At 65.4% G+C, this 56,084-nt stretch carries 52 protein-coding genes and 1 tRNA gene (1 of these 53 running past the window's edge); 22 read left to right on the top strand and 31 right to left on the bottom strand.

The features are described from left to right. The 8 genes from K6T56_08215 to leuS all read right to left on the bottom strand — a co-directional run. Positions 1–222 carry the start of a DUF2238 domain-containing protein gene (locus K6T56_08215; protein MCL6556327.1) on the bottom strand. 378 nt of this gene lie to the left of the window's left edge, so the window shows 222 of its 600 coding nt (coding positions 1–222); its start codon is at positions 220–222; the stop codon falls past the left edge of the window. Positions 223–225: 3 nt separating this feature from the next. Then, positions 226–696, bottom strand: coding sequence for a 23S rRNA (pseudouridine(1915)-N(3))-methyltransferase RlmH (rlmH, locus tag K6T56_08210; protein MCL6556326.1), 471 nt, complete (start codon positions 694–696; stop codon positions 226–228). A gap of 6 nt (positions 697–702) precedes the next feature. Next, complete coding sequence (gene rsfS, locus K6T56_08205) at positions 703–1,062, bottom strand: ribosome silencing factor (GenBank protein MCL6556325.1); 360 nt, start codon at positions 1,060–1,062, stop codon at positions 703–705. Continuing rightward, entirely contained in the window at positions 1,055–1,711 is a 657-nt protein-coding gene (gene nadD / locus K6T56_08200; protein MCL6556324.1) for a nicotinate-nucleotide adenylyltransferase, read from the bottom strand. Before nadD ends, rsfS begins: the two co-directional genes overlap by 8 nt. After that, positions 1,711–2,967: a glutamate-5-semialdehyde dehydrogenase gene (locus K6T56_08195; protein ID MCL6556323.1), complete on the bottom strand. Its 1,257-nt coding sequence runs from the start codon at positions 2,965–2,967 to the stop codon at positions 1,711–1,713. Before K6T56_08195 ends, nadD begins: the two co-directional genes overlap by 1 nt. A gap of 155 nt (positions 2,968–3,122) precedes the next feature. Then, positions 3,123–4,169, bottom strand: coding sequence for a DNA polymerase III subunit delta (gene holA, locus K6T56_08190; protein ID MCL6556322.1), 1,047 nt, complete (start codon positions 4,167–4,169; stop codon positions 3,123–3,125). Positions 4,170–4,171: 2 nt separating this feature from the next. After that, entirely contained in the window at positions 4,172–4,648 is a 477-nt protein-coding gene (locus tag K6T56_08185) for a hypothetical protein (GenBank protein MCL6556321.1), read from the bottom strand. 2 nt (positions 4,649–4,650) lie between these two features. Further along, entirely contained in the window at positions 4,651–7,248 is a 2,598-nt protein-coding gene (gene leuS, locus K6T56_08180) for a leucine--tRNA ligase (GenBank protein MCL6556320.1), read from the bottom strand. A gap of 36 nt (positions 7,249–7,284) precedes the next feature. Here leuS and K6T56_08175 point away from each other — a divergent pair, with 36 nt between their 5' ends. Next, positions 7,285–7,614 carry a tetratricopeptide repeat protein gene (locus tag K6T56_08175; GenBank protein MCL6556319.1) on the top strand — a complete coding sequence of 110 codons (330 nt, stop codon included), beginning with the start codon at positions 7,285–7,287 and terminating at the stop codon, positions 7,612–7,614. Between the two features lie 137 nt (positions 7,615–7,751). Here the strand turns inward: K6T56_08175 and K6T56_08170 are convergent, their stop codons facing one another. Further along, entirely contained in the window at positions 7,752–8,069 is a 318-nt protein-coding gene (locus K6T56_08170) for an HU family DNA-binding protein (GenBank protein ID MCL6556318.1), read from the bottom strand. Between the two features lie 355 nt (positions 8,070–8,424). Next, positions 8,425–8,500, bottom strand: a tRNA-Ala gene (locus K6T56_08165). A 134-nt stretch (positions 8,501–8,634) separates the two neighbouring features. Between K6T56_08165 and K6T56_08160 the strand changes: the two genes are divergently transcribed. Next, the gene (locus tag K6T56_08160; GenBank protein ID MCL6556317.1) at positions 8,635–9,042 is read left to right on the top strand and encodes a DsrE family protein; all 408 of its coding nucleotides are present in this window, start codon (positions 8,635–8,637) and stop codon (positions 9,040–9,042) included. A gap of 42 nt (positions 9,043–9,084) precedes the next feature. On the opposite strand, the gene lgt is transcribed toward K6T56_08160, so the two are convergent. Then, positions 9,085–9,858 (bottom strand): prolipoprotein diacylglyceryl transferase, encoded by a 774-nt coding sequence (gene lgt / locus K6T56_08155; GenBank protein MCL6556316.1) that lies wholly within the window; start codon positions 9,856–9,858, stop codon positions 9,085–9,087. Between the two features lie 101 nt (positions 9,859–9,959). On the opposite strand from lgt, the gene ilvD reads away from it, so the two are divergent. From ilvD to K6T56_08120, 7 genes are all read left to right on the top strand, one after another. Next, positions 9,960–11,813 carry a dihydroxy-acid dehydratase gene (ilvD, locus tag K6T56_08150; GenBank protein MCL6556315.1) on the top strand — a complete coding sequence of 618 codons (1,854 nt, stop codon included), beginning with the start codon at positions 9,960–9,962 and terminating at the stop codon, positions 11,811–11,813. Then, entirely contained in the window at positions 11,810–12,421 is a 612-nt protein-coding gene (locus K6T56_08145; GenBank protein ID MCL6556314.1) for a hypothetical protein, read from the top strand. The genes ilvD and K6T56_08145 overlap by 4 nt, the downstream gene beginning before the upstream one ends. Next, complete coding sequence (locus K6T56_08140; protein ID MCL6556313.1) at positions 12,357–12,998, top strand: redoxin family protein; 642 nt, start codon at positions 12,357–12,359, stop codon at positions 12,996–12,998. The genes K6T56_08145 and K6T56_08140 overlap by 65 nt, the downstream gene beginning before the upstream one ends. After that, entirely contained in the window at positions 12,995–14,521 is a 1,527-nt protein-coding gene (locus K6T56_08135) for a class I SAM-dependent methyltransferase (protein MCL6556312.1), read from the top strand. The genes K6T56_08140 and K6T56_08135 overlap by 4 nt, the downstream gene beginning before the upstream one ends. 148 nt (positions 14,522–14,669) lie before the next feature. Then, positions 14,670–14,984 (top strand): c-type cytochrome, encoded by a 315-nt coding sequence (locus K6T56_08130; GenBank protein ID MCL6556311.1) that lies wholly within the window; start codon positions 14,670–14,672, stop codon positions 14,982–14,984. Between the two features lie 192 nt (positions 14,985–15,176). Then, positions 15,177–16,133, top strand: coding sequence for an ABC transporter substrate-binding protein (locus K6T56_08125; GenBank protein MCL6556310.1), 957 nt, complete (start codon positions 15,177–15,179; stop codon positions 16,131–16,133). Then, entirely contained in the window at positions 16,133–18,961 is a 2,829-nt protein-coding gene (locus K6T56_08120) for an EAL domain-containing protein (protein MCL6556309.1), read from the top strand. Before K6T56_08125 ends, K6T56_08120 begins: the two co-directional genes overlap by 1 nt. On the opposite strand, the gene K6T56_08115 is transcribed toward K6T56_08120, so the two are convergent. The 7 genes from K6T56_08115 to polA form a co-directional block, all read right to left on the bottom strand. Then, complete coding sequence (locus tag K6T56_08115; protein ID MCL6556308.1) at positions 18,941–19,504, bottom strand: CDP-alcohol phosphatidyltransferase family protein; 564 nt, start codon at positions 19,502–19,504, stop codon at positions 18,941–18,943. The two genes, K6T56_08120 and K6T56_08115, sit on opposite strands and share 21 nt — an antisense overlap. Before the next feature lie 37 nt (positions 19,505–19,541). Continuing rightward, positions 19,542–20,438, bottom strand: coding sequence for an oxygen-dependent coproporphyrinogen oxidase (gene hemF / locus K6T56_08110; GenBank protein MCL6556307.1), 897 nt, complete (start codon positions 20,436–20,438; stop codon positions 19,542–19,544). A 142-nt stretch (positions 20,439–20,580) separates the two neighbouring features. Continuing rightward, positions 20,581–21,849, bottom strand: a complete 1,269-nt coding sequence (gene purD, locus K6T56_08105; GenBank protein ID MCL6556306.1) for a phosphoribosylamine--glycine ligase — start codon at positions 21,847–21,849, stop codon at positions 20,581–20,583. A 132-nt stretch (positions 21,850–21,981) separates the two neighbouring features. Continuing rightward, positions 21,982–23,550 (bottom strand): bifunctional phosphoribosylaminoimidazolecarboxamide formyltransferase/IMP cyclohydrolase, encoded by a 1,569-nt coding sequence (gene purH, locus K6T56_08100; GenBank protein ID MCL6556305.1) that lies wholly within the window; start codon positions 23,548–23,550, stop codon positions 21,982–21,984. A 9-nt stretch (positions 23,551–23,559) separates the two neighbouring features. Next, positions 23,560–23,799 carry a Fis family transcriptional regulator gene (locus K6T56_08095; GenBank protein ID MCL6556304.1) on the bottom strand — a complete coding sequence of 80 codons (240 nt, stop codon included), beginning with the start codon at positions 23,797–23,799 and terminating at the stop codon, positions 23,560–23,562. 26 nt (positions 23,800–23,825) lie between these two features. Next, positions 23,826–24,851: a tRNA dihydrouridine synthase DusB gene (gene dusB / locus K6T56_08090; GenBank protein ID MCL6556303.1), complete on the bottom strand. Its 1,026-nt coding sequence runs from the start codon at positions 24,849–24,851 to the stop codon at positions 23,826–23,828. Between the two features lie 66 nt (positions 24,852–24,917). After that, entirely contained in the window at positions 24,918–27,608 is a 2,691-nt protein-coding gene (polA, locus tag K6T56_08085) for a DNA polymerase I (GenBank protein MCL6556302.1), read from the bottom strand. 17 nt (positions 27,609–27,625) lie between these two features. On the opposite strand from polA, the gene K6T56_08080 reads away from it, so the two are divergent. Genes K6T56_08080 through K6T56_08065 form a run of 4 tightly spaced genes read left to right on the top strand, consistent with a single transcriptional unit; the run spans position 27,626 to position 30,513 of the window. Beyond that, positions 27,626–28,348 carry a TIGR00730 family Rossman fold protein gene (locus K6T56_08080; protein ID MCL6556301.1) on the top strand — a complete coding sequence of 241 codons (723 nt, stop codon included), beginning with the start codon at positions 27,626–27,628 and terminating at the stop codon, positions 28,346–28,348. 45 nt (positions 28,349–28,393) lie between these two features. Further along, a complete protein-coding gene (locus K6T56_08075; GenBank protein ID MCL6556300.1) occupies positions 28,394–28,732 on the top strand; it encodes a DUF2782 domain-containing protein in 339 nt (112 codons plus the stop codon). 15 nt (positions 28,733–28,747) lie between these two features. Further along, positions 28,748–29,701: a homoserine kinase gene (locus K6T56_08070; protein ID MCL6556299.1), complete on the top strand. Its 954-nt coding sequence runs from the start codon at positions 28,748–28,750 to the stop codon at positions 29,699–29,701. Then, complete coding sequence (locus K6T56_08065) at positions 29,698–30,513, top strand: hypothetical protein (protein ID MCL6556298.1); 816 nt, start codon at positions 29,698–29,700, stop codon at positions 30,511–30,513. The genes K6T56_08070 and K6T56_08065 overlap by 4 nt, the downstream gene beginning before the upstream one ends. Positions 30,514–30,587: 74 nt before the next feature. On the opposite strand, the gene K6T56_08060 is transcribed toward K6T56_08065, so the two are convergent. The 10 genes from K6T56_08060 to def form a co-directional block, all read right to left on the bottom strand. Then, complete coding sequence (locus tag K6T56_08060) at positions 30,588–32,702, bottom strand: UvrD-helicase domain-containing protein (protein MCL6556297.1); 2,115 nt, start codon at positions 32,700–32,702, stop codon at positions 30,588–30,590. Positions 32,703–32,710: 8 nt separating this feature from the next. Beyond that, positions 32,711–33,082: a DUF2784 domain-containing protein gene (locus K6T56_08055; protein MCL6556296.1), complete on the bottom strand. Its 372-nt coding sequence runs from the start codon at positions 33,080–33,082 to the stop codon at positions 32,711–32,713. A gap of 92 nt (positions 33,083–33,174) precedes the next feature. After that, the gene (locus K6T56_08050) at positions 33,175–34,077 is read right to left on the bottom strand and encodes a phosphoribulokinase (GenBank protein MCL6556295.1); all 903 of its coding nucleotides are present in this window, start codon (positions 34,075–34,077) and stop codon (positions 33,175–33,177) included. Between the two features lie 67 nt (positions 34,078–34,144). Then, positions 34,145–34,771 (bottom strand): Rieske 2Fe-2S domain-containing protein, encoded by a 627-nt coding sequence (locus K6T56_08045; protein ID MCL6556294.1) that lies wholly within the window; start codon positions 34,769–34,771, stop codon positions 34,145–34,147. A gap of 27 nt (positions 34,772–34,798) precedes the next feature. After that, on the bottom strand, positions 34,799–36,046 hold the full coding sequence (locus K6T56_08040; GenBank protein ID MCL6556293.1) for a sigma-54 dependent transcriptional regulator: 1,248 nt from the start codon (positions 36,044–36,046) through the stop codon (positions 34,799–34,801). 8 nt (positions 36,047–36,054) lie between these two features. Next, positions 36,055–38,193, bottom strand: a complete 2,139-nt coding sequence (locus K6T56_08035) for a HAMP domain-containing protein (GenBank protein MCL6556292.1) — start codon at positions 38,191–38,193, stop codon at positions 36,055–36,057. A 3-nt stretch (positions 38,194–38,196) separates the two neighbouring features. Beyond that, complete coding sequence (locus K6T56_08030) at positions 38,197–38,760, bottom strand: DUF4390 domain-containing protein (protein ID MCL6556291.1); 564 nt, start codon at positions 38,758–38,760, stop codon at positions 38,197–38,199. Continuing rightward, positions 38,732–40,006, bottom strand: coding sequence for a 16S rRNA (cytosine(967)-C(5))-methyltransferase RsmB (gene rsmB / locus K6T56_08025; GenBank protein MCL6556290.1), 1,275 nt, complete (start codon positions 40,004–40,006; stop codon positions 38,732–38,734). Before rsmB ends, K6T56_08030 begins: the two co-directional genes overlap by 29 nt. A 128-nt stretch (positions 40,007–40,134) precedes the next feature. Beyond that, positions 40,135–41,067: a methionyl-tRNA formyltransferase gene (gene fmt, locus K6T56_08020; protein MCL6556289.1), complete on the bottom strand. Its 933-nt coding sequence runs from the start codon at positions 41,065–41,067 to the stop codon at positions 40,135–40,137. A 6-nt stretch (positions 41,068–41,073) separates the two neighbouring features. Further along, entirely contained in the window at positions 41,074–41,577 is a 504-nt protein-coding gene (def, locus tag K6T56_08015) for a peptide deformylase (protein ID MCL6556288.1), read from the bottom strand. Between the two features lie 125 nt (positions 41,578–41,702). Here def and K6T56_08010 point away from each other — a divergent pair, with 125 nt between their 5' ends. The 4 genes from K6T56_08010 to topA all read left to right on the top strand — a co-directional run bounded on the left by K6T56_08010 (position 41,703) and on the right by topA (position 46,998). Further along, entirely contained in the window at positions 41,703–42,890 is a 1,188-nt protein-coding gene (locus K6T56_08010; protein MCL6556287.1) for a LysM peptidoglycan-binding domain-containing protein, read from the top strand. Positions 42,891–43,063: 173 nt separating this feature from the next. Then, positions 43,064–44,158, top strand: a complete 1,095-nt coding sequence (gene dprA / locus K6T56_08005) for a DNA-processing protein DprA (GenBank protein ID MCL6556286.1) — start codon at positions 43,064–43,066, stop codon at positions 44,156–44,158. Positions 44,159–44,186: 28 nt separating this feature from the next. After that, positions 44,187–44,627, top strand: coding sequence for a DUF494 domain-containing protein (locus tag K6T56_08000; GenBank protein ID MCL6556285.1), 441 nt, complete (start codon positions 44,187–44,189; stop codon positions 44,625–44,627). 82 nt (positions 44,628–44,709) lie between these two features. After that, complete coding sequence (gene topA / locus K6T56_07995) at positions 44,710–46,998, top strand: type I DNA topoisomerase (GenBank protein MCL6556284.1); 2,289 nt, start codon at positions 44,710–44,712, stop codon at positions 46,996–46,998. Positions 46,999–47,005: 7 nt separating this feature from the next. On the opposite strand, the gene gyrB is transcribed toward topA, so the two are convergent. The 3 genes from gyrB to dnaA form a co-directional block, all read right to left on the bottom strand. Beyond that, positions 47,006–49,507, bottom strand: a complete 2,502-nt coding sequence (gyrB, locus tag K6T56_07990) for a DNA topoisomerase (ATP-hydrolyzing) subunit B (GenBank protein MCL6556283.1) — start codon at positions 49,505–49,507, stop codon at positions 47,006–47,008. Between the two features lie 34 nt (positions 49,508–49,541). After that, positions 49,542–50,651 carry a DNA polymerase III subunit beta gene (dnaN, locus tag K6T56_07985; GenBank protein ID MCL6556282.1) on the bottom strand — a complete coding sequence of 370 codons (1,110 nt, stop codon included), beginning with the start codon at positions 50,649–50,651 and terminating at the stop codon, positions 49,542–49,544. A 208-nt stretch (positions 50,652–50,859) separates the two neighbouring features. Beyond that, positions 50,860–52,185 carry a chromosomal replication initiator protein DnaA gene (dnaA, locus tag K6T56_07980; GenBank protein MCL6556281.1) on the bottom strand — a complete coding sequence of 442 codons (1,326 nt, stop codon included), beginning with the start codon at positions 52,183–52,185 and terminating at the stop codon, positions 50,860–50,862. A 197-nt stretch (positions 52,186–52,382) separates the two neighbouring features. Between dnaA and rpmH the strand changes: the two genes are divergently transcribed. The 5 genes from rpmH to mnmE form a co-directional block, all read left to right on the top strand. Continuing rightward, complete coding sequence (rpmH, locus tag K6T56_07975) at positions 52,383–52,517, top strand: 50S ribosomal protein L34 (GenBank protein ID MCL6556280.1); 135 nt, start codon at positions 52,383–52,385, stop codon at positions 52,515–52,517. A 55-nt stretch (positions 52,518–52,572) separates the two neighbouring features. Continuing rightward, on the top strand, positions 52,573–52,941 hold the full coding sequence (gene rnpA, locus K6T56_07970; protein MCL6556279.1) for a ribonuclease P protein component: 369 nt from the start codon (positions 52,573–52,575) through the stop codon (positions 52,939–52,941). Next, positions 52,917–53,144: a membrane protein insertion efficiency factor YidD gene (gene yidD, locus K6T56_07965; GenBank protein MCL6556278.1), complete on the top strand. Its 228-nt coding sequence runs from the start codon at positions 52,917–52,919 to the stop codon at positions 53,142–53,144. Before rnpA ends, yidD begins: the two co-directional genes overlap by 25 nt. 9 nt (positions 53,145–53,153) lie before the next feature. Next, positions 53,154–54,773 carry a membrane protein insertase YidC gene (yidC, locus tag K6T56_07960; GenBank protein MCL6556277.1) on the top strand — a complete coding sequence of 540 codons (1,620 nt, stop codon included), beginning with the start codon at positions 53,154–53,156 and terminating at the stop codon, positions 54,771–54,773. Next, positions 54,757–56,084 (top strand): tRNA uridine-5-carboxymethylaminomethyl(34) synthesis GTPase MnmE (mnmE, locus tag K6T56_07955; GenBank protein ID MCL6556276.1); only part of this gene is annotated, 1,328 nt, incomplete at its 3' end. The genes yidC and mnmE, both read left to right, overlap by 17 nt.

Genomic DNA, 56,084 nt, shown 5'->3' with positions numbered 1-56,084 from the left:
CTCGGCATAGGTGTAATGGGCGCCCACGAGCAGGATGCTGGCATGCAGCCAGATCAGGACATAGGCCAGCGGCGTCAGGGGGAAACGCCGCCGTGTGGCCGCAAGCAGGGGCAGCGCCACAAGCGCCGGCAGGGCCTCCAGGAACCAGGTGAAGGCATCCTTGGGCGCGTGGGCCGACCACAGGAGCACCGCCAGATAAGCCGTCACCCACAGCGCACCCATGGCTTAAGCCCGATGGTAGGGATGTCCCTGGCAAATGCTGAGGGCCCGGTAGAGTTGTTCCGCGAGGAGCACGCGCACCAGGCCATGGGGCAGGGTGAGGGGTGAAAGGGACCAGACGAAATCCGCCTGCTCCCGCAGGCTCGCCGCCAATCCATCGGCACCGCCGATGATGAACGCCACATCGCGCCCGCCGGCAAGCCATGCCCTCATTCGTTGCGCCAGCGCCATGCTGGTGAGACTGCTGCCCCGCTCATCCAACACCACGCGCAGCGCGCCCCGGGGCAGGGCGGCGAGGATGCGGGAGGCTTCCGCCTGCCGCACCTGCTCTGGCGTGCGGCTGTCCTCCCGTTTTTCCGCGCGGATTTCGATGAGTTCGAGCCGCACTTCCCGGGGCATACGCCGCGCATATTCGGCAAAGCCCTCCTCCACCCACTGCGGGTGGCGGGTGCCGACGGCAACAATGACAAGCCGCATGCGTCCTCAAGGGGCGTGGCCGCGTATCCGGTTGACGGACTCACCCCACAGCTCCTCCAGATTGTAGTAGGCACGCACCGCGGGGTGCATGATGTGCACGATGACGCTGCCGAGGTCCACCAGAATCCACTCGCCAACCTCTTCGCCTTCCACACCCAGGACCCGCCCGCCGGCAGCCTTCGTCTTCTCCACCACGTTGCGCGCCAGCGCCTTGGTTTGCCGGGCGGACTCGCCGCTGGCCACCACCATGAAATCGGCCAGGGAGGTGAGCTTTCTCACATCCATGACGACGATGTCTTTAGCCTTGATGTCCTCCAGGGCGGCGACGGCCACCTGGCGCAGGGTGTCGGCGTTGGGTTCAGTCATAGAGTCGGTGTCGTCCAATGTAAGCCAGCACGCTGTCCGGCAACAGATAACGGGGATCGCGCCCCGCGGCGAGATCGGCGCGAATGCGGCTTGCGGAAATGTCGAGGGCGGTGATGGTCTGCACATGGATGCGGCCGGCGGGCTCCCTAAGCAGGACCGCCGGGTCGGTGATCTGCCGCGCCGAAAATTGCGCAGCAAGATCCGGCGCAAGCGCCGCCCCCACCGACGAGCAGCCCGGACGCTGCGCCACCACCACGTGGGCAAGGCCGAAGAGTTCCTGCCAGCGATGCCAGGTGTGAAGCCCCTGGAAGGCATCCGCCCCCAACAACAGGCAAACGGGGCGCTCGAAGCCCAGCTCGCGGCGCAGGGCGGTGAGCGTCTCCACGGTATAGCCGGGACTGTCGGCCACCACTTCCCGCTCATCCACCCGGAACAGGGGATTGTCGCTCACGGCGAGCCGCACCATTGCCAGACGGTGGCTCGCCGCGGCGCGGGGTGCGCTGCGGTGCCAGGGACGGCCCGCAGGGATGAAGCGCACCTCGGTCAGCCCCACCTGCTGCGCCACCTCCAGCGCCAAGCGCAGATGCCCGTAATGGATGGGATCGAAGGTTCCGCCCAGTACCCCCAGGGCAGCCGCCCCTGTGGCCATCAGGTCCTCACCTGACCATCGCCCAGGACCACGAACTTCTGGCAGGTGAGCCCTTCCAGCCCCACCGGGCCGCGGGCGTGGATTTTGTCGGTGGAGATGCCGATTTCCGCACCGAGCCCGTATTCGAAGCCATCGGCGAAACGGGTGGAGGCGTTGACCATCACCGAACTGGAATCCACTTCCCGCAGGAAGCGCCGCGCGCGGGTGTAGTCCTCGGTGACGATGGCATCCGTGTGTTGGGAGCCATAGGTGTGGATGTGCTCGATGGCGGCATCGAGGTCCCGCACCACGCGGATGGAAATGATGGGCGCGAGGTATTCCGTGCTCCAGTCCTCTTCGCTTGCGGGCTTCATGTCGGGCACGATGGCACGCGCCTGCCCGCAGCCCCGCATCTCCACGCCCTTCTCCCGGTAGATGTGGGCGATGCGCGGCAGAAATTCCCGCGCCACGCCTTCCGCCACCAGCAGGGTCTCCATGGTGTTGCAGGTGCCGTAGCGGCTGGTCTTGGCGTTGTCGGCGATGCGTACGGCTTTGTCGAGATCGGCTGCATCATCCACGTACACATGGCAGACCCCGTGTAGATGCTTGATGACGGGAATGCGCGCCTCGTTGGTGACGCGTTCGATGAGACCCTTGCCGCCGCGGGGAACGATGACGTCCACGTATTCCTTCATGGTAATGAGTTCCCCGACGGCGGCGCGGTCCGGGGTTTCCACCACCTGCACGGCAGTCTCCGGCAGGCCGGCGGCGGCAAGCCCCTCCCGCACGCAGGCGGCGATGGCCTGATTGGAGTGAATCGCCTCCGAGCCGCCACGCAGGATGGCGGCATTGCCGCTCTTCAGACACAGGCCGGCGGCATCCGCGGTGACGTTGGGGCGGGCCTCGTAGATGATGCCGATCACCCCCAGGGGCACGCGCATGCGGCCCACCTGGATGCCGGAGGGGCGATAGTTGAGATCGGTGATGCTGCCCACGGGATCAGGCAGGGCAGCGATCTGGCGCAGACCCTCCGCCATGGCCGCCACCGTCTTGCCGGTGAGCTGCAGACGGTCAAGGAGGGCGGCATCGAGACCCGCCGCGCGCGCCGCCTCCATATCGCGCGCATTGGCGGCAAGGAGATGCTCCGCATCCCGTTCGATGGCCTCCGCCATGGCAAGGAGCGCCTGGTTCTTGGCGCGGGTCTCGGCACGGGCCATGGCGCGGGAAGCGGCCCGCGCCTGCTGCCCAAGCCTTCTCATGTATGCTTTGACATCCATAACACGCTCTCAAGTCCTTCCTGCAAGGGAAAAAAGCCCGGGTGATGACCGCATTCCTCCACGCGACGCACGCCTGTGCCCCGCCGCTTTCCGCCTGGCATAAAGAGGCGTCCTGATCCCTTCCCCTTGAGGCGGGACGTGGTTCCGTCTCCCCTTCAGGGATGGGGCTTGGCGAAGGCCGGGCGCAAGGAGACGGGGTGGGCCTGCGCCACCCGCAGGCAGAGCTCCCGCAATTCGTCCCACACATCCCCCAAGGCCAACCCTTTGCTCATTCTATCAACTTCCGCCGCGTGCCTGAGGGCGGCGGCGAGCCCGTCGAAGGAAAGATGGGGCAACAGGCGCCGGGCAAGCTGCTGGCGCTCGCCCCAGAACCCCCCTTCCCGCAGCGCGGTGGCCATGTCCGCGCCCCGGTCCAGGGCGGCGCGGGCGCGGGCGAGAGCGCGGATCACCCAGGCCAGCACGCCCAGAATCTGCACCGGTTTCTCCCCCGCCGCCGCCAGCCCGTCCAGGATGCGGACAAGGCGCGCCACATCCCGCGCCAGCATGGCCTCGGCAAGCTGGAAGACATCGAAACGGGACACATCCAGCACCGCCTCCGCCACCTGCTCGAGGGTCAGTCTTCCCGGCGGATGGAGCAGGCCCAGCTTCTGCACCTCCTGATGGGCGGCGAGGAGATTGCCCTCCACCTGTTGCGCGAGGAACAGCAGGGTCTCCTCATCGGCACTCTGCCCCTGGCGGGCAAGCCTTTCCTTGAGCCAGGCCGGCAAAGCCTTCACCGGCACCGGTTCGATTTCCACCACACAGCCCACCGCCGCCAGGGCCTGGTACCAGGCGGCCTGGGTGGCCCGTTTGTCGAGGCGGGGCAGGGTGATGAGGGTGAGGGTGTCGGGGGGAAGCCGGGCGGCGTAGGCTTCCAGGGCCGCCGCGCCCTCCGCCCCGGGCTTGCCGCCGGGCATGCGCAACTCGATGAGTCGCCGGCTGCTGAAGAGGGAAGGGCTCCCCCCCAGGGCGGCAAGTTCCCCGAAGCGGAACCCCGCCTCCACGGTGAGTACTTCCCGTTCGGTGTAACCTTCGGCGCGGGCGGCGGCGCGGATGGCCGCCACCGCCTCCTCGATGAGCAGCACCTCATCGCCGCTGACGAGGTAGAGGGGGGCAAGCCTGCGCGCAAGCTGCGCGCCCAAGTCGGCCAACCCCACCCGCATGGTCAACCCGCCGGCCGCATCGCCGCCAGCCGCCGGACGATCTGCTGCACGGCATCGCTTTGCATGTCGCGGAAGAGCAGGGCCTCCTCCGCCTCCTTGGCCAGGGCCTTGGAGGCATCAAAGGTGAGCTCGCGCCTGAGCTCGATGGAACTTGGCGGCAGCAATTCCCGGCCCGCCGCGTCGCGCACACGGAAACTCACGCGGTAGAGCAACCGGTATTCGCTGACGCGGCCGGCGCCACTCAAGCTCAGAATCTGCTTTTCCCGCTGCTGGGAAAGAATCTGCAGCACGGCCTGCGCCTGCGCCGGATCCTCCACCACCCGTGTTTGCGTGGTGCGCACCGCCCGCGCGAGCTCCACCCCCATTTCCGGGCCGGCGTTCTCGATGTAGAGGGTGGTGAAGGGCAGACTCAGGGCGCCGCGCAACTGGAAGCCACAGGCGGAGAGGGTGAGGAGGAGGGCAAGCCAGATCAGGCGCATCGTCAGCCCGCCACGATGTTCACCAGCCGGCCGGGCACGACGACGATGCGGCGGATGCTCTGGCCGGCGATGAATTTCTGCACGTTGGGGTTGCTGCGCGCCAGGCTTTCGATGGTCTGCCGGTCCGCATCCCGGGGCACGCGCACCGCGCCACGCACCTTGCCGTTGACCTGCACCACCAGCTCGATCTCCTCCTCCACGAGCGCAGTGGCATCGACTTCCGGCCAGCGCGCATCGGTGAGGGTGGCCCCCGGCTTCAGGGCGCGGTAGAGGGCCTCGCAAATGTGGGGCACGATGGGATAGAGCATGTGGGCGATGAGTTCCAGCGCCTCCTGCATCACCGCCCGCGCCGGGGCCGAGGTGTCGGTGAGCCTGCCCAGCGCATTGGTGAGTTCCATCACCGCGGCGATGGCGGTGTTGAAGGTCTTGCGGCGGCCAATGTCATCCGTCACCTTCTTCAGCGTCCCATGCACTTCGCGGCGCAGCGCGCGCAGTTCGGGCGAAAGCTCGCCCCCCGCGTAGGGGGCGACGACACCCTTTTCCACGTGGGCATGGGTGAGCTTCCACAGCCGGTTGAGGAAGCGCCAGGCGCCTTCCACCCCGGCATCGGACCACTCCAGCGTATTCTCCGGCGGTGCGGCAAACATCATGAAAAGCCGCGCCGTATCCGCTCCGTAACGTTCGATGAGGGCTTGCGGGTCAACCCCGTTTTTCTTCGATTTGGACATGGTGCCGATACCACCGTATTCCACCGGCTGGCCATCGGCCCGCAACACGCCGCCGGTAATGGCGCCTTTTTCGTCGCGACGCACCTCCACCTCTTCCGGCGCGAAATAGGTGATGCCCCCCTTCTCGCCGCGGCGGAAGAAAATGTGGTTGAGCACCATGCCCTGGGTGAGCAGGTTGGCGAAGGGCTCATCGATGCGGATGAGTCCGAGATCCCGCATCACCCGCGTCCAGAAACGCGAATAGAGGAGATGCAGGATGGCATGCTCAATGCCGCCGATGTACTGATCCACGGGCATCCAGTAATCCACCCGCGCATCCACCATGCTCTCGGCATCGGGGCTGCAATAGCGCAGGAAATACCAGGAGGAATCGACGAAGGTGTCCATGGTATCCGTCTCCCGCCGCGCCGGCTGGCCGCAGCGGGGACAGGTGCAGCGGAGGAAGGCTTCACATTTGGCCAAGGGGTTGCCGGAGCCGTCGGGTACGAGGTCTTCCGGCAACACCACGGGCAACTGCTCGTCAGGCACGGGCACCTGGCCGCAGTGGGGGCAATGGATGATGGGGATGGGCGTGCCCCAGTAGCGCTGGCGGGAAATCGCCCAGTCGCGCAGGCGCCAAGTGACCTTCTTCTCGCCGAGGCCCTTGGCGGCAAGATCCGCGGCGATGGCCTCCACCGCTTCCTCGAAATTGAGGCCATCGTATTTGCCCGAATTGATGCACACCCCATACTCGGCGTAGGCCTCCCGCCACGGGGCGGGCGTGGTGTCGCCAGCGGAGGTGCGGATCACCGGTTTGACCGGCAGCCCGTATTTGTGGGCGAAGGCGAAGTCCCGCTCGTCGTGGGCGGGTACGGCCATCACCGCACCTTCGCCGTAGCCCATCAGGACATAATTGGCCACCCACACGGGCAGGGCCTCCCCGGTGAGCGGATGGGTCACGAAAAGCCCCGTGGGCATGCCCTTTTTTTCCTGGGTGGCAATTTCCGCTTCGGTGACGCCGCCCTTGCGGCATTCCTCGAGGAAGGCGGCAAGCTCGGGATGGTGCCGCGCCGCATGGAGCGCCAGGGGATGCTCCGCCGCCACCGCGACATAGGTGGCGCCCATGAGGGTGTCGGCGCGCGTGGTGAAGACCCAGAGGATGCCGGAAGTGCCATCGTCAAGGCGGTAGGGGAAACCCACCCGCACGCCATGGCTCTTGCCAATCCAGTTTTTCTGCATCAGCTTGACCTGCTCCGGCCAGCCGGGCAGCGCATCGAGGCCGGCGAGCAATTCCTCCGCGTAGCGAGTGATGGCCAGGTAATACATGGGGATTTCCCGCTTTTCCACCACCGCGCCGGTGCGCCAGCCCCGGCCTTCGATCACCTGCTCGTTGGCCAGCACCGTCTGGTCCACCGGGTCCCAGTTGACCACACCGGTTTTCTGGTAGGCGATGCCCTTTTCCAGCATGCGCAGGAAGAGCCACTGGTTCCAGCGGTAATAGTCGGGACGGCAGGTGGTGACCTCCCGCGTCCAGTCGATGGCAAAGCCCAGCCGCTTCAGCTGGCCCTTCATGTAGGCGATGTTGTCATAGGTCCAGCGGGCAGGCGCCACGCCGCTGGCCATGGCGGCGTTTTCCGCCGGCAGCCCGAAGGCATCCCAGCCCATGGGCTGCAGCACGTTATAGCCCCGCATGCGGTGGAAGCGGGCGAGCACATCACCGATGGTGTAGTTGCGCACATGGCCCATGTGCAGCTTGCCCGAAGGGTAGGGGAACATGGACAGGCAGTAGTACTTGGGCCTGGCCGGGTCCTCGCGGGCGACGAAGGCCCCCGCGGCCTCCCATTCCGCCTGCAGTTGAGTTTCGATTTCGTGGGGGGAATAATGGGGCTGCATCTTTCTTAAGCGACAGAGAAAACGGGATTATAGGCCATGACCACGCAAGCGCTGCAGAATCTGGAGAAAATGCTGGCGAGCGGCAAGGACAACGCGCTTTTGCGTTTCGGCCTGGGCAACGAATACCTCAAGCTGGGGGAAGCGGAAAAAGCCATCGCCCATCTTCAGGCGGCACTTGCCTTCGATGCCGCTTACTCCGCGGCCTGGAAGCTCTTGGGGCGGGCACTCACCGAAGCGGGACGGCTTGAGGAAGCCCTCAGCGCCTACCGGCAGGGCATCAGCGCGGCCGAGCGCAAAGGGGACAAACAGGCCGCCCGGGAAATGACCGTCTTCGCCCGCCGCCTGGAAAAACGCCTGGGCCGCTGACCCGGCAGGTGCGGCCACCCCACCGCAAGCGGCTTTCAGCCACATCAAAACGGCGCCCCGGCGTGGGTCCGCAGGCGCGCCGGAAACAAAAACGCCGGGGTGAGAAGCCCCGGCGTTGTACCACGGGAAGCTCCGCCTCAAACCATGTCTTTGAGGGATTTCAGGGCCTGCACCTTGACGACTTTCCGCGCCGGTTTGGCCTTGATCATGATTTCTTCCTTGGTGAAGGGATTGATGCCCTTGCGCGCCTTGGTGGCGGGCTTCACCACCACCTTCGCCTTGACGAAGCCCGGGATCACGAACACACCGCCCTTTTTCAGGGCCTTGCCCGCCATGTTCTGTAGCGCGGTGAGCGCGGCGGCGGCCTGCTTCTTGGTGATGCCTGCCTCCTCGGCCATCTGGGCGACGATTTCGGTCTTGGTGGGTGCTTTTGCAGTTGCAGCGGCCTTGGCCATAGTCTCTCCTTTGGGTTGAGGAAAAAAACGCTGCGCCAATGCTAGCACAGCGGATTGGGGAGACAAGGCCCCACCGCGGAAAAATTGGCCTTTTGCATGAGCCCGGCAAACGGCGGGAAGCGCCCGCCTGCATCTTTCATGCCAGCAACAACGGCGCCTCGCCCCTTGAAGCACTTGCCCGGATGTCCCGCGATGGGGTCACGCACCGGTCCTGCTTGGCCGTCTCGAGGTGAGGATTGCTGAGTGCGGGGCTCCGGCTCGAGACAGCGTTCTCCACGAGGGCGGTTGCCAGGCCGCTTTGACCCCCACGGCTCACCTTCGCGAGCAAGGCAACAGGCCGGGGCAGGTTTGGAATTGGTGGAGCGGAGGAGGATCGAACTCCCGACCTTCGCATTGCGAACGCGACGCTCTCCCAGCTGAGCTACCGCCCCGAAGAGGCGCTATTGTATGGCCAAAGCCGGCTGGCGTAAATGCCGGCTGGATTGCTATGATGCTTTCACGCCAATGGAGGCGGTTTTGATCGACAAGGAGACAGACCATGCATCACACCCGGCATTTCCTCAACATGCTTTTCCTCGCCCTGGCCGTGCTCACCTTCGCCGGCTGCGCCCAGCAGGCGCCGCGGCCGGAGAAGGCGAGTTTCGTCATCCAGGTGAGCGACAACGATCCCGCGAAATGGAACCTGGCCCTCAACAATGCCAAGAACGTGCAGAAGGACCTGGGCGCCGAAAAGAGCCAGGTGGAGATCGTCGCCTACGGGCCCGGGCTCAACATGCTCAAGGCCGAGTCCGAAGTCGCCAACCGGATCCAGGACGCGATGAAGGACGGGGTTAAGGTGGTGGCCTGCGGCAACACCATGCGCGGCATGAAGGTGAACAAGGAAGACCTGGTGCCGGGCGTGGAGGTGGTCAAGGCCGGGGTCCTGGAAATCGGCGAGAAGCAACGCGCTGGCTGGACCTATATCCGTCCCTGATCGCAACGCGCCGCAGAAAGCCGGCCCGCGGGCCGGCTTTTTTCATGGGCGGCGTAACCAGAACAAAAGCAGGCCGGCGACGATCATGGGCAGCGACAGCCACTGGCCCATGCTCAAGCCGAAGGCGAGCGTGCCCAGAAAGCGGTCGGGCTCCCGGGTGAACTCGACGAGGAAGCGGAAGCTGCCATAGCCCACGAGGAAGGCGGCGGAGAGGAAACCCTGGGGCCGCGGTTTGCGCGCGAGCCACCAGAGGATGACAAACAGCGCAATCCCCTCCAGGGCGAACTCATAGAGCTGCGAAGGGTGGCGGGGAATGGCATCCACCTGGGGGAAGATCATCCCCCAGGGCACGCTGGTGGGGCGTCCCCACAGTTCGCCATTGATGAAGTTGCCGATGCGGCCCGCCCCCAGCCCCAGAGGCACCAGGGGCGCGATGAAATCGGTCACCGAAAGCCAGGGCAGGTGGTGGCGGCGGGCAAAGAAAATCATGGCGATCACCACGCCGAGGAAGCCGCCGTGGAAGCTCATCCCCCCTTCCCAGACGCGGAGGATGGCCAGGGGATCGGCGAGGTAGTCGGCAGGCTTGTAGAAGAACACATAGCCCAGACGCCCGCCCAGGATCACCCCCAGCACCCCGTAGAACAGCACGTCGTCCAGCATGCGGGGGTTCCACCCCGTCCACGGCTGGTGCTGGATGCGCCAGCGCCCCAACACCAGCACCAGCAGGAAGGCAAGGAGATACATGAGCCCGTACCAGCGGATGGCAAGGGGCCCCAGATGGAGGGCGACAGGGTCGAATTGGGGATGAACGAGCATGGGGGGGCAAGGGCTTAACGATAGGGCCGTGATTTTACACGCCCCGCCGGCGCCCTGAGGTAAACTCTGCCTTGCCCATTTGTCACCTGTGAGGCAAAACCATGCCGCGCTATCGTTCTTGGACCACCACCCACGGCCGCAACATGGCGGGGGCGCGCGCCCTCTGGCGCGCCACCGGCATGAAGGAAACCGACTGGGACAAGCCCATCATCGCCATTGCCAACTCCTTCACCCAGTTCGTCCCCGGTCACGTGCATCTGCGCGATCTGGGACAACTCGTCGCCCAGGAGATCGAGAAAGCGGGCGGGGTGGCCAAGGAGTTCAACACCATCGCCGTCGATGATGGCATCGCCATGGGCCACGGTGGCATGCTCTATTCCCTGCCCAGCCGGGAGCTGATTGCGGACAGCGTGGAATACATGGTGAATGCCCATTGTGCCGATGCCCTGGTGTGCATCTCCAACTGCGACAAGATCACGCCGGGCATGCTCATGGCCGCCCTGCGCCTCAACATCCCCACCGTCTTCGTTTCCGGGGGTCCCATGGAAGCGGGCAAGGCCGTTGTCCACGGCAAAACGGTCAAGCTGGATCTGGTGGATGCCATGGTGGCGGCGGCCGACCCGCAGGAGACCGACGAAGACGTGGCCCTCACCGAGCGCTCGGCCTGCCCCACCTGTGGCTCCTGTTCCGGCATGTTCACCGCCAATTCCATGAACTGCCTCACCGAGGCCCTCGGCCTTGCGCTGCCCGGCAATGGTTCCCTGGTGGCCACCCATGGCGACCGCAAGCGCCTGTTCATCGAGGCAGGGCGCCTCATCGTCGCCCTTGCCCGCAGTTACTACGAGCGTGGCGACGAGGCCGTGCTGCCCCGTTCCATTGCCACCTTTGAAGCCTTCGAAAACGCCATCGCCCTCGACATCGCCATGGGCGGCTCCACCAACACCGTGTTGCACCTCCTTGCCGCAGCCCGGGAAGCGGGGGTGGATTTCACCATGAAGGACATCGACCGCATGTCGCGCAAGGTGCCCAATCTGTGCAAGGTGGCCCCCTCCACGCCCCTCTACCACATGGAGGACGTCCACCGCGCGGGAGGGGTGATGCGCATCCTCGGTGAACTGGACCGCGCCGGTCTCATCCACCGCGACGTGCCCACCATCCACAGTGCCACCCTGGGCGAGGCGCTGGAGCACTGGGACATCCGCCGCACCCGCGACGAAAAAGTCCTGGAATTCTTCCGCGCCGCCCCCGGCAACGTGCCCACCACCGTCGCCTTCTCCCAGAACAAACGCTATGAGAGCCTCGACACCGACGTGGCCAACGGCTGCGTGCGGGACGTGGCCCACGCCTATTCCCGCGATGGCGGGCTCGCGGTGCTCTATGGCAACCTGGCCCCGGAAGGCTGCATCGTGAAGACTGCAGGAGTGGATGAAAGCATCCTGCGCTTTTCCGGCCCGGCGCGCATTTTCGAAAGCCAGGAGGAAGCGGTGGAGGCCATCCTCGGCGACAAAATCAAACCGGGCGACGTGGTGCTGATCCGCTACGAGGGACCCAAAGGCGGGCCGGGCATGCAGGAGATGCTCTATCCCACGAGTTACCTCAAATCCAAGGGGCTGGGCAAGCTGTGTGCCCTCATCACCGATGGCCGCTTCTCCGGTGGCACTTCGGGGCTTTCCATCGGTCACGTCTCACCGGAGGCGGCGGCGAAGGGTCCCATCGCCCTGGTCGAGGAGGGCGATGTCATCGACATCGACATCCCCAACCGCAGCATCACCCTCAGGGTGAGCGACGAGGAGCTTGCGCGCCGGCGCGCCGCCATGGAAAGTCGTGGCGCCAAGGCGTGGCAGCCCGTGGCGCGCACCCGCATCGTCTCCGCCGCCCTGCAGGCCTATGCGGCGCTCACCACTTCGGCATCAACGGGAGCGGTCCGGGATGTGAGCCAACTGGAGCGAAAATGACGTTGTGGAATGGGACGAACCTTCGCCTTTTTCCGCTTGCCCCGGGGCTCAAGGGGCGACGTTTGCTGTGGGCGCTTTTGTGCCTTTCGCCTTTCCTCGCCCATGCCGAAGGACAGGTGGAGATGGTCAATCCGGAGACCGGGCTCAAGAGCTGGAGAAAGCTGGACCGGGGTTTCAGCATCGAGCTGGTGCAGCTTCTGCCGGAATTCGTCGAGGCGACCTATGCCTCCCGGGATCTGCCGCCGGCACTCTATGCCAGCATGAAAGGCTTCTGCATTTTCGGCACGGTGGTGCGCAATGAAAGCAACGCGCCCCTTTCCTACCGCGTGGCGGAGTGGCGCTATGTCACCCCGGACGGCAAGCGTCACCGCCTGCGCACCAAATCCGAGTGGATCGCCGTATGGAAGAAGCTGGGCGCCGATTTCAGCTATTCCATCCTGCCCGACGACATCGAGTTCGACGTGGGGGATTGGGCCCAGGGTTTCACCACGCCCCGCGTCGCCCCCGGCACCCGTTTCGATCTCATCTACACCTGGAGACAGCATGGCAAACGCTACACCGGTCGGTTGGAAAATCTGGAGTGCCCGACAGGCTCCGGCCTGCGCTAGGGCGAAAGACCGCAGCAAACTTGAGGCAGCAGGTTGGCCCGCGCGGCTTTTCGCCTTCCTCGTTTTTCTTTTGCCCCTCGCTAGCGCAACGCCGGCCGGGGCACAGACGCAACTGCCGGAGCTCACCTTTCACCTCACGCCCGTCAAGCCCCGCGCCCAGGCGAAGGATTTCGCCTTCAAGGACCTGGACGGCAAACTGCAGCGCCTGTCGGACTACCGGGGCAAAGTGGTGCTGGTGAATTTCTGGGCCACCTGGTGTCCGCCCTGCCGCCGGGAAATGCCGTCCATGGAGCGGCTGCACCAGAAACTGAAGGATCAGCCCTTCGCCATCCTCGCCGTGAACCAGATGGAAAACTTCGATCTCGTCTTCAGCTTCACCGGCCAGCTCGAACCCGCGCCCACCTTCCCCATCCTCCTCGATGGCGAAGGCAAAAGCGCCAAGGCATGGGGCGTGAAGGGCCTGCCCGCCAGTTTCATCGTGGACAAACAGGGCCGCATCGCCTATCGCGCCATGGGCGGGCGGGAGTTCGATCATCCCGAAATGGAAAAGGTCCTGCGTGCCCTGATCCAGGAATGATGGCCCCCGAGGCGTCAAACACCCTCGTAAGTTACGACGCCATCCCCTACGAAAGCCTGCCCATCCCCGCCACGCATCCGGATGCGCTGGCGGCGGCGGCGCACCTTGCCGGCCTCACGCCGCCGCCGGTGGAAGGCTGCCGGGTACTGGAACTGGGCGCCGCCAGTGGCGGCAATCTCATTCCCATGGCCTTCTACCGTCCCGGCAACGAGTACGTGGGCATCGATCTTTCCCGGCAGCAGGTGGAAGCCGGCTGCGCCCTCATCGAGGCGCTGTCCCTCACCAACGTGCGGCTTCTCCATCGCGACGTGGCAAGCGGCGTGGCGGACCTGGGCCGCTTCGACTATGTGATTGCCCACGGTCTCTATTCCTGGGTGCCGCCTGCGGTGCGGGATGGGCTTCTGCCGGTCATCGCCGAAGCGCTGCGGCCTGGCGGCATTGCCTATGTGAGTTACAACACCCTGCCCGGCTGGCGCGCTCGCGCCATGGTGCGGGACATGCTGGCAGCCCACGTGGGGGAGGCCAGCCATCCCCGGGCGCGGCTTGCCCTGGCGCAGGAATTCCTCGCCCGCATGGCTCCCGCCTATGCCGCCCTCGACGCCCCCGAGACTGGGCCCATTGCGCGGGAGCTCGACTATCTCCTCAAGGCGCCGCCGGGCTACCTCTACCACGAGTATCTGGACGAGTACAACGAGCCGCTCCTGGTGAGCGATTTCCTCGCTGCGGCGCGGGCCGCCGGCCTCACCTACGTGGGCGATGCAGAAGCCGCCGCCGATCTGGGTCAGGGGTTGCCCGGGAAGGCGCGGGCGGCGGTGGAGGAGTTTCCCCTGGCCCGGCGCATCCAGTATTACGACTTTCTCACCCTGCGCCCCTTCCGCCGCAGTCTGCTCACCCCCGGCACGGGCGAGGCCCTGGCTTTTGAGCCCCACAGACTTTCCACCCTGGCCCTGTTTGCCGACGTCACCTCGGAGGAGGAAATCGATCTCGCCGCGGACACCCCCCAGACTTTCCACACCAGCACCCGTTCCGCCTTTCAGGCGAGCCACCCCCTGACCAAGGCCGCCCTCATGACGCTATCGGCGCGCTTCCCCGCCGCGGTGGCCTACGACGATCTCCTCAAGGCCGCCCGCGCCCTGGTGGAACAACATGGCGGACACCCGCGCGCGGGCGAATCCGAGCGCTGCCTCACCGAGCTCGCCGCCCTGGTGAGCTGGCGTTTTCTGGGGATTGCCCCCGCGCCCCAGGCGTGGACCTTGACCCCTTCTCCACGGCCGCGGCTCCATGCCCTCGCCCGCTTACAGATCAGCCGGGGCGAAGCCCCGGCGGGAATCCGCCACAGCGCCCTCGCCCTGGACGAGGCGGCGCAGACTTTGGCCCTGGCCTGCGATGGCAGCCGGGATCTGGCACAACTTGCCGGGTTGATGCAGGCGCGCTGGCCGGAATTCGACGCCGATGAAACCCGGGTTGCCTGCGCGCAGCTTCTGTGGACCTTCGCCCGGAACGGCCTCTTTGTCCCCGAATGAACCGGCGCCTGTCAACGGCGGCCCCTCGTGGGCGTTAATGGGTCAAGCCCGTGTGCTCCACCACCCCCCCGGTGGGGCACACTAGGCAAGACGGAAACCCTCGGCTAAGATTGGCCGGACTTTTTCCCTGACCTGACAAGGAGACGCCATGAAACCCACCATCCTCGCCCTTGCCGCTGTCGGCCTTCTGGCCGGCGCCCCCGCTTTCGCCGCCGATGGCCAGGCCCTGGCGCAAAAATACGCCTGCATGAGCTGCCACCAGGTGGACAAGAAGGTGGTCGGCCCCGCCTACAAGGACGTGGCGGCCAAATACCGCGGTGACAAAAACGCCGAAGCCCACCTGATCGAGAAAGTGAAGAAGGGCGGCTCCGGCGTCTGGGGGACCGTCCCCATGCCGCCCAACCCCCAGGTGCCCGACGCGGATCTCAAAGCCATCGTGAGCTGGGTGCTGTCCCTCAAGTAAGGCACCGCGACCTCCCAAAAAAGCCGGCTTGAAGCCGGCTTTTTTGTGCCCCCAAGGCGGGGCATCGCCGCCACGGCCGCCCTGCGGGAGCCGCGGGACGAAGACACGGGCAACCCCCCGGACGTTTTGCGGGCCACCTCACATCCGGCTACCATGAAGCAAAGGCAAGCCGGTATACAGCCCCGAGAATCCATGCCCACCCGTCGCGATGTCCTCGCCTCGCTCCTCACCCTGCCCCTTTGGGCCGGCTGTCAGCCGGCGCGGCCGCTGGTGCGCGTGGCGGGCATCGTCTGGGTGGGCTACGAGCCCCTGTTCCTCGCCCGCGAACTGGGCTTGCTGGATGAGTCGGCGGTGCGTCTGGTGGAAATGCCTTCCAACACGGCGAGCCTCATGGCACTCGCCAGCAAAGAGGTGGAAGCGGCCTGCCTCACCCTGGACGAGTGTCTGCTGGCGCGGGAGGGCGGCCTCGATGTGCGGGTCATCCTAGTCTTCGACGATTCGGCCGGGGCGGACGTGGTGATGGCGCGCCCGCCCCTGCGCACGCCGCGCGATCTTGCCGGACAGCGCATCGGGGTGGAGGAGACGGCGGCCGGGGCGCTCATGTTGAGCAAAAGCCTGGAAATCGCCGGCCTTGCTCCGAAGGAGGTGGTCAAGGTGCCCGTCACCGGCGACCGCCACCTCGCCGCCTATCAGGCCGGCGAGGTGGATGCGCTGGTGACCTGGGAACCCTACGCCACCCAACTCGAAGCCCTCGGCGCGCGCCGCATCATCGATAGCGGTGCCTTTCCCGGTCTCATCGTGGACGTGCTGGTGGCCCATGCTTCCGCCCTGGCGGCAGCAGCGGAATCCTTCCGTCAGCTCACCGCGGCTTACTTTGCCGCCCTGGATCACTTCCTGCAGAAACCGGCGGATGCCGCCCGTCGCATGGCGCCGCGGCTGGGCATTCCCCCCGAGGCGGTGGCGCGCGCCTACGCCGGCGTGCGCATGATGGATCGGCGCGCCAATCGGGCGTGGCTGGACGAAGGCGGCCAGCGGCTTACGGCCGCGGCCACCCAGGTGCAGACCCTCATGCTGCAAAACGGCCTGTTGCGGCGGCCCGTGACCCTCGCGGGCCTGGCCGATGCCCGCTTCCTGCCGGAGGCCGCTTGATGCGCGCGCCGCTGCGGCTGCTGCTGCCCCTGGGGCTCACCCTGCTTTTGCTTCTGATCGGCGGGATTTCCTTTTTCACCGCCCTCAACGACGAGCAGGCGGACATCAAGACCTCGGCCCGCCAGGACGCCCTGGCCGCTGCCGCTCATCTCGCCCGCATGGCCGAATACGGGTTTGCCTCCGCCCGCAGCCTGGTGGAGGCGGATCTCGCCCATGTGGCGACCGACCCCCGGGTGGCGGCGGTGCTCATCCTCGACGAAGCCAACAGGGTGATAAGCGCCCATCGTTACGCCTGGCGGGACAGACCCGTGGCGGAGGTGATGCCCGGCTTCCCCCTGGAGCGTGCACGCGCGGCGGGCGAGCGCCGGCTGCCCCTGCTCATCGAGCATATCGACGGCAACCGGCTGGAGGTCTTCCATCCCTTCGATTTTCCCGCCGCGCCCACCGAGGTGCGCAGCTCCCGCCGGGGCGTGGTGTATGTGCGGTTCGATGTGAGCCGGCAGCGGGCGGCGGCCCTGCGGGCGGCGTTCGCCGCGCGGCTGCCGGACCTCGTGGGGCTGGTTCTCCTCATCGGCGGGCTTGCTTTTTATCTGGTTCATCAGGTAAGCCGCCCCTTGAACCGGCTCGCCGGTGTCGCGGAACGCTTCGGCCACGGGGAGCTCGAGGCACGATCGCAGCCGGAAGGACCGGAGGAGATCCAACGCCTGGCGCAGGCCTTCAACCACATGGCAGAGGCGGTGGCGCAAGCCCAGGCGCGGCTGGCGGAGAGCGAGACACGGCTTGCCATCACCCTCCAGTCCATCGGCGATGCCCTCATCGCCACCGATGCCGCCCAGCGCGTCACCCTGATGAACCCGGTGGCGGAAGCCCTCACCGGCTGGCCCCTGGCCGAAGCCCGGGGGCGGCAGCTTGGCGAAGTCTTCGTCATCGAAAACGCCCTCACCGGCCAACCCCAGGAAAGCCCGGTGGATCGGGTGCTCGCCGAGGGCATCGTGGTGGGCCTGGCCAATCACACCGTGCTCGTGGCGCGGGACGGGAACCGGCGTCATATCGCCGATTCGGCCGCGCCCATCCGCGGCGTGTCCGGCGAAGTGGAAGGCGTGGTGCTGGTCTTCCGCGACGTGACGGAGGAATACCGGTTGCGGCGCCGGCTGGCGGACAGCGAACGGCATTTCCGCACCCTCGCCGATGCCGGCCAGGCGCTCATCTGGACCTCGGGTCCCGACAAGCTCTGCGACTACTTCAACCGGGTGTGGCTGGAATTCACCGGCCGCCGCCTGGAAGACGAACTGGGCATGGGCTGGACCGCCAGCGTACACCCGGAAGACCTGCCGCGGGTGGTGGAAATTTACGAGCGCGCCTTCGACGCCCGCCAGCCCTTCCGCATGGAATACCGCCTGCGCCACCACAGCGGCGAATACCGCTGGATCGTCGATCAGGGCAGCCCGCGCTATGACAGCGAAGGCGGCTTTCTCGGCTATGTGGGCCATTGCCTGGACATCACCGATAGCAAGCGCGCCGAGGCCGAGATCGAGCGCCTGGCCTTTCACGATCCCCTTACCGGGCTGCCCAACCGGACGCTTTTGCGCGACCGGCTCGCGCAGGCCGTCGCCGCCGCTTCCCGCAACCGCCGTCGCGGCGCCTTGATGTTCGTCGATCTCGACCATTTCAAGCGCATCAACGACGTCTATGGGCACGAGATCGGCGACAGCCTGCTTAAGGAGGTGGCGCAGCGCATCAGCCTTCACCTGCGCCAAACCGATACCGTGGCGCGGCTGGGGGGTGACGAGTTCGTCGTGCTCGTCCCGGACCTCGCCCCCTCCCTGCAGGATGCCGCCACGCTCGCCCTGGCACTCGCGGAAAAAATCCGACTGTCCCTCACCCAGCCGGTGCGGGTGGGAGAAATGGATTTCATCTCCGGCGCCAGTATCGGCATCACCCTCTTCCCCAAGGATCACGAGAACATCGACGATCTCATGCGGGAGGCGGACATCGCCATGTATCGCGCCAAGGAGGCGGGGCGCAATGCGGTGGCGTATTTCGAGCCGGCGCTGCAGGAGGCAGTCAGCCAGCGCTACGCCCTGGAGCAGGCGCTGCGCGAAGCGGTGCGCACCCAGGCCTTCGCCGTCTACCTGCAATCCCAGCTGGATGCAGCGGGTCGCCTGACCGGCGCCGAGGTGCTGCTGCGCTGGCCCCATCCGGAACGGGGCCTGGTGCCACCCGCCACCTTCATCCCCGTGGCGGAGGAAAGCGGGCTCATCGTGCCCATTGGCGAGTGGGTCCTCACCCAGGCCTGCCGCCTCATCGCCCGCCTCGATGGCGAGGGCCGCGGCCTGCGCATCGCGGTGAACATGAGTCCCCGCCAGTTTCGCCAGCCCGATCTGGTGCGCCGGGTGCGGGAAATCCTCACCGCTACCGGGGCCGATCCCGGCTATCTGGTGCTGGAGATCACGGAGAGCCTCTTGCTGGAACACACCGCCGAGGTGCTCGCCCACATGACGGAGCTTTCGAATCTGGGCGTGCGCTTTTCCATCGATGACTTCGGCATCGGCTATTCATCCCTTGCCTATCTGAAGCGGCTGCCCCTGGCGGAGCTCAAGATCGACAAGAGTTTCGTCCAGGATGTGCCCCACGACCTCAACGACGTGGCGCTGGTGGAAACCATTCTCGCCATGGCCACCCATCTGGGCCTGGAAGTGGTGGCGGAAGGGGTGGAGAACACCGCCCAGTACGATTTCCTCAGGCGCCAGGGTTGTGAGCGCTTCCAGGGCTATCATTTCCACCGCCCCGAACCCCTCGACGACTGGTTAGCGCGGCTGTCGCCGTGACGCCTCCGCCGCCGCGCGGCGGCCCCACAGCAGCACATACTGGGTGCCGCTCGCCACGGTCAGGATCAACACGAGGAGAAAGAAAGGCTCCCGCACTGCATCGAGCTCCAGATAACCCGCGGCATCGGCCAGCACACCGGCGAAGAGGGCAAAAGCGAGCAGGGTGTGCGCCTTGCCCAGCCGCGTGGGCCGAATCTGCACTTCACCGAAGACGCGGTGATAGGCGAAGGCGCCGCCGACGATGATGGTATCCCGCACCACCAGGGCGAGCGTCAGCCACAAGGGCACCATGCTGAGCCAGGTGAGGAGGATCACGCACACCAGGGTGACCAGCTTGTCGGCCAGCGGATCCATCACCGCACCGTAGGGCGTCGTGAGCTGGAAGCGGCGGGCGATCCAGCCGTCCAGCGCATCGGTGAGCGCAGCGGCGAGGAAAATCCAGAAGGCCAGGGCAAAGTTGCCGGTAAGCAGCGCCCAGGCCAACACCGGCGCGGCCAGCACGCGCAGGGTGGTGAGCAGGTTGGGCAGATGGTTAAACCCCATGCCCCCGCAGTATAAGCTGCGCAGGCGCGCTTCGGTGTTACACCCAGTCGCGGGCGATGAGGAAATCCGTATAGAGGCGCGCTTCCGGCGTGCCGGGCTCCGGCTTCCAGTCGTAGCGCCATTTCACCAGCGGCGGCAGGGACATGAGGATGGACTCGGTACGCCCGCCACTTTGCAGCCCGAACAACGTGCCGCGGTCATAGACCAGGTTGAACTCCACGTAACGACCCCGCCGGTAGGCCTGGAAATCCCGCTCCCGTTCCCCGTAAGGGGTGTTCATGCGCCGCTCCAGGATGGGGACATAGGCGGGCAGGAAATGATCCCCCACACTTTCGGTGAGATTGAAGGCGTGCTCGAAGCCCCCCTCGCTGAAATCGTCGAAGAAGATGCCCCCCACGCCCCGCGGCTCGCCCCGATGCCGGAGGTAGAAATACTCATCGCACCATTTCTTGAAGCGGGGGTAGTAGTCGGCGCCGAAGGGGGTCAGGGCATTGCGGCAGAGGGTGTGGAAATGCACCGCATCCTCCTCGAAGCCGTAATAGGGGGTGAGGTCCATGCCGCCGCCAAACCACCACACCGGCGCCTCACCAGGTTTTTCCGCGACGAAGAAGCGCACGTTCATGTGCACCGTGGGCGCGTAGGGGTTGCGGGGATGCAAAACCAGGGACACGCCCATGGCCTCGAACCGGCGGCCGGCAAGCTGGGGCCGGCTGGCCGTGGCCGAGGGCGGCAGGCTTTCGCCCATGACATGGGAGAAGTTCACCCCGCCGCGCTCCAGCACATTGCCTTCTTCGATGACGCAGGTCACCCCGCCGCCTCCTTCCGCGCGGCTCCACTCATCGCGGCGGAAACGCTTACCGTCCACCTGTTGCAGACGCTCGACGATGAGTTCCTGTAATTCCGTCAGGAACTCCCGGACACGCTTGGTTTCCATCGGGCTTACTCCTCGGTTTCTTTTGCGTCTTCAGGGCTGCGCTTGAAAACTCCCCCGCCCGCCGGGGAAGCCGGATGCTGGCCTGCCTCCTGCGCAAAGGGGGACGATTCGCCGGGCGTGGCGAGAAGATCCCGGCCAGTCGCTAGCGCCGCAGGGCACGATGGCCGATGTCGTGGCGCATCTGCATGCCGGCGAAATGAATCCGGCTGGCGACTTCGTAGGCGCGGCGCTGGGCCATTTTCACCGTATCGCCCAGCGCAGTGACACACAGCACCCGGCCGCCGCTGGTCACCACCTGGCCGTCGCGCAGGGCAGTGCCGGCGTGAAAGACCATGTAATCCTCCCCGGGCGCCGGCAGACCGGTGATCACATCGCCGGTGCGGGGCGCCTCCGGGTAGCCAGCGGCGGCCAGCACCACGCCAAGCGCCGTGCGTCGGTCCCACTGGGCTTCCACCTGGTGCAGCGTGCCGGAGAGGGCATGTTCCAGGAGGGCGAGGAAGTCGCTTTTCAGCCGCATCATGATGGGCTGGGTTTCCGGGTCGCCCATGCGGCAGTTGTATTCCAGCACACGCGGATTGCCGGCGGCATCGATCATCAGCCCCGCATAGAGAAAACCCGTGTAGGGCACCCCCTCGGCACGCAGACCGGCCACCGTCGGCTGTATGATCTCCCGCATGATGCGCGCATGGAGCTCCGGGGTGATGAGGGGCGCGGGGGAATAGGCGCCCATGCCGCCCGTATTGGGTCCGCGGTCGCCATCGAGCAGGCGCTTGTGATCCTGGCTGGTGGCGAGCGGCAGCACATGCTCGCCATCCACCATGACGATGAAGCTTGCCTCCTCGCCGGTGAGATATTCCTCGATCACCACCCGCGCGCCGGCGGCGCCCAGTTTGTTTTCGCCGAGCATCATGTCCACCGCCGCATGGGCTTCAGCCACAGTGGCTGCCACCACCACGCCCTTGCCCGCCGCCAGGCCATCGGCTTTGATGACGATGGGCGCCCCCTTTGCCTCTACATGGGCATGGGCGGCCGCCGCATCGGTGAAGGTGGCATAGGCCGCGGTGGGAATGCCGTGGCGCACCATGAAGGCCTTGGCATAGTCCTTGGAAGCTTCCAGCTGCGCCGCCTGTTGCGTCGGCCCGAAGATCTTCAGGCCGGCGGCGCGGAAAGCGTCGACGATACCAGCGGCGAGCGGCGCTTCGGGTCCCACCACGGTCAAGTGGATTTTTTCCTGGCGGGCGAAGTCCACCAGATCGGGGATGGCGGTGAGGGGGACGTTTTCCATGTCCGGGTCCAGCGCCGTGCCGGCGTTGCCCGGGGCCACGAAGATTTTCTGGATGCGCGGCGATTGCGCGAGTTTCCATGCCAGGGCGTGCTCACGCCCGCCAGAGCCGATGACCAATGTCTTCATGCCAGCCTCATCTGCTGTTGTTCAATTCGATGCGTGCCCGGCACGCAGATGATCTCCAGGGACAAAGGGGCGCTCCCCGGGCGGGGAGGGTAAAGCCCACCCGAGGCCAGCCCGCGGTGCGCCCCATGGCGCTCAGTGGCGGAAATGGCGCATGCCGGTGAAGACCATCGCCATGCCGTGCTCATCGGCGGCGGCGATCACATCCTCATCCCGCAGGGAACCGCCCGGCTGGATCACCGCGCTGATGCCCACCGCCGCCGCCTGGTCGATGCCATCGCGGAAGGGGAAGAAGGCATCGGAGGCCATCACCGCACCGGCGAGCGACAGCCCGGCCTGCTCGGCCTTGATCGCGGCAATGCGGGCGGAATTGACGCGGCTCATCTGACCGGCGCCCACCCCGACCGTCATCGCCTCCCGGGCATAGACGATGGCGTTGGATTTGACGAACTTGGCCACTTTCCAGGCGAACAGCAGATCCGCCATTTCCTGCTCCGTGGGGGCACGCCGGGTCACCACCTTGAGCTCGGCGAAAAGCGCCAGGTCTGCCTCCTGCACCAGCACCCCGCCGGTGACTTTTTTGAAGTCGAGCCGCGGCGCCGGCTCCTCCGGCCACATGCCGCATTCCAGCACGCGCACGTTCTTTTTGCTCGCCGCCACTTGCAGCGCTGCGGGCGAGACCTTGGGGGCGATGATCACCTCCACGAACTGGCGCTCGAGGATGGTTTGCAGGGTGGCGGCATCGAGCTCTCGGTTGAAGGCAATGATGCCGCCGAAGGCGGACTCGGGGTCGGTGCGCCAGGCGCGATCGTACGCCTCGCCCAGGCTGGCGGCCACCGCCACGCCGCAGGGATTGGCATGCTTGACGATGACACAGGCGGGCGCATCCGTGAACTGTTTGACGCACTCCAGGGCGGCATCGGCATCGGCGATGTTGTTGTAGGACAGTTCCTTGCCCTGCAACTGGCGCGCTGTGGCGATGGAGGCTTCCTTCTCCTGGCCCCAGGTGTAGAAGGCGGCCCGCTGGTGGGGGTTTTCACCATAGCGCAGGCTCATGCGGCGGGTCAGGTTGAGATTGAGCCGCTCTGGGAACCCCTCGCGCCGCCCCTGGGAATCCACCGAGGTGAGATAGTTGCTGATCATGGAATCGTACTCGGCGGTGTGGGAGAAGGCCTTGCGCGCGAGGTTGAAGCGCGTCTCGCCGGCGATGAGCCCACCCGTCATTTCCATTTCGGACAGCAGCGGTTTGTAATCGTGGGGGTCCACCACCACCACCACGTGCTGGTAATTCTTCGCCGCCGCACGCACGAGAGCCGGCCCACCGATGTCGATGTTCTCAATGGCTTCCGCCAGCGGGCAGTTGGGACGGGCCACCGTGGCGGCGAAGGGATAGAGATTCACCACCACCATGTCGATGGGGGGAATCCCCGCCTGGCGCATGGCCTGAACGTGTTCCGGAGAATCCCGCCGGCCCAGGATGCCGCCGTGGATTTTGGGATGCAGGGTCTTCACCCGCCCATCCAGCATTTCCGGGAAGCCCGTGTATTCCCCCACTTCGATGACCTGCACGCCCTGCTCGGTAAGGAGCTTGGCGGTGCCGCCGGTGGAGAGGATTTCCACGCCGAATTTGGCCAGTCCCCGCGCGAATTCGACGATGCCGGCCTTGTCCGAAACACTGATGAGGGCGCGTCTGATCGGGGTCATGATGGGGAATCACTTGATCTTGTAGGCGAGCATCTTTTTGCGCAGGGTGTTGCGGTTGATGCCGAGAAGCTCCGCCGCCCGGGTCTGGTTGCCCTGCGCATACTGCAGCACGGTTTCGATGAGGGGCTTTTCCACACAGGCGAGAACCATGTCATAGATGCCGCCCGGCTCCTCGCCATCCAGGTGCTTGAAATAGTCATGCACCGCTTTCCGCACGCAGGCGGAAAGCTCCGTCTCCTTGGATGCCATCCCTGTTCTCCTTCGCCCGCTGGCCGTCAGGCGGCTGCGAGTTCTGTTGTGACCTGCTCCGTTTCGTACACCAGGCGCCGGCTGCGGCTCGCCAGCCCCTCGAAGAAGGCATTGACGGCGGCCAACTGTTCCCGCGTGGATTCCAGACGGTTCATGTGATGGCGGAAAGCCGCCGAACCGGCAAGCCCGCGGGTGTACCAGGAAATGTGCTTGCGTGCCATGCGCACGCCGGTGTATTCACCGTAAAAGCTGTACAGGGCGTCCAGGTGTTCCAGAAGCACGGCGTGGATTTCCGTCACCTCCGGCTCCGGCAGTTTTTCGCCCGTGACAAGATAGTGCTCGATTTCGCGGAAAATCCATGGCCGTCCCTGGGCGGCGCGGCCGATCATCACCGCATCGGCGCCGGTGTAGTCCAAAACGAACCTGGCTTTTTCCGGCGAGGTGATGTCGCCATTGGCGATGATGGGAATGCGGGCCTCCCGCTTCACGGCGGCGATGGTGTCGTATTCGGCCTCGCCGGAGAAGCCGCAGGCGCGGGTGCGGCCGTGGATGGCCAGGGCCTGGATGCCCGCCGCCTCGGCAGTTTTGAGGATGTTCAAGGCGTTCTTATGTTCCCGGTCCCAGCCGGTGCGGATTTTCAGGGTGACCGGCACGTCAACCGCCTTCACCACCGCCTCGAGGATGCGGGCCACCAGAAGCTCGTCCCTGAGCAGCGCGGAACCCGCCGCCACGTTGCAGATTTTCTTTGCCGGGCAGCCCATGTTGATGTCGATGATCTGCGCACCGCGATCCACGTTGTAGCGGGCGGCTTCCGCCATCATGCGCGGGTCGGCGCCGACGATCTGCACCGAAATGGGCTCCACCTCTCCCTCGTGATTGGCCCGGCGCTGGGTCTTGACCGAGCCCCAGAGTAGGGAGTTGGACGCCACCATCTCGGAAACCGCCATGCCGGCGCCCATTTTCTTGCACAGCTGCCGGAAGGGACGATCGGTCACCCCCGCCATGGGAGCGACGATCAGGTTGTTGCGCAGACGATGGGGACCGATTTGCATGGCAGGCGGGTGGGGAAAGGGCGCCTATTTTATACGCAAGGGAAAGTTTGCTCAACGACGTGAAATCTAGTGCGCCTGTTCCCAGTTGGGCCCCACCCCCAGTTCCGTTTCCAGGGGCACGTCGAGGCGGGCCACCCCGGCCATCAGACGCGGCAGCGCCTCCTTCACATCGTCAAGCTCCGCCTCCGGCACTTCCAGCACCAGTTCATCGTGCACCTGGAGGATGAGGCGGCTTTTGAAGCCCTGCTCGCCGAGCCAGCGATGCACGGCGATCATGGCCAGTTTGATGAGGTCGGCGGCGGTGCCCTGCATGGGGGCGTTGATGGCGGCGCGCTCGGCCGCCTGGCGCCGCGCGGGACTGCCGCTGTTGATCTCCGGCAGCCACAGGCGGCGGCCAAAGACGGTTTCCACATAGCCCTGGGAACGCGCGAGCTCCCGGGTGCGTTCCATGTACGCGGCCACACCGGGATAGCGGGCGAAATAGCGGTCGATCCAGGCCTGGGCCGCGCTGCGCTCGATATTAAGCTGGGCCGCCAGCCCATACGAGGACATGCCATAGATGAGGCCGAAATTGATCACCTTGGCATAGCGCCGCTGCTCCGGCGTGACCTCATCGGGGGGGACACCGAACACTTCCGCGGCGGTGGCGCGGTGGATGTCCTGACCCTCGGCGAAGGCGGCGAGCAGCCCCGGGTCCTGGGACAGATGCGCCATGATGCGCAGCTCGATCTGGGAATAGTCGGCGGAGACGAGCTGGCAGCCGGGCGGCGCGATGAAGGCTTCGCGGATGCGCCGCCCTTCGGGCGTGCGTACCGGAATGTTCTGCAAATTGGGGTCGGCGCTCGCCAGTCGGCCGGTGACCGCCACCGCCTGGTTGTAGCTGGTGTGAATGCGCCCCGTGGCCGGATCCACCATACGCGGCAGTTTGTCGGTGTAGGTGGACTTGAGCTTGGCGAGCATCCGGTATTCGAGAAGCAGTTTGGGCAGGGGATAGTCGAGGGCGAGTTCCTGCAGCACGTCTTCATCGGTGGAAGGCGCACCCCCCGGTGTTTTCTTTTTCACCGGCAGGCCCAGGCGGCCGAAGAGGATTTCCTGAATCTGCCGCGGCGAGTTGAGATTGAAGGGCTGACCGGCGAGGGCATAGGCCTGCGCTTCCAGCTCCATGAGCTTGTGCGCGAGCTCCCGGCTCTGGGCAGCGAGCTTGTCGCAGTCGAGGAGCACGCCCGCCCGCTCCATCGCCCACAGCACCTCGAGCACGGGCATTTCGATTTCCTCGTAGACGCGCTTGAGCTTGGCATCCCTGGCAAGCTGCGGATACATCGCCTCGTGCAAGCGATAGGTGACGTCCGCATCCTCGGCGGCGTAACGCGTGGCAAGCTCGATGCTCACCTGATCGAAGCCGATGTGTTTGGCGCCCTTGCCCGCCACTTCCCCGTAGGAAAGGGTTTTGTGGCCGAGGTGCCGCTGGGCGAGGGAATCCATGTCGTGGGCTTTGTGGGGCTCCAGCACGTAGGATTCGAGCAGGGTGTCGTGGGCGATGCCCTCCAGGCGGATGCCGTGGTTGGCAAGGACGTGTTTGTCGTATTTGAGATTCTGACCCAGTTTGCGCCGCGCCGGGTTTTCCAGCCAGGGGCGCAGTGTTGCCAACACCGTTTCCAGGGCAAGCTGGGCCGGCGCGCCGGGATAGCGGTGGCCGAGGGGCACATAGGCGGCGGCATGCGGCCCCACGGCAAAGGAGAGTCCCACAAGCCGCGCGCGCATGGGATCGAGGCTTTGCGTCTCGGTGTCGAGGGCAACGAGGGGGGCGGCTTCCAGCCGGGAAAGCCAGCTTGTGAGCTGCGCTTCGGTGAGGATGGTCTCATACTCCGCCGCCGGGGCCGAAGGCGCTTCTGCCGCGGCATCCGCCGACCCGGCGGCATCGAGCTCCTTCAGCCAATTGCGGAAGCCAAAGCGAGTGAAGAGCCGCCGCAGTTCCGCCACATCCGGAGGCCGCGGCGTGAGATCGGTGACGCGCACGGGAAGGGCAAGATCGCGCACGATGCGCACCAGCTCCCGCGCGTGCGTGAGCCAAGGCAGTGCCTTGCGCAGATTCTCGCCCACCACGCCCTTGATTTCGTCGGCATGGGCAATGAGGTTGTCGAGGTCACCGTATTGGGAAAGCCATTTTGCCGCCGTCTTCGGCCCCACCTTGTCCACACCCGGGATGTTGTCCACGCTGTCGCCCACCAGGGCGAGATAATCGACGATGCGCGCGGGGGGCACGCCGAATTTCTCCTGCACGCCCGCTTCGTCGAGTTTTTCGTTGGTCATGGTGTTGACCAGTGTCACGTGGGGGCCGACGAGCTGGGCCATGTCCTTGTCACCGGTGGAAATGATGGTTTCGATGCCTTGGCTTTCCGCCTCGCGGGCGAGGGTGCCGATGACATCATCGGCCTCCACGCCTTCGATGACGAGCACCGGCCAGCCCATGGCGGTGATGGCGGCCTTCAGGGGTTCCACCTGCGCCGCGAGATCATCCGGCATGGGCGGACGATGGGCCTTGTATTGGGCATAGAGGGCATCGCGGAAGGTCTTTCCTTTTGCGTCGAATACGCAGGCGATATAATCGGCCGGCACTTCCCGGCGCAGCCGGCGCAGCATGTTGAGCACGCCATAGATGGCCCCGGTGGGTTCGTTGGCGGCATTGCGCAGATCGGGCAGCGCATGGAAGGCGCGGTAGAGATAGGACGAGCCATCAACCAGCAGCAGGGTTTTCATTTCCGCGGGGTCGCATGATGAAAGAGAAAATTCCCAAGATCCTGGATCCCGACGTCCAGGCGCGCGCCTTTTCGCCGCGGGAATCCTGGCGGGTGTTCGAGATTATGGCAGAGTTCGTGGAAGCCACCGAACGCCTGGCCGCCATTCGTCCCGCCGTATCCATTTTCGGCAGCGCGCGCGTGCCGCCCGACCACGCCTACTACCTGCTTGCCGAACAGATTGCCCGCCAGCTTTCCGATGCGGGCTTTGCCGTGATCTCGGGCGGCGGCCCCGGCATCATGGAGGCCGCCAACAAGGGCGCCTATTTCGGCCGCTCGCCCAGCGTGGGCCTCAACATCCAGTTGCCCCACGAACAGCGCGCCAATCCGTTCCAGGACATTTCCCAGACCTTCCGCCATTTTTTTGCGCGCAAGGTCATGTTCGTGCGTTTCGCCATCGCCTATGTGGTCATGCCCGGTGGCTTCGGCACCCTGGACGAACTCTTTGAAGCCTTAACCCTCGTGCAGACCGGCAAGACGCGCAAAATGCCCATCATCCTCGTGCATTCGCCCTTCTGGATGCCAGTGGTGGATTGGTTCCGCAACACTCTGGTGAAAGAGGGCATGATCGATCCGGCGGATGTGGACCTCATCCAGCTCATCGACGAGCCGAAGGCGGTGGTGGACGCCATCTTCAAACACTACGAGCTGCGCGGCTTCGAGCCCACCGCCGCGGAGCGGGAAATCCAGCTCCATTTGTGATCACGGCAGCCGGGTTATAATCGGCTTTTGCCTCAAGGATCTTCCATGCGCCGTGCCCTGCCGCTGCTTTTTTTCCTCACGCAGGCCGCCATCGCCGAGGAGCGGGCGCTGCCCAAGGATCTCGCGCCGGTTCCCGAACCGCCGCCGCCCCCGCCGGGCTATGAGCTCAACCCCGACCTGGAGCCGGAAGTCACCATCCGCCAGCGGGGGGAGGAACAGGTGGAGGAATTCCGCATCGGCGGCAAGCTGTACATGATGAAAATCACGCCCCGTTACGGCAAACCCTATTATCTGGTGGACGACAAGGGCGACGGCACCTTCGTGCGCATGGACAACCTGGATTCCGGCACCCGCGTGCCGCGCTGGGTGATCCATCAGTTCTGAGTCCCGCCCCCGCCGATGTCCGTCTATACAGCCGTCACCCCGGAGGAGCTGCGGGCGTGGCTTGGCCAGTATTCCCTGGGCAGCCTCGTCGAACTGAAGGGCATTGCCGCCGGTGTGGAAAACACCAACTATTTCGTCACCACCACCCACGGCCGCTATGTGCTCACCCTCTTCGAACGCATGGCCCCAGAAAGCCTGCCCTACTACCTCAACCTGATGGCGCACCTGGCGAGCCACGGCATCCCCTGTCCGCAGCCCATCGCCAGCCTGGATAACCGCTATGTGAACCCCCTCAAGGGCAAACCCGCCTGCATCGTCACCCGCCTGAACGGCGCACCGCAGATGCAACCCACCGCCACCCATTGCGCCGAGGTGGGGGAGATGCTCGCCGATCTGCACCTGGCCGCCCGGAGTTATCCCGCCGAGCTCGCCAACCCCCGCGGACCCCACTGGTGGCGGGAGACGGCGCGGGCGGTGATGCCCCATCTCGATGCGCCCGGTCAGGCCCTGCTCATGGAGGAGCTGCGCTTCCAGGCCCTCTACCGCTTCGAGGATCTGCCCCGAGGCGTGATCCATGCCGATCTCTTCCGCGACAATGTCCTCTTCGAGGACAGCCGGCTTTCCGGGGTGATCGACTTCTATTTCGCCTGCAACGATGTGTGGCTCTTCGACCTGGCCATCGCCGTAAATGACTGGTGTCTTGCCGAGGACCTCACCCTGGATGCGCCACGGGTCATGGCCATGCTCACCGCCTACCACGGCAGACGGCCCCTCACCGCCATCGAAAAGGGTGCCTGGCCGGTGATGCTGCGTGCCGCAGCCCTGCGCTTCTGGTTATCACGCCTCTACGACTACCATTTCCCGCGGCCGGGCGAAGTCACCCACGCCAAGGACCCGGAACATTTCCAGCGGGTGCTGGAAAACCATATCCACCACGAACCCGAATTGCGCCGCCACTGGGTCGCATGAACATCCGCCGCTGCAATCCCCTTTATGGCTATGGCTGGCTGCGGGAGGGCCTCCGCCTCCTCCGCTCCCAGCCCTGGGCTTGGCTTGCCCTGGTGGCCATGGGCCTGCTCGCCACGACGCTGCTGGGCACCCTGCCGTTGCTGGGGCCGATCGTCGTCCTCTTGCTTTTGCCAGGGCTTACCGCCGGTCTCATGTTCGCCGCACGGGCCGCGGAACGGGGCGAGCCCCTTCACTTCGGCCACCTCGTCACGGGCCTGCGGGAAACGCCCCGGCCGCTGCTTGCCTTAGGGGGCGTGAATGTGCTGGCACTACTCTTCGCCAGTCTCCTCTTTGCCCTGGGCTGGGGTGAGGACGTGCGCCGCCTGGTGGAACTTCTGGCAAGCCCCAAACCCGATCACGCCGTGGTGGAAGAGGCCCTCACCCAGCTTACCCTGCCCGCCCTCCTGGTCATGGCGCTCCTTTTGCCGCTGGCCATGGCCAACTGGTTTGCGCCGGCGCTGGTGGTGTTCCGCGATCTTGGGCCTGGCGAGGCGCTGCGCCTGTCACTCTCGGCAAGTCTCGTCAACTTCTGGCCGTTTTTGGTCTATGGAGTGCTCCTCTTCCTCCTCGATGCCTTCCTCTCCCTCCTCCTGCAGGGGGTGGTGGCAGTCATTGCCGCCGTGGCCGGCGCCAGGGTGGCCGGTGTTCTCGGCCTGCTTCTCGCCTTCCCCGTGCTGTGTGCCTTTGCCGCCCTCATTTTCGCCTCGGTCTATGCCTCCTATCGGGATGTCTTCGACCGAGCAACACCAGGGGAAAACGGAGCAGAGGCCTGAAGGGAAGGCGCCCGTGAGGGCAACGGGCATGGCCCATTGCCTTGCCTCATTGGGGCAGGAAAGCGCGATGCCCCTCAGGCGGGCGTGAGCTTGGCGTATTCCACCATCAGCCACTTAAGGCCCGCATCGCGGAAGTTCACTTGGATGCGAGCATCCGCGCCCCGGCCTTCGCAATCCACGATCACCCCCACGCCGAACTTGGCATGCACCACGCTCTGGCCCACCCGCCAGGGGATGCCCGCCGCCTCGGGCCGCGGGGCGGGGGGCGCGGGGCTGCCCACGGGGGCGAGCAGCGCAGCCGGAATCTCGTCGAGGAAACGGGAGGCAATGCCATAGCGCGTCTGGCCATGGAGCATGCGGCTTTGCGCATGGCTGAGATAGAGCCGCTGGCGGGCCCGCGTGATGGCCACATACATGAGGCGCCGCTCCTCCTCCACCCCGCCCGCCTCGAAGAGGCTGTTCTCATGGGGAAAGAGGCCTTCCTCGAGGCCCGTGATGAACACCGCGTCGAACTCCAGCCCCTTGGCCGCGTGCACCGTCATGAGCTGCAACGCGTCCTGGCCCAATCCCGCCTGATGCTCGCCGGCCTCCAGGGCGGCGTGGGTGAGGAAGGCGATGAGCACATCGACGCCCGCCTCGGCTTCCGCCTCGTATTCCGCCTCGAAGGCCGCGGCGGCATGGATGAGCTCCTCCAGGTTCTCCACCCGATCCGGCTCGCCACTCGCCCGGTAATGGGCCGTGAGGCCACTTGCCTCAAGCATGTGCTCCACCTGCTCCCTCAAGCGCATGCCCTTGGTCTCCTCCCGCAGCGCCTCCACCAGTGAAACGAAGGCGGGCAGTCCCCGCGTCGGCGTGGCGCCCTGCCGGCACGCCGCCTGCCAGAGGGAGACACCCTGCTCCCGCGCCGCCTCCTGAATTTTTTCCAGGGTGCGCGCACCAATGCCCCGGGGCGGGAAGTTGATCACCCTGATTAGCGCGTTGTCGTCCCCAGGATTGGCCAGCAGGCGCAGATAAGACAGCGCATGTTTGATCTCCTGGCGTTCGAAGAAGCGCAGGCCGCCATAGACCCGGTAGGGCAGGCCGGCGCTGAAGAGGGCATGCTCCAGCACCCGCGATTGGGCATTGGCGCGATAGAGCACGGCGATTTCGGACAGCGGCAGGCCCGCGCGGTGCAGGGCGCGCACCTCTTCCACAACGAACTGCGCCTCCTCCGCATCGCTTGCCGCGGCGAAGACGCGAATGGGCTCGCCCGCCCCCTTCGCCGTCCACAGATTCTTGCCCAGCCGGTTGCCGTTGTGGGCGATCACGGCATTGGCGGCGTCCAGGATGTTGCCCTGGGAACGATAGTTCTGCTCCAGCTTGATGAGCTGACGGACGCGGAAATCCCGCAGGAAGTCCTGCATGTTGCCGGCATGGGCGCCGCGGAAGGCATAGATGGACTGATCGTCGTCGCCCACGGCAAAGACCGCATTGTCCGCGCCCGCGAACAGTTTCAGCCATTCGTACTGGAAGCGGCTGGTGTCCTGGAATTCGTCCACCAGGATGTAGCGGAAACGCGCCTGATAGTGGGCGCGCAAAACTTCGTTGCGGGCGAGCAGCTCGTAGCTGCGCAGCAGAAGCTCGGCGAAATCCACCACGCCTTCCCGCTGGCATTGTTCTTCGTAAGCAGCAAAAAGGCTGCGGTACACCCCGCGCTCGTCATCCGGCGCTTCCACCTCCCCGGCGCGCAGCCCCTGCTCCTTGGCGCTGTTGATGAAGTACTGCACCTGGCGGGGGGGATAGCGCTCGTCGTCCACGTTCGCCGCCTTGAGCACCCGCTTGATGGCCGCAAGCTGATCCTGCTGGTCCAGGATCTGGAAGAGCTGCGGCAGTCCCGCCTCCCGGTGATGGGCGCGCAGCAGGCGGTTGGCGAGCCCATGGAAGGTGCCCACCCACATGCCCCGCGTGTTGATGGGCAACATGCTGGAAAGCCGCGTGAGCATTTCCCGCGCCGCCTTGTTGGTGAAGGTCACGGCGAGGATGTGGCCGGGACTGGCCTGGCCGGTCTGGATCAGCCAGGCGATGCGGGTGGTGAGCACCCGCGTCTTGCCCGAACCCGCACCGGCGAGGATGAGCGCCGATTCCCGCGGCAGGGTCACGGCCGCCAGTTGCTCCGGGTTGAGCTGGGCAAGAAAAGCGGGCGCGTTCACGGCGGTCCTTACCTACGCAGGGTGCTTGAGCGGCGCCAGAGCATCCAGTAGATGGGGCCGTTGATGGCCAGCACCAGCGCCCCCAGCAGCCACTCCACCGTTTCGGTGAGGGCGTCGGGGTAGATCAGCGGCAGAAGGTAATGCTCGATGAAGCCGCCGGCGTAGCCCGCCTCTCCGGCCTGGCGGCGCAGGGCGTTCTCCAGGGGGGTCAGGGGACAGATCGCGCCCGTGAACTCGATGCCCGCTCCCCACAATACTGCCGGCAGGTGGAGGAATGCAAGCCGCGGCCAGCGCAGCACCGCCAGTCCCCCGGCCCCCACCCAGACAATGAAGCCCAGATGCAAAAGCAACACCGCATCGGCGAGAAAGCGCGCCATCATGGCGAAGCCTCAGCACCCCATACCCCGGGACGATGGCCGCGCCAAGAAAAAAGCCGCGCACGGCGGCCTTCTTCCCCCTTTGCACCCCGACCTCATTTGCGCGTGCTTTTGCGCGCCCTCGCTTTCCTGCTCGCCGCAATCAAGTCGTGGATCATGGGCGTGAGGATGAGCTCCATGGCGAAGCCCATCTTGCCGCCGGGCACGACGATGGTGTTGGGGCGCGACATGAAGGAATGGGGGATCATGTTGAGGAGGTAAGGGAAATCCACCGTCTGCGCCACCTCCCGGCGGAAGCGGATGACGACGAAGCTCTCGTCCGGCGTAGGGATGTCACGGGCGATGAAGGGGTTGGAGGTATCCACCGTGGGCACCCGCTGGAAATTGATATGGGTGCGGGAAAACTGCGGCGTGATGTAATGCACGTAATCGTGCATGCGCCGCAGGATGGTATCGACGATCACATCGGGCGCATAGCCGCGCTCCGCCGCATCCCGGTGGATTTTCTGGATCCATTCCAGGTTGACGATGGGCACCACGCCCACCAGCAGGTCCACGTAACGCGCGGCATCCACGGTGTCGGTGACCACGCCGCCATGCAGGCCTTCGTAGAAGAGAAGGTCCGTCCCCTTCTCGATGCGCTGCCAGGGGGTGAAGGTGCCGGGCTCCTGTCCCCAGGGCTTGCCCTCCTCTTCGTTGTGGATGTAGTAGCGGCGCAGGCAGGTGCCCTTCTCGCCATATTCCTTGAAGGTCTTCTCGATGAGGTCGAAATGATTGGCCTCCGGACCGAAATGGCTGGGCGGCCGGCGGCCTTCCTTTTCCGCCTTGGCCACGGCCTCCTTGAAGGCCTTGCGGTCGAGGCTGTGGAAACTGTCGCCCTCGATGATGGCAGCGGTGATGTTCTCGCGGCGGAAGATATGTTCGAAGGCGCGCTTCACCGTGGTGGTGCCAGCGCCGGAGGAACCCGTGACCGCGACGACGGGATGTTTGACGGACATGATGACTCCCTGAAAGGTGGAAATGCTGTGCGTAACCGCCGATTATAAAAGCGGCGCCAGCGCCCTGTCACCAGTAGGCAAACAGCCGGTCACCTTCCACCTTGGTCTCGAACCGCTTGAGCGGTTCCTTGCCCACGGCGATGCACTCGCCGGTGGTGATGTCGAATTTCCAGTGATGCTTGGGACAGGTAAGCGTCGTCCCCTCCAGGGCCAGATGGGGGATATTGGTCACCTGATGGGGACAGCGGCTGTCATAGACCCGGAATTCATCCCCCTTGCGATAAACGAACAGCTCCCGGCCGTCGCAGGGCAGGCGCACCGTCTCGCCATCCTTGAAACTCTCCACCGGCCCCACCTCGTGCCAGCCCGCCTGCCGCGTCAGGTTTTCCGGGCGGAACTCGGGCATGTCAAGCTCCAGGATGATTTCCGCCGCCCACACAATTTTCGCCAGGCCCAGCGCGGGGAAGGCCATGATCAGCGCATCGATGACCTCGATGGGCTTCACCCCATCCCGCAGGGCCCGCATCAGGTATTGCTTGAAGCCGGTTTCCGTCTGTGCATGCACCTTGGTGATGACGGAGATGAGGTCCCGCGTCTTGGGGTCGAGATACTTGCCGGCATCCTTGAGGAACTTGAAATAGTGGGTGAGGGCGTCGCCGCGGGCCGCCACCAGATAATTGAGGGCATCGCTCATGTCAGTCCTTTCTCCGTGAGACAAAAATCATTCGGGTTTGCGGGTGATGCGGATGTCCAGTTGTTTCAGTTTGCGGTACAGATGCGTGCGTTCCAGGCCGACGGCTTCCGCCACCCGGCTCATGTTGCCGCCCGCCTTGCCGATATGGTGCTCGAAATAGAGTTTCTCGAAGGCATCGCGCGCTTCCCGCAGCGGCTGGTCGAGGTCGAGGGGAAGCAGAGTCCCCTGCGCCGGCCGGGAAAGCAGCGCTGAGACCTCCTCCGCGCCGATCTCTTCCTCGGCACTTGCCAGGGCCACGCTGCGCACCACGTTTTCCAGCTCCTGCAGGTTGCCCGGCCAATCATACTGGCGCAGAACATTGAGCGCCGCCGTGGTGAAGCGCCTGACCGGCACCCGCCGCGCCTCGATCATTTGGGCAAGCAAGGCACGGGCGAGCTCCGGGATGTCCTCGCGCCGGCTGCGCAGGGCCGGCAGGGGAACGGTGATGGCGGAAATCTGGTGATAGAGTTCGGCATCGAAGGTCCCGTTTTCCACAAGCGCCCGGATGGCGGAAGTGGCGGCCGCCACCAGACGCACCTCAAGGCGCGTAAGTTTCGGCAGAAGGAGGGCAAGCCCCTTTTGCTCCAGGCGCCCCAGGCGCTCGAGGCCACTCACGTAGAGAAGCCCCCCCTTCGCCTGCTGCAGGAACTCCACCGGGTTGTTAAGGAGCCACGCCGTATCCTCCGGCGCCACCCACGGGGTGCCCGGCACATGGAGGGCCCGCGCGCAATGCTCGAAGCCGCAGCCCGTCTCCCCCAGAAGCAACACCGGTTCGCGGCCTGCGGCGATTTTTTCGAGGCGCGCCCCGAGGGCGGCGATGAGCGGGCTGCTGCCCAGCGCCGACAAGCCCTGCCGCGGCCGGTGAAGTGCCTCCGCCCGCTTGAGCGCCCGCCCCACGGTGTGGAGCAGCTTCTGCAGGGCGATGGGTTTCTCGAGAAAATCGTAGGCGCCGATGCGGGTGGCTTCCACGGCGGTGTCGATGGTGCCATGCCCGGACATCATCACCACCGGCATGGTGAGCTGGCCGTTGGCCGACCATTCTTTGAGGAGGGTGATGCCGTCGGTGTCCGGCATCCAGATGTCCAGCAGCACCAGGTCGGGCGCTGCCGCCTCGCGCAGAAGCCGCGCCTGCTTTGCACTTTCCGCCAGCCACACCTGGTGGCCTTCGTCGTGCAGGATTTCCTGCAACAACTCGCGGATGCCCGCTTCATCATCAACAACGAGGATGTTGGCCATAGTCAAGATTATGCCGCCTGCCGGGCGGCCTGTGCGGAAGCAAGTGGCAGACGCACACAAACACAGGCTCCCTGGGGTTCCAGATTGCGGATTTCCACCTCGCCGTGGTGCTCATCCACGATTCGTTTGACGATGGCAAGACCCAGGCCGGTGCCCTTGGCCTTGGTGGTGACATAGGGCTCAAAGGCGCGCGCGAGAATCTCCGGCGCAAAACCCGGCCCGTTGTCCATCACCCGCAGTTGCGCCCAATCCCCCACCGCTTCCGTGCGCACGGTGATGCGGGGTGAGGCAACCGCGGCCACCGCGTCCTGGGCATTGGCCAGGAGATTGTGGATGACCTGGCGCAGGAGCTTGGCATCCCCCTCGACGGTGAGCCCGGCGGTGAGCTCCGTGTGCACGGGGAAATCGGCGTGCTCGTAGAGGGTGAGCACTTCCCCCACTAGGGCATTGAGATCGAGGGGGCGCGCCTTGAGCATGGGCGCGCGGGCGTATTCGCTGAAATCGTTGACCATGCTCTTCAAGGCCGCCACCTGGTTGACGATGGTCTGCGTGGCGCGGGAGAGCATCGCCGCATCGGCCGGCGTAAGCTTGCCCGCAAGCTTGTGTTCCAGTCGCTCGGCAGAAAGCTGGATGGGGGTGAGAGGATTTTTGATCTCGTGGGCGAGCCGCCGCGCCACCTCGCCCCAGGCGGCGGCCCGCTGGGCCTGGATCAAGCCCGTGATGTCGTCGAAGACCACCACGTAACCCCCTTCCGCCGCCGCCGGCAGCCGCGTGCCCCGCAGGAGCAGCACCTGGCTGCCGGTCTCCCGGGCAAGCTCGATCTGTTCCTGCCAGTCTTTGCCACCGCCTGCCTCGAAGTGGCGGAAAAGCGCCTCGCCAAAGGGGGCCAGCGCCGGCACCCGTTCCCCCCAGGCGGAGACGGGGATGCCCCGCAACGTGTTGAGGTCCACGCCCAGAATCAGCGCACTGGTGGGATTCACCGTGCGCAGAGAGAGCCGCTCGTCGAAGGCCAGCACGCCGCTGGAAAGATGGGAGAGAATGGCTTCCAGGTAACCCTTCGCCCCTTCCAGTTGGCGTTGCTTCGATTCCACCTGGGCGCGGGTCTCCGCGAGCTGGCGGGTCATGGCGTTGAAGGAGTTGATGAGCATGCCCAGCTCGTCCCGCGCCTTGACCGGCTGCACCGGCGAGAAATCCCCCTTGCCTACCGCACGGGTGCCCTCTGCCAAAAGCCCCAGGGGCGCATTCAGGCGCTCCGAGACGAGGAAGGCCGCTGCCACCGCCGAAAGAAGGGCAAGCAGCAGGGTCATGGTGAGGGAAAGGGTGAAGAAGCGGGAAAGGCTGCGGCGGGCAAAGGACAGCTCCTGGTAGTCTCGATAGACGTCCTGCACCGCCTGGGCGTCCTCGGCGAGTTTCTTCGGCGCCGGTTGCAACACTTGCAGGATGCGGATGTCCTCGGAAAGCGATAGCACGTTCACCGGCACCACCGCGCGCAGGAAAAGGCCGCGCTCACCGATCACCTCCAGGGCGCGATAAGGCTGCTGCTGGCGCACCTGGCGGAGGATCGCGGGAGAGGGAAGCTCGGGGCTCAAGGCCTGGGGATCGGCGCTGGCAAAAGCGATCACCGCGCCCCGTGCGGAGAAGAGCGCCGCTTCCGCCACACCGGTCTGCTCCCGCAGCCGGCTGAGGCTGGCCAGATGGCTGCTGGCAGGTTCCTCGGCGAGGGTGATGGCCATGGCCTCCGCCTTTTTGGTGAGTTCGGCAAGCTGCGCCTCCAGCGCGCTTCGCCCCAGGTTGAGCCCGCCCTCCAATGCGCTGTCCACCCGCACGTCGAACCAGGATTCGATGGAGCGGGTGAGGAACTGCACCGACACGCCATAGATGATGGTGCCGGGCACGATGGCCATCAGGGCAAAGACGGCAATCAACCGCAGGGTGAGCCTCGCACCGAACTGCCCAGTGCGGATGCGGCGACGCAGAAGCCGCACCTGATAGATGATGAGCCCGAAAAGCAGTACCGCCACCACGCTGTTGAGGACGATGAGCAGGGTGTAATGCTCGGCAAAAAGGGCGGTGTTGCTGCTCGCCCGCCAGAGGAGATAGAGCAGGCTGAAGCCGAAGGCGATGGAAAGGCCGACGATGTAGCGCATGGGTTACGGCGTGACGGTGAAGCGGTACCAGTCGGAATTGAAGTTCCACTCGCGGGAGCTGATGGCCTCCACCTGCAGGGGCTTGGGCAGTTGATTCACATCCAGGCGCAGCCGCAACGCCCCCTGATAGGTGACGCCTTTCTTAAGCTGGCTGCGGTCCAGCACCTTCCATTCCGTGATGTGCTGCAGCTCCTCCTTCGCTTCCGCCAGCGTGGCATAGGAACGATTGCCCTGATTGCTGGAGAACTGATACTGGCGGGTGAGGGCATGGTAGCTGATGCGCAGGTTCTGGCGCACGCTGGCCACCGTTTCGTCGAACCAGTACCAACGGGGGCGCTGAAGTTCGAATTCCAGCATGAAGTTGAGGCTCACGCCCTTTTTCAGCGCATCCTCCAGCGCCTTGGGGAAGTTCACCTCGATGTCCGCATAGAGGTAATACCACTCCTCGCCGGGGATGAGCTCGGCGGAACGGATGCTCGCCCCTTCCCCCGCCCAGGCGGTGGAGCAGCCCAAAAGCAGGCCGACAAGGAGCAGGCCCTCACGCAGGAAGTTTGCGAAGCCGCGCATAGAAAAAACCATCCTGGTTCTCGTCCGGCAGGAGTTGCAGGAAACCCGCCGGGGAAGCAGACAGGGGATCGGGTCGGGCGTCCGGCTGCCGGGCCAGGAAATCCTGGATGACCTCTTGATTTTCCTCGGCAAAGAGGGAACAGGTGGCGTACAGCAATGTACCACCGGGGGCAAGCAGGCGCCAGAGCGCGACAAGCAGCCGGGCCTGCTCCCGGGCAAAGGCGGCGATGTCCTGCGGCCGGCGCAGCCATTTGGCATCGGGGTGGCGGCGCACCACGCCGGAAGCGGAGCAGGGCACATCGGCGAGGATGCGGTCGAAGGGCTCCCCATCCCACCAGGTGGGGTTTGCGGCATCGGCGGCGACGAGCTGGGCGGACAGACCCAGCCGGTCGAGGTTTTCCTTCACCCGTTCAAGGCGCCGGGGATCGCGATCGACGGCGGTGAGGCGCACATCGGCGGTCTCCAGGATATGGGCGGTCTTGCCGCCGGGCGCCGCACAGGCATCCAGCACCCGCTGGCCGGGCTCAAGGGCCAGGAGATAGGCAGCCTGCTGCGCCCCCGCATCCTGCACCGAGACGAGCCCCTCACGAAAGCCCGGCAGCGCCTCCACCGGCACGGGCTTTCTGAGGCGCAGGGCCACCGGCCCGAGGGGCGTGCTCTCCATGCCCGCCTCGGCAAGCATCGCCCGATAAGCCTCGGGGCTTGTGCGCCGGCGGTTGATGCGCAGGGTCATGGGCGGGTGGCTCAGTCCCGCCGCCAGCAGGTTCTGGTACTGGTCCGGGTACTGACGGGCAAGACGCTCGATCCACCAGCCGGGATAGCTGAAGCGGGTCGTTTCGTCCTGGTCCGCCTGCGCTTCGAGGGCCTGGGCCTTTCGCAGGTAGTGACGCAGCACGCCATTGACGAAGCCGGCGGCCCAGGGCTTGCCCAGGCTGCGCGCGGCTTCCACCGTCTGGTGCACGACGGCGGGATGGGGAGCACGCCCGGCCCGCAGCTCGTTCAGTCCCACCAGGAGCAGGGCGCGCAGCAGGCTGTCCTTCACCGGCCGGGAGGCGAGGGCTTTCAGGTGGGCCTGCAGGCGCGCCAGATGGCGCAGGGTGCCGAAGCTCAAGTCCTGCACGGCACGCGCTTGCCGCGGCTCGGCCAGGGTGGCGGTGGCCGCCCGCAGCGCCTCCGTGAGACTCCGGCCGGCCAGCACCGCGGCCACCACGCGGGCCGCTTGCGCCTGCGCTTCAGCCGCCGCCACGGGCCAGGTCCGTGAGGAGAAAGCGGGCGACAAGGCCCGCAAGAAGTGCCGTTTTGATCCGGTTGCCCAACATGGAAGCTTGAGGGGTGAAGGGATGCCGCCTTAGATGCCGGGGCGATGGTGAAAATTCAATGGGGTGCCGCCCCAAGGCGGATGCCGGGCCGCAGCCAGTCAGCGGCGGCAAAGGCTTCCGCGGTGAGGCGCCGGCCTCCTTCCCGCTGCAGTTCCGTGATCCGCAGCACGCCCTCCCCCGTGGCCACGCGCAGGCCCTGACGGTCAACGCTGAGAATCTCCCCGGGCGCGCCCGCCCCGCCCGGCTCACTGACGGCAAACCACAGGCGAAGCCGCTGCGGGCCCAGCCAGGTGTAGGCGACGGGAGCCGGATTGAAGGCCCGCACCGCCCGCGCGAGGCTCGCCGCCGGCTGGGTCCAGTCGATGCGGGCCTCCTCCTTGGTGATCTTGGGCGCATAGGTGGCCTGCGCCTCGTCCTGGGGCTCGGGCGTGAGGGTGGGAAGCTGCGCCAGCGCCTCCACGATGGCGGCCGCCCCCAGTTGCGCCAGGCGATCGTGGAGTGTGTGCGCCGTGTCGTCCGGCGCGATGGGGCAGGGTTTTCTGAGCAGCATGGGGCCGGTATCGAGTCCTTCGTCCATTTGCATGATGGTGATGCCGGTCACGGTATCGCCCGCCAGGATGGCCCGCTGGATGGGGGCAGCCCCCCGCCAGCGGGGCAGCAGCGAAGCATGGATGTTGAGGCACCCCCAGCGGGGCAGGCTCAGCACCTCCCGCGGCAGCAGCAGGCCATAGGCCGCCACCACCATGACCTCGGGGGCGAGATGCCGCAGCGCGGCCTTGAGCTCCGGATCCCGCAGGGTTGCGGGTTGCGCCACGGCCAGGCCCATATTCTCCGCCAGCACCTTGACCGGGCTGGGGGTCGGCTTCAGGCCGCGACCAGCGGGGCGGTCCGGCTGGGTGAGGACGAGGAGGATCTCATGACCGGCGGCGATTAAGGATTTCAGCGCAGCCGCCGCAAATTCTGGAGTACCGGCGAAGACGACACGCATGCGGGCTCACATGGTCTCGCGTTCGCGTTTTTTGAGCTTCTGCCGGATGCGGTTCTGCTTGAGCCGGGAAAGATATTCGACGAAGACCCTGCCCTTGAGGTGATCCATTTCATGCTGGATGCACACCGCAAGCAAACCCTCCGCATCGAGGGTGAACGGCCGCCCCTCCTGGTCCAGGGCGCGCACGGTGATGCGGGCGGCGCGCTTGACCTTGTCATAAATGCCGGGCACCGAAAGACACCCTTCCTCGTATTCCGCCTCCCCCTCGGCCCGCACCAGCTCGGGGTTGATGAACACCCGGAGCTCGTCGCGGGTTTCCGACACATCGATGACGATGACCTGCTCGTGCACGTCCACCTGGGTGGCCGCCAGGCCGATGCCGGGCGCGGCATACATGGTCTCGGCCATGTCGGCCACCAAGCAGCGGATGCGGTCGTCCACCGATGCCACCGGCTTGGCCACGGTGTGCAGACGCGGGTCCGGATAATGAAGGATTTTTAAGATCGCCATCGAAAAAACGCTTGCCCGGTGAAGATTTTATATGCAGAATTTCAAGCAAACTCCAGCATCCGCTTTGCATAAGGCCGGTCCATGTCGCTGGAGTTCCCGCAAACGCACATCGATCGAGGGTGCCCATGCGTAAAGCCATTATAACGTCGCTCGTGGTTGGCAGTTTCCTGGCCGGCTTCCATTCCTGGGGCGCCCGCGCAGAAGAGGCGCAGATCAAGGACGACGCGCCGGACCGCTACGTCGTGGTCAAAGGCGACACCCTCTGGGGCATCGCCGGCAAATTCCTCAACGAACCCTGGCGCTGGCCAGAAATCTGGCAGCTCAACCGGGAGCAGATCAAAAATCCCCACCGCATCTATCCCGGCGACGTCGTGGTGCTGGAGCGGGGCAGTGACGGCAAGGGGCGGCTGAAGCTCGTCCGCAGCCAGAAATACCAGGGCCGCGAGGTGGTGGTGCTGAAGCCCACGATGCGGGAGATGCCGCGGCCGGAAGCCGCCGCCATTCCCGTCATCTCCCCCGCCGACATCGGGCCTTTCCTCACCCAGCCGCTGGTGATCGAGGAGGATGGCCTGCGGAACGCGCCCCAGATCGTCGCCTCGGAGGAGGAGCGGGTGGTCATCGGGGCGGGCAACCGTGCCTACGTGGCAGGCCTCAAGGCGGGGGATCGGGAGCAATGGCAGGTGTTCCGCCCGGGCCGGGCCCTGGTGGACCCGGACAGCGGCCAGACCCTGGGCTATGAAGCCGTCTATCTGGGGGAGGCGCGGGTGAAACGTTTCGGGGAGACCTCCACCATCGAAATCGTCCGCGCCGCCGCCGAAATCAACAAGGGCGACCGCCTCGTGCCGCTGGGAGAGGCGGAGCTCAGCAATTTCGTCCCCCACGCACCGGAAAAGCCGGTGCGGGGGCGCATCGTCGCCATCCACTCCGGTGTGGCTGAGGCCGGCCCCAAAGCCATCGTCGCCATCAATCTGGGCAAACGGGATGGCCTGGAACGGGGGCAGGTGCTTGCCCTCTACCGCCATGGCATGACGGTGAAGGTGGCCGACCAGGCCGAGGAGAGCCGGCCGCTGCGCAACTGGCACCAGACGGAATGCCTGAAGAAGGATGCCAAGGTAAGCTTCGACCAGTTCTATGACCGCAAGGAGGCCTGGGGCCCCTGTCCCCCCGAGGATGCCCAGAAGGGCATGGTCAAGCTGCCGGACGAGCGCTATGGTCTGCTGCTCGTCTTCCGCACCTTCGACCGGGTGTCCTACGGCCTGGTGATGCAGGCGGCATCCGCCGTACACCAGGGGGACGTGGTCACCAATCCTTAAGCCTCCTTCCGGCCCCCCGCCCCGTGGCCGTGATGGGCGCGCGGTTGAGTGACTTCTCCCCCGCCGGCAAGGCGAGGTCGGCCCGCCGCGGCTTCCCGCCGGCGCCGGCAGCGTTCCTTCCCTCTGCCAAACGGCCCGCCCGCCGCGGACGGGAGCGTGCCGCGGGGTAATCCATGGAACAGGGGGACGAGGTCCTCGAGTGGGTCGCCTTGGCCCTGATTCCCGGCCTTTCCGGGGAACGTTACCGGCGGCTTCTCTCTCGCTTCGGCCTCCCGGAAGCCATTTTCCACCAGCCCCCTTCCGTGCTAGCCACGGTGGTGGAACGGGAGCTCGCCCAAGCCATCGCCGCCCGCGCCTTCGACCGGGAGAAACTGGAACGCACCCGCGCCTGGCTTCGGGACCCCGCAAACCAGGTGCTCACCCTGGCCGACCGCCGCTATCCCCAGCGGCTCCTGGAAATTCCCGACCCTCCGCCGCTCCTCTACGTGAAGGGCGATCCGGCCTGGTTCTCCCGGCCGGCCTTTGCCATCGTGGGCAGCCGCAATGCCACCGCCCAGGGACGCCGGGATGCCGCCGCCTTCGCCGAAACCCTCTCCCGGCAGGGCTGGTGCATCGTCAGTGGCCTTGCCCTGGGCATCGATGCCGCCGCCCATGAAGGCGGACTGGCCGGCGGGGGCGGCAGCATCGCCGTGGTGGGCACGGGGTTGGATACCGTCTATCCGGCGGCCCACCGGGAACTGGCCCACCGGCTGGCCCAGGGAGGGGCGCTGGTGTCGGAATTCCCCTTGGGCACGCCACCCCGGGGGGAAAACTTTCCCCGCCGCAACCGCCTGATCAGCGGCCTGGCCCGCGGCTTGCTGGTGGTGGAGGCGGGCATGAAGAGCGGCTCCCTCATCACCGCCCGCCTTGCCGCGGAACAGGGACGGGAGGTGTTCGCGCTACCCGGCTCCATACACAGTCCCCTGAGCAAAGGCTGCCACTATCTCATCAAGCAGGGAGCCAAGCTGGTGGAAAGCGCCCAGGACATTCTCGAGGAGCTGGGTTGCACCGTGGCGCCCGCAGCTCCCGCGCCGCCCACCGCTGGAGCCACCTTGAGCGAGGAGGCGGCCATGTGTCTGGCCGCCCTTGGGCAGGCGCCCTGCGGGCTCGACGCCCTCGTCCTGCGCACCGGATTGACGCCGGAGAAGCTTTCCTCCATCCTGTTGGAACTGGAGCTCGCCGGCCGCGTGGCCGCGCTTCCCGGTGGCCTCTACCAGGCGATCCACTGAACGACCCCTAAAACAATCCGGGAAGCGGATGTTCGATATCCTCGTCTATCTCTTCGAAAACTTCTTCCGTCCCGCCGGCCAGCCCGATGAAGGCCGGCTTGCGCGGGAGCTCGCTAAAGCCGGCTTTGGCGAGGCCGACATCGCCCGGGCCTTCGATTGGTTCCAGGCGCTGTCCCAGCTCGAGGACCTTCACCTGCCGGCCGGGGCGGCGAGCCGCTGCTACGCCCCCGAAGAGCTCCAGCGCCTCGATGCCGCAAGCCGCGGTCTCATTGCCTTCCTGGAAGCCTCGGGGCTGCTCACCGCCGCGGAGCGGGAATGGGTGATCGACCGCCTTTGCGCCCTCGATGAGCCGGAAATCGGCATCGAACAGGTGAAATGGATCGTCCTCATGGTGCTCTGGAGTGAGGGACGGGATTACGTTCTCGTGGAGGATTTCCTCACCGGTTCACCCCAAGGCCCCCTGCACTGATCATTGCGCCCCCGGGGATTGCGGCTTGCCAGCGCAACGCCCGAGCCCTTAATATCCGGCGGCCGTTCACCCGCATCATCCCATGTCCCAGCGTTTGCTCATCGTCGAATCGCCATCCAAGGCGAAAACCCTGAAAAAGTACCTCGGCAATGGTTTCGACGTGGTCGCTTCCTACGGCCATGTGCGTGACCTCGTGCCCAAGAGCGGCGCAGTGGACCCGGAGCACGGCTTCGCCATGAAATACCAGCTCATCGAACGGAACGCCAAGCACGTGGAGGCTTTGGCCAAGGCGGCGAAGGGCGCCCGGGAAATCCTGGTGGCCACCGACCCGGACCGGGAGGGGGAGGCCATTGCCTGGCACATTGCCGAAATCCTGCGGGAAAAGAAGCTCCTCAAGGACAAACCCCTGCGGCGCGTCGTTTTCTACGAGATCACCAAAAGCGCGGTAGAGGAAGCCCTCGCCCACCCGCGGGACATTTCCATGCCCCTGGTGAACGCCCAGCAGGCGCGCCGCGCCCTGGACTACCTGGTGGGCTTCAACCTTTCGCCCCTGCTCTGGCGCAAGGTGCGCCGGGGCCTTTCCGCGGGCCGGGTGCAAAGTCCGGCGCTGCGCCTCATCGTGGAGCGGGAGGAGGAAATCGAAGCCTTCGTGCCCCGGGAGTACTGGACCATCCACCTCACCTCCCACAAGGGACGCCAGAAATTCGGCGCCCGACTCATCCAGTTCGAAGGCCGCAAGCTGGAACAGTTCAGCCTCGGAGACCAGGCCGAAGCCGATGCGGTGCTCGCCCGCCTGCGGGAGGCGGGCGAAGTCGCCCTGGTGCGCAGCGTGGAAAAGCGCAAGAAGACCCGCTCGCCCTCGCCCCCGTTCACCACCTCTACCCTGCAGCAGGAGGCGGTGCGCAAGCTGGGGTTGTCTGCGGAAAAGACCATGCGCATCGCCCAGCAGCTCTACGAAGGGGTAGACATCGGCGGTCAGGCCGTGGGTCTCATCACCTACATGCGCACGGATTCCGTGAATCTCGCGCGGGAGGCGGTGGAGGAGATCCGCGCCTATATCGCGGAACATTTCGAAGCCGGTTATCTGCCCAGGCAGCCGGTCACCTACCGGAACAAGTCGAAAAATGCCCAGGAGGCCCACGAGGCCATCCGCCCCACCTCCATCGCGCGCACGCCGGAGGCGATGCGCAAATACCTGACGGCGGAACAGGCCAAGCTTTACGAGATGATCTGGAAGCGGGCACTCGCTTCGCAGATGAGCCCCGCCAAATATGACACCGTGAGCCTGGACATCGAGCTGGGCGCGGGCACCCTGTTCCGCGCCAGCGGCCAGACCCTCACCTTCCCCGGCTTCATCGCCGTCTATCAGGAAGGCGCCGACGAAGTGCCGGAGGAGGAAGGGGAGATGCGGCTGCCGCCCCTAGAAGAGGGGGAGGAGGTGCCGGTGGACGAGGTCTTCGGCGAACAGCACTTCACCCAGCCGCCCCCCCGGTATTCCGAAGCGAGCCTGGTCAAGGCCCTGGAGGAATACGGCATCGGCCGCCCCTCCACCTACGCCACCATCATTTCCACGCTGCTCAAGCGCGAATATGTGGTGCTGGACAAGAAACGCTTCCGTCCCACCGACGTGGGGCGGGTGGTAAACAAGTTCCTCACCGAACACTTCACCCGCTATGTGGACTACGATTTCACCGCCCGCCTGGAGGACCAGCTGGATGACATCTCCAACGGCAAGGAGGACTGGATCCCCGTTCTGGAGCGCTTCTGGAAGGATTTCTCCCGGCAACTGGCGGACAAACAGGGCATCGCCCGCCGGGAGGTGACCAGCGAAGCCCTCGAGGAGGCCTGTCCCAAATGCGGCCGACCCCTTACCCTGCGCTTGGGCAAGCGGGGCCGTTTCATCGGCTGTTCCGGCTACCCGGAGTGCGACTACACCCGCAATGCCAACGAGAGCGCAGAAGCCTCAGCGGCCCCGGCGGAGACCCTGGAGGGGCGCCATTGCCCCAAGTGTGGGAGCGGCCTCCTGATCAAGTCGGGACCCTACGGCAAATTCATCGGTTGTGCCGCCTACCCGAAATGCCGTTACATCGAGCCCCTGGAAAAACCCCGGGACACAGGGGTCACCTGCCCGGAATGCAAACAGGGGACGCTCTTGGAGCGGAAAAGCCGCTACGGCAAACTTTTCTATTCTTGCAGCCGCTATCCGGAATGCCGCTATGCGGTCTGGAATCCCCCCCTTGCGCAATCCTGCCCGAAATGCGGCTGGCCCATTCTCACCCTGAAGACCACCAAGCGGCGGGGTACGGAAAAGGTCTGTCCGCAAAAGGACTGCGGTTTCAGCGAGCCCGTGGAGGCGCCGGAGGGCGCCTGAAACCCCCTCAGACGTCGATGTTGCGGGCCACCAGGGCGTTGGCTTCGATGAACGCCCGGCGGGGTTCCACCGCCTCGCCCATCAGGGTGGTGAAAATCTCGTCGGCGGCGATGGCGTCCTCGATCTGCACCTTGAGCAGCCGCCGCACCGCCGGGTCCATGGTGGTCTCCCACAGCTGCTCCGGATTCATCTCCCCGAGGCCCTTGTAGCGCTGGATCTGCAGGTTGCGCTGCACCTCTTCCAAGAGCCAGTCGAGCGCCTGTTTGAAGCTGGTGATGGCAATCTCCTTCTCCCCCCGCCGGATGCTGGCACCCGGCCCCATGAGACCCTGGAGGAGCGCCGCGGTGGCGCGCAGCTGAGCGTAATCGCCGCTTTCCAGGAAATCCCGGTCCAGGGCGGAAGTCTGCAGATTCCCGTGATGGCTGCGGGTGATGATGATCCGGTGGCTTTCGCTGGGCTCGTGGTATTCCGCACGCAGGGTGACCGCCGGGTCGTTCAGCACAGCAGCGAGGGCCTCGGCGGCAGCCAGCGCGCGATCCGCCGTGGAAAGGTCGAGGGGGGGTGTATTGAGCAGGGCATAAAGGGTGGCTTTGTCGATCACCTTCGACAGTCGCTCGATCACCGCCTCGGAGAGAAGGTAGGACTTGGCGAGAGCCGCCAGCGCCTCCCCCGTGAGGGGTTTGGCCCCCGCAGCGGGGGTGAGGACGGTATCGGTGAGGGCAAGCTCGAGGAGGTATTCCTTGAGCTCGTGGTCATCCTTGAGATAACGCTCCTGCTTGCCGTGTTTGACCCGGTAGAGGGGCGGCTGGGCGATATAGACATAGCCCCGCTCGATGAGCTCCGGCATCTGGCGATAGAAGAAGGTGAGAAGCAGCGTGCGGATGTGGGAGCCGTCCACGTCCGCATCGGTCATGATGATGATGCGGTGGTAGCGGACCTTGTCCGGCGAATATTCATCCTTGCCGATACCGGTGCCCAAGGCGGTGATGAGGGCGGCGATTTCCGCCGAGGACAACAGCTTGTCGAAGCGCGCCCGCTCCACGTTGAGGATCTTGCCCTTCAGGGGCAGGATGGCCTGGAAGCGGCGATCCCGCCCCTGCTTGGCGGAACCCCCGGCGGAATCCCCCTCCACGATGTAGAGCTCCGACTGGGCGGGATCCCTTTCCTGGCAATCGGCAAGCTTCCCCGGCAGGCCCATGGAATCCAGGACCCCTTTGCGGCGGGTCATTTCCCGGGCACGGCGGGCCGCCTCCCGGGCGCGGGCCGCCTCGATGATCTTGGAGGCGATGATTTTGGCGTCCGTGGGCCGCTCCGCGAGGAATTCCGCCAGTTTCGCCGCCACAATCTCCTCCACCACCGGCCGCACCTCGGAGGAAACGAGCTTGTCCTTGGTCTGGCTGGAAAACTTGGGGTTGGGCACTTTCACCGAGAGGACGCAGGTCAGCCCCTCCCGCATATCATCGCCGGTGGTCTCCACCTTGGCCTTTTTGGCGAGCTCATTCTGCTCGATGTAATTGTTGAGGGTGCGGGTAAGCGCCGCGCGCAAGCCCGTGAGATGGGTGCCGCCATCCCGCTGGGGAATATTGTTGGTGAAACAGAGGACGTTCTCCTGATAGGCGTCCGTCCACTGCATGGCCACTTCGACGGTGATGCCGTCTTTCTCGCCTCGGGCATAGAAGATGTTGGGGTGGAGGACGTTCTTGGTGCGGTTCATATACTCCACAAACCCCTTCACGCCGCCGGAGAAGGCGAAATGCTCCTCCTTGCCGGTGCGCTGGTCCACCAGGGTGATGGAAACGCCGTTGTTGAGGAAGGAAAGTTCCCGCAGGCGCCGGGCAAGGATATCGTAGTGGTACTCCACATGGCCGAAGATCTCCTTGTCGGCCATGAAATGCACTTCCGTGCCCCGCTGCTTCGTCTCCCCGATCACCCGCAGGGGCGCCACCGGCTCGCCGCGACGGAATTCCATGTAGTGCACCTTGCCGTCGCGGCGGATGGTGAGCTTCAGCCACTCGGACAGCGCATTCACCACCGACACCCCGACGCCGTGCAGGCCCCCAGAGACCTTGTAGGAGTTGGAATCGAATTTTCCCCCCGCGTGCAGCACGGTCATGATCACTTCCGCCGCGGAACGTCCCTCCTCGGGGTGGATGTCGGTGGGAATTCCCCGGCCATTGTCGGCGACGCTGATGGAGTTGTCGGTGTGGATGACCACCCGGATCTCGTTGCAGTAACCGGCCAGGGCCTCGTCGATGGCATTGTCCACCACCTCGAAAACCATGTGGTGCAGGCCCGTGCCATCGGCGGTGTCGCCGATGTACATCCCCGGGCGTTTGCGCACTGCCTCCAGACCCCGCAGCACCTTGATGGCGGAGGAATCGTAGGTCTTGGCCTCCAAGTCCACCTTGTGGGCCTGGGCCTCCTCCTCGCTGCGGAAACAGGCGAGTTTCTCCTCACCGGAAAAGACACACCATTCCCGGCCGGATTTCTTCACGATCAAATCACGCATCGAATCAATCCCAATGTTTCACGTGAAACATGCGCTAGATGCGCATGGGCATCACCACGTACTTGAATCCCGGATCCTCCGGGGCAGTGACCAGGGCACTGCTGGACGAATCCCCCAGGGCCCATTCCACTTCCTTCGCCTCCAGGTGACTCAGCACGTCCAGCAGGTAACTCACGTTGAAGCCGATGTCCAAGGCCTCACCCTCGTAATCGATCTCCAGTTCCTCCTGGGCTTCCTCCTGCTCGGCATTGGTGGCCAGCACCTTCAGGCTGTTTTTGGTGAGGACCAGCCGCACACCCCGCACCTTCTCGTTGGAAAGGATCGCCGCCCGCTGCAGGGCCTGCTGCAGCAGCAGCCGGTCCACCCGGAAGCGGTTCCGGTAGCCGGTGGGGATCACCCGGTTGTAGTCCGGGAATTTGCCGTCCACCACCTTGGAATCCAGGACGATGGCGTCGAAGGCGAAGCGCACCTGATTGCGGGCGAGGCGCACCGTCACCGGCTCCTCGCTTTCCCCCAGCAACCGGGCAAGCTCCAGCACCGTCTTGCGCGGCACGATCAGCTCCTGCGGCTCCCCTGCTGCCTCCGGCAGCGCCTGCTGGGACAAGCTCAGTCGGTGGCCGTCGGTGGCCACCAGCCGCATCTGGCCCTCCCCCACCACCAGCAGCATGCCATTGAGGTAATAGCGGATGTCCGCCTGGGCCATGGCGAACTGCACCTGGCCGATGGCATGGCGAAGCCGCCTTTGCTCGAGGACGATCTGTCTGCCTTCCCCTTCCGCCGCGCTGAAACGGGGAAAATCCTCTGCAGGCAAAGTCTGCAGGCTGAAGCGGCTTTTTCCTGCCCTTACCACCAGCCTGCTGTCCTGGAGTTCCAAGCTCACCACAGCGTTCTCCGGCAGGGCGCGCAGGATGTCCTGCAGTTTCCTCCCCGAGCAGGTGGTCTGGAAAGCTTGTTCACAGTGGCCGGGTGTGGTTTCGCAGCGGATCTGGATTTCCAGATCCGTAGCAAGGAAGCTCAGCCGCGCCTCCCCACCCTCCAGGAGCACATTGGAGAGGATGGGAAGGGTGTGTTTGCGCTCGACGATGCCGGTGACCGCCTGCAGGCCTTTGAGCAGGACGTCCCGGTCGGCTTGGATCAATAGCATTGTTGTTTTCCCTTGTGGTAAGTCTGATAAGGGCGCTGGATATGTGGATAACTGAAAAAATGGTTTTCCTTCAATCCCTTGCTGTGCCTCTGCCTGTGCATGAAGCAGGGGAGGAAAGGCGGACGGTTTTGTGGAGGATTTCTTTTCCCCCGCTGTACGCCCCTTTGTCCCCAAAACACCCCCAGCCTACCCTCACCTTGTTCCCCCCTCAGCTGCGCAGGGTCTGCATGAGGACAGTGAAATCCCGGTTGAGGGTCGGGTCCACATTGCGAAGTTCCTCAATGCGGCGGCAGGCGTGGAGCACCGTGGTGTGGTCCCGTCCGCCAAAGGCATCGCCGATGTCCGGCAGGCTGAGCTGGGTCAGTTCCTTGGCCAGCGCCATGGCGATCTGCCGGGGCCGGGCCACTACCCGGGAGCGTTTCTTGGAGTACATCTCGGCGACCTTGATCTTGTAATAGTCGGCCACCGTCTTCTGGATGTTCTCGATGGAAATCTGCCGTGTCTGCACCGCCAGCAGGTCCTTGAGGGCCTCCTTGGCCAGGTCCACGGAGATGGGCTGGCCGGTGAAGCGGGAATAGGCAATCACCCGCTTGAGCGCCCCTTCCAGCTCCCGCACATTGGAATGGATTTGCTTGGCGATGAAAAACGCCACCTCCTCCCCCAGCTCTACGTTTTCCCCTTCCGCCTTCTTGAGGAGGATGGCCACCCGCATCTCCAGCTCCGGTGGTTCGATGGCCACGGTGAGTCCCCAGCCGAAGCGGGAGACGAGTCGGTCCTCGATGCCCTGCATTTCCTTGGGATAGGTGTCGCAGGTGATGATCACCTGCCGACGGGCCTCGATCAAGGCGTTGAAAGCGTAGAAGAATTCCTCCTGGGTGCGGCTTTTGCCGGCGAAAAACTGGATGTCGTCGATGAGGAGGAGATCCAGGGAATGGTAGTAGCGCTTGAAATCATTGAAGGATTTGTGTTGGTAAGCGCGTACTACGTCTGAAACATAGCGTTCCGCATGGATGTAGCTGATCTTCGCGTGACGATTGTGCTCCAGCACCAGGTTGCCGATGGCCTGGATGAGATGGGTCTTGCCCAGCCCCACGCCGCCATAGACAAACAGCGGGTTGTAGGCGGCCCCCGGATTTTCTGCCACCTGCAGGGCTGCCGCCCGCGCCAGCTGGTTCGCTTTTCCGGTGACGAAGTTGGCAAAGGTAAAGGCGGGATTGAGCCCCGTGGGGTTTTCTTTTTCCCGCTGTACAAGGCCAAAGGCCTTGGCCTCGGCTGTCTTCCCTTCCGGCCTGCCCTCTGCCTGGCCCAGGGCCACCTCCACCGTGACGGGACGGCCGAAGTGCGCCTCCGCGAGCTCCTGGATGCGGCCCAGGAATTTGTCCTTCACCCACTGCTGCACGAAGCGATTGGGGGCGATCAGCCGCACCCCTTCCCCACCCTCCTCGGCGCGCAGGGGTTTGATCCAGGTGTTGAACTGTTGCGGCGTCAACTCCTTGCCGAACCGCTCGAGACAATGCTGCCAAAAGCCTTCCATCCGGATTCGCCTTCGTTTGTCTTAAAGTCGTTGGGGTTAAGGAGTGGCCCAGCCGGGCGGGGGGAGGTGCCATTGTACCCCAACCACGACAGTTATCCACAGGAAAAGGGGCGGGCGGCGAGGATTTAATCATTGACAGGGGAGCCCCAATCCCGCTTAAATATGCGGTTTTCAGATTTCAAGGCCGAAGGCAGACGATGAAACGCACCTACCAGCCCTCCGTTGTGCGCCGCAAGCGTACCCATGGTTTCCTCGTGCGGATGCGGACCAAGGCCGGCCGCGCCGTGATCAACGCTCGCCGCGCCAAGGGTCGCAAACGCCTGGCCGTCTGACCGTTGCCGGTGGTGGGGGAAGCCTTTCCCTTCCCCCTGCCCGCGGGGTGTGCCGGTGACGGCCCGCTACGGTTTCCCGCAAAGACGCCACCTGCGGAAAACGGACGAGATCTCGTCCGTTTTCGGTTTTAAGCGGCGGGCAAGCAGCGCCCATTTCACCGTTTGGGTCCGCCCCAATGGCTTAAGCTACGCCCGGCTTGCCATCATGGTGCCGCGGCGCGTGGCGTCCCGGGCGGTGGATCGCAACTACATGCGGCGGGTGGTGCGGGAAGTCTTTCGCCTGGGGCAGGCGGGCTTCGGCGCCTGTGATGTCGTGGTGCGGGTCGCCAAGCCCTTCTGCCGGAAGGACTTTTCCTCGGTACGGGAGGAACTCCTGCGCCAGCTTGCGAGATTGTGTCCATGTCCCGAATCCTCATCGGTCTGATCCGCCTCTACCAATACCTCTTGAGCCCCCTCCTCGGGGACCGCTGTCGCTATCACCCAACCTGCTCGGACTATGCCTGCGAGGCCATCCGAACCCACGGGCCGCTGCGGGGGATGGGGTTGGCCGGCCGGCGACTTTTGCGCTGCCATCCCTGGGCGGCGGGGGGATGGGATCCCGTGCCCCCTGCCTCCAGGAAAGCTTGAGCACCTCCCATGGACACCCAGCGCCTCATCCTCTTCATCGTCTTTTCCTTTTCTCTGCTCCTCCTCTGGGAGTCCTGGCAGGAATACCACGCGCCGAAAACGCGGCCGGCGGCGGTTCAGCCAGACAGCGTGCCGAAGGCGCATACCTTGCCTGAGGGTGCCGCACCGTCCCCCGCCCCGAACAGCGGCGCGCCCTTAAGCAAAGGCCAGCGCATTTCCGTGCGCACCGATTTGCTGGACGCGGAAGTCGACACCCAGGGAGGCGACCTGCGCCGGGTGGTGCTGCTGAAACATGGCGCGGCGACCGACCGGAAAAAACCTTTGGTGCTCTTAGCCGACGAGCCGCCTCACTATTACGTGGCGCAAAGCGGGCTCCTGGGCGAGGGACTCCCCAGCCACAAGGAAACCTTCCGCGCCGAAGCCACCGCCTACACCCTCGTTCCGGACCAGTCCAGCCTCACCGTCCGCCTCTACTGGGAAGGCCCAGGGCCGGTGCGGGTCACCAAGTCCTACACCTTCCACCGGGGCAGCTATGTGATCGACGTGGGGTACGAAGTCCACCGCGCGGGAGAGTCCTCGAACCCTGCCGCCTATTTCCAGTTCCTGCGGGATGACTCGCCCCCCGAAGGGGAATCCCGCTTCCTTTCCACCTACACTGGCCCCGCCCTCTACACCGAGGCACAGAAGTTCAGGAAACTGTCCTTCTCCGACGTCGCCAAGGGCGTGAGCCCCATCACCGCCCAGGATGGCTGGGTAGCCATGGTGCAGCATTATTTCCTGGCGGCCTACCTGCCGCCGCCGGGAGTTGCGCGGGAATATTACGCCCGCAAGGTGGCGGACAACCTCTACACCGCCGGCGTGATTTTGCCCCTCTCCTCGAAAGCCGAAGGCACGCTGCAGGTGACCACCCGCCTCTATGTGGGTCCCCAGGAGCAGGACACCCTCAAGGCCCTTGCCCCGGGCCTGGAGCTCGCGGTGGACTATGGCATGCTCACCGTGCTTGCCGCGCCCCTCTTCTGGCTCCTCAAGACCCTCCACGACTGGCTGGGGAACTGGGGCTTTGCCATCATCGCCCTCACCGTCATCATCAAGCTGGTCTTCTACCCCCTTTCCGCTGCCAGCTACCGTTCCATGGCCAAGCTGAAGGCGGTGGCGCCCAGGCTCCAGCGCATCAAGGAACTCTATGGGGATGACCGGCAGAAGCTGCACCAGGCCATGATGGAGCTCTACAAGACGGAAAAGATCAATCCAATGGGCGGCTGTCTGCCGGTTCTGGTGCAGATTCCCGTCTTCATCGCCCTCTACTGGGTGCTCCTCTACAGCGTGGAGATGCGGCATGCCCCCTTCATCCTGTGGATTCAGGATCTCACCGCTCCCGATCCCTATTACGTGCTGCCCATCCTCATGGGGCTGTCCATGATCGTGCAGACCAAGCTCAACCCCACGCCGCCGGACCCCATCCAAGCGAAGGTGATGATGATCATGCCGGTGGTCTTCTCGGTCATGTTCTTTTTCTTCCCCGCCGGCCTCGTCCTCTACTGGCTGGTCAACAACCTCCTCTCCATCCTCCAGCAGTGGCGCATCAACCACGTGCTGGGGATGGCGGAAAAAGGTGGCCTCGCCCGCTGACACCATCGCCGCCATCGCCACTGCCCCGGGGCGCGGGGCCATTGGCGTGGTGCGGGTGTCGGGCCCGGCCACGCGGGCCATCGCCCAAGGCATCCTGGGTCGAATCCCGGTCCCCCGCCACGCCACCCTGGCGGATTTCCTCGATGCCCAGGGCGAGGTGCTGGATCAGGGCATCGCCCTCTTCTTCCCCGCCCCCCATTCCTTCACCGGCGAGGACGTGCTGGAGCTGCAGGGACACGGGGGTCCCGCCGTGCTGCAACTGGTGCTCACCCGCTGCCTCGCCCTGGGGGCGCGCCTGGCCGAGCCGGGGGAATTCACCCGCCGCGCGTACCTCAACGACAAGCTGGACCTCGCCCAGGCCGAAAGTGTGGCCGATCTCATCGAGGCCGCCACCGCCCAGGCGGCGAGGAGTGCCCTGCGTTCCCTGCGCGGGGAATTCTCCCGGGAAGTGGGTGCCCTGCGAGATGCCCTCATTGACCTGCGCATGCTGGTGGAAGCCACCCTCGACTTTCCCGAAGAGGAGCTGGAATTTCTCGAGGCGGCCCATGCCCGGGAAAAACTCTCCGCCTTAAGGCAGCAGCTCGACGCGGTTTTCGCCCGCGCCCGCCAGGGGAGTCTCCTCCGGGAAGGCCTGCATGTCGTGTTGATCGGCCGGCCCAACGTGGGCAAATCCAGTCTCCTCAACCGCCTGGCGGGGGAGGAGGTGGCGCTGGTCACCCCCATTGCCGGCACCACCCGCGACACCGTGCGGGAACTCATCCAGCTTGACGGCATTCCCGTGCACATCATCGACACCGCGGGGTTAAGGGAGACCACGGACGAGGTGGAGCGGTTGGGCATCGCCCGCACCTGGGCCGCGGTGGAGAAGGCCAACATCGCCCTCCTGGTGACGGAAGCGGGAACGGCGCCGGCAGCGGAGGACGAAGCCATCCTCGCGCGGCTGCCCGCCGGACTGCCGGTGTTGCGGGTGGTGAACAAGATCGATCTGCTGGGGGAAGCCCCGCGCCTGGCGGAGGAGACCGTTTATCTTTCCGCCAAGACCGGTGCCGGCATCGAGCTTTTGCGTCGCCGCCTGCTTGCCCTGGCCGGCTGGCAGGAGACGGGGGAAGGCGTGTTCATGGCCCGCGCCCGGCATCTGGAGGCACTGACGCGGGCCCGCGCCCATCTGGAAGCGGCGGATACCCACTGGCAGGAGCTGGAGCTTATGGCGGAAGAACTGAAACTTGCCCACAACGCCCTGGCTACCCTCACCGGCGAATTCACCTCGGACGATCTTCTGGGGGAGATTTTCGCCCGCTTTTGTATCGGAAA

This window comes from Burkholderiales bacterium (assembly GCA_023511995.1).
Classification (GTDB): domain Bacteria; phylum Pseudomonadota; class Gammaproteobacteria; order Burkholderiales; family Thiobacteraceae; genus Thiobacter.
Note: the sequence above shows the minus strand (reverse complement) of the source record. Positions and strands in the feature narration are given on the sequence as shown.

What these genes read in the sequence shown, in the direction of transcription:
- K6T56_08050 (MCL6556295.1), bottom strand. Translation starts at nt 34,077, where the DNA reads ATGTCCGTCAAACATCCCGTCGTCGCGGTCACGGGTTCCTCCGGCGCT.
- K6T56_08055 (MCL6556296.1), bottom strand. Translation starts at nt 33,082, where the DNA reads ATGATGGCGCGCTTTCTCGCCGATGCGGTGTTGCTTTTGCATCTGGGC.
- yidC (MCL6556277.1), top strand. Translation starts at nt 53,154, where the DNA reads ATGGACACCCAGCGCCTCATCCTCTTCATCGTCTTTTCCTTTTCTCTG.
- K6T56_08000 (MCL6556285.1), top strand. Translation starts at nt 44,187, where the DNA reads ATGTTCGATATCCTCGTCTATCTCTTCGAAAACTTCTTCCGTCCCGCC.
- holA (MCL6556322.1), bottom strand. Translation starts at nt 4,169, where the DNA reads ATGCGGGTGGGGTTGGCCGACTTGGGCGCGCAGCTTGCGCGCAGGCTT.
- K6T56_08120 (MCL6556309.1), top strand. Translation starts at nt 16,133, where the DNA reads ATGCGCGCGCCGCTGCGGCTGCTGCTGCCCCTGGGGCTCACCCTGCTT.
- K6T56_08045 (MCL6556294.1), bottom strand. Translation starts at nt 34,771, where the DNA reads ATGAGCGATGCCCTCAATTATCTGGTGGCGGCCCGCGGCGACGCCCTC.
- K6T56_08160 (MCL6556317.1), top strand. Translation starts at nt 8,635, where the DNA reads ATGCTTTTCCTCGCCCTGGCCGTGCTCACCTTCGCCGGCTGCGCCCAG.
- K6T56_08080 (MCL6556301.1), top strand. Translation starts at nt 27,626, where the DNA reads ATGAAAGAGAAAATTCCCAAGATCCTGGATCCCGACGTCCAGGCGCGC.
- K6T56_08070 (MCL6556299.1), top strand. Translation starts at nt 28,748, where the DNA reads ATGTCCGTCTATACAGCCGTCACCCCGGAGGAGCTGCGGGCGTGGCTT.
- K6T56_08030 (MCL6556291.1), bottom strand. Translation starts at nt 38,760, where the DNA reads ATGCGCGGCTTCGCAAACTTCCTGCGTGAGGGCCTGCTCCTTGTCGGC.
- leuS (MCL6556320.1), bottom strand. Translation starts at nt 7,248, where the DNA reads ATGCAGCCCCATTATTCCCCCCACGAAATCGAAACTCAACTGCAGGCG.
- def (MCL6556288.1), bottom strand. Translation starts at nt 41,577, where the DNA reads ATGGCGATCTTAAAAATCCTTCATTATCCGGACCCGCGTCTGCACACC.
- K6T56_08140 (MCL6556313.1), top strand. Translation starts at nt 12,357, where the DNA reads ATGGCAAACGCTACACCGGTCGGTTGGAAAATCTGGAGTGCCCGACAG.
- topA (MCL6556284.1), top strand. Translation starts at nt 44,710, where the DNA reads ATGTCCCAGCGTTTGCTCATCGTCGAATCGCCATCCAAGGCGAAAACC.
- rsfS (MCL6556325.1), bottom strand. Translation starts at nt 1,062, where the DNA reads ATGACTGAACCCAACGCCGACACCCTGCGCCAGGTGGCCGTCGCCGCC.
- dnaN (MCL6556282.1), bottom strand. Translation starts at nt 50,651, where the DNA reads ATGCTATTGATCCAAGCCGACCGGGACGTCCTGCTCAAAGGCCTGCAG.
- K6T56_08010 (MCL6556287.1), top strand. Translation starts at nt 41,703, where the DNA reads ATGCGTAAAGCCATTATAACGTCGCTCGTGGTTGGCAGTTTCCTGGCC.
- K6T56_08115 (MCL6556308.1), bottom strand. Translation starts at nt 19,504, where the DNA reads ATGGGGTTTAACCATCTGCCCAACCTGCTCACCACCCTGCGCGTGCTG.
- purH (MCL6556305.1), bottom strand. Translation starts at nt 23,550, where the DNA reads ATGACCCCGATCAGACGCGCCCTCATCAGTGTTTCGGACAAGGCCGGC.
- dprA (MCL6556286.1), top strand. Translation starts at nt 43,064, where the DNA reads ATGGAACAGGGGGACGAGGTCCTCGAGTGGGTCGCCTTGGCCCTGATT.
- K6T56_08065 (MCL6556298.1), top strand. Translation starts at nt 29,698, where the DNA reads ATGAACATCCGCCGCTGCAATCCCCTTTATGGCTATGGCTGGCTGCGG.
- dnaA (MCL6556281.1), bottom strand. Translation starts at nt 52,185, where the DNA reads ATGGAAGGCTTTTGGCAGCATTGTCTCGAGCGGTTCGGCAAGGAGTTG.
- K6T56_08075 (MCL6556300.1), top strand. Translation starts at nt 28,394, where the DNA reads ATGCGCCGTGCCCTGCCGCTGCTTTTTTTCCTCACGCAGGCCGCCATC.
- lgt (MCL6556316.1), bottom strand. Translation starts at nt 9,858, where the DNA reads ATGCTCGTTCATCCCCAATTCGACCCTGTCGCCCTCCATCTGGGGCCC.
- K6T56_08035 (MCL6556292.1), bottom strand. Translation starts at nt 38,193, where the DNA reads ATGCGCTACATCGTCGGCCTTTCCATCGCCTTCGGCTTCAGCCTGCTC.
- ilvD (MCL6556315.1), top strand. Translation starts at nt 9,960, where the DNA reads ATGCCGCGCTATCGTTCTTGGACCACCACCCACGGCCGCAACATGGCG.
- fmt (MCL6556289.1), bottom strand. Translation starts at nt 41,067, where the DNA reads ATGCGTGTCGTCTTCGCCGGTACTCCAGAATTTGCGGCGGCTGCGCTG.
- yidD (MCL6556278.1), top strand. Translation starts at nt 52,917, where the DNA reads ATGTCCCGAATCCTCATCGGTCTGATCCGCCTCTACCAATACCTCTTG.
- nadD (MCL6556324.1), bottom strand. Translation starts at nt 1,711, where the DNA reads ATGGCCACAGGGGCGGCTGCCCTGGGGGTACTGGGCGGAACCTTCGAT.
- polA (MCL6556302.1), bottom strand. Translation starts at nt 27,608, where the DNA reads ATGAAAACCCTGCTGCTGGTTGATGGCTCGTCCTATCTCTACCGCGCC.
- hemF (MCL6556307.1), bottom strand. Translation starts at nt 20,438, where the DNA reads ATGGAAACCAAGCGTGTCCGGGAGTTCCTGACGGAATTACAGGAACTC.
- K6T56_08095 (MCL6556304.1), bottom strand. Translation starts at nt 23,799, where the DNA reads ATGGCATCCAAGGAGACGGAGCTTTCCGCCTGCGTGCGGAAAGCGGTG.
- K6T56_08175 (MCL6556319.1), top strand. Translation starts at nt 7,285, where the DNA reads ATGACCACGCAAGCGCTGCAGAATCTGGAGAAAATGCTGGCGAGCGGC.
- rpmH (MCL6556280.1), top strand. Translation starts at nt 52,383, where the DNA reads ATGAAACGCACCTACCAGCCCTCCGTTGTGCGCCGCAAGCGTACCCAT.
- K6T56_08130 (MCL6556311.1), top strand. Translation starts at nt 14,670, where the DNA reads ATGAAACCCACCATCCTCGCCCTTGCCGCTGTCGGCCTTCTGGCCGGC.
- K6T56_08135 (MCL6556312.1), top strand. Translation starts at nt 12,995, where the DNA reads ATGATGGCCCCCGAGGCGTCAAACACCCTCGTAAGTTACGACGCCATC.
- K6T56_08145 (MCL6556314.1), top strand. Translation starts at nt 11,810, where the DNA reads ATGACGTTGTGGAATGGGACGAACCTTCGCCTTTTTCCGCTTGCCCCG.
- purD (MCL6556306.1), bottom strand. Translation starts at nt 21,849, where the DNA reads ATGAAGACATTGGTCATCGGCTCTGGCGGGCGTGAGCACGCCCTGGCA.
- rlmH (MCL6556326.1), bottom strand. Translation starts at nt 696, where the DNA reads ATGCGGCTTGTCATTGTTGCCGTCGGCACCCGCCACCCGCAGTGGGTG.
- K6T56_08040 (MCL6556293.1), bottom strand. Translation starts at nt 36,046, where the DNA reads ATGGCCAACATCCTCGTTGTTGATGATGAAGCGGGCATCCGCGAGTTG.
- dusB (MCL6556303.1), bottom strand. Translation starts at nt 24,851, where the DNA reads ATGCAAATCGGTCCCCATCGTCTGCGCAACAACCTGATCGTCGCTCCC.
- K6T56_08170 (MCL6556318.1), bottom strand. Translation starts at nt 8,069, where the DNA reads ATGGCCAAGGCCGCTGCAACTGCAAAAGCACCCACCAAGACCGAAATC.
- K6T56_08125 (MCL6556310.1), top strand. Translation starts at nt 15,177, where the DNA reads ATGCCCACCCGTCGCGATGTCCTCGCCTCGCTCCTCACCCTGCCCCTT.
- gyrB (MCL6556283.1), bottom strand. Translation starts at nt 49,507, where the DNA reads ATGCGTGATTTGATCGTGAAGAAATCCGGCCGGGAATGGTGTGTCTTT.
- K6T56_08185 (MCL6556321.1), bottom strand. Translation starts at nt 4,648, where the DNA reads ATGCGCCTGATCTGGCTTGCCCTCCTCCTCACCCTCTCCGCCTGTGGC.
- K6T56_08195 (MCL6556323.1), bottom strand. Translation starts at nt 2,967, where the DNA reads ATGGATGTCAAAGCATACATGAGAAGGCTTGGGCAGCAGGCGCGGGCC.